The following is a 44,466-nucleotide window of genomic DNA, read 5'->3' as shown; positions in this document are numbered from 1 at the left end:
CCACCGGTCTCCCGCTCGGGGGCTGACCCCCGTACATCGGCGGCTGACCCCCCCACACCCGCGGGTGGGGCGCACCCCCGGACCGGGTGTCCGCCCCACAGGCGTGTGCGTACCGGGTCACCAGGCGGTGGCCGACGACGTCTTCTCGGAAGGGAACAGCAGCCACAGCGCCAGGTAGAGCAGGAACTGCGGCCCCGGCAGCAGGCAGGAGACCAGGAAGATGACGCGCATGGTCCCCGCGGAGGTGCCGAAGCGCCGTGCCAGCGCTGCGCACACTCCGCCGATCATGCGTCCGTCACGGGGGCGGGCAAGTGCGGCCATGGTGGGCTCCTTCGCGAACCGTTGCTGAGGGAGCAGCTCCGTCGTGCTCCCGATGTCTCCATGGTGGCCCGGCGAAGGGGGGCAAAGCGTCGCTCTACGGTGCGATCCCGACCCTGGGAATCGTCGGGGTCGTACCCTGGCCCGCCTCGTCCCTCGGGTGGGGGAGCACCCCGACCCGCTCCTGCTTCCGGCGGCGCAGCCGCGCCCGGCACATGGGCACCACGAGCAGATGGGCGATGGCCACGCCGGTGGTGTTCAGCAGCAGCGAATCGACGTCGACGACCTGACCGGGCACCCCGGTCTGGGCCAGCTCGATGGTCGTCGAGATCAGCGCACCCGCCGCGACGGTACGGGCCATCGAGGCCCACGGGGAGACGGAGAGCCGGCCCCCGGCCATCGGCAGCAGCACACCCAGCGGGGCGAGCAGCAGCAGCCCCTCACCGATCCGGCGGGCCGCCTCGACCGGGCCGAGGGACAGATCCGCTCTGATACCGGCGAAGGGTCGGAGATTCGAGGCGCCCATCCACGGCACATCGAGCGGGCGCAGGGTCAGCCACCCGACGAGCAGCAGATGCGCGAGGAGCAGAGAGACCCCGGCCGCGCGGAAGCGGATGACGGCTGTACCGTCCGAACCTTGACGCACGCCACCCAAGACGCGACGAACGGCAGGATCGGTTCCGCCGCCCCGAAATCCGGCCCGTCCGGCGCCGGCGAGCCGCCCACCGGGGCGTTCAGTTCCCCGCACCGACTCCCAGCGTCGGTACCGCCTTGGGCCGCGCCTTCATCTCCGAGGTGCACAGATACCCGCGCGGCGGGTACTTTCCGGGCCCGCCCAGTACCACCGTGCCCTCCGGGGCGAGCGAGTCGCTCTCCGCGTACGTGCAGACGATCTGCGCCAGCGCCTCGGACCGCAGGTCCTCCGGCTGCTCGCTGAGCCGCAGCGTGCCCGCCCGGTCGCCGCTGCGGGCCCCGCCGACCCGCAGCGTCTTCGGGACGGTCGTGGAGTACCCGGCCTGCCGCTCCGCGGCGGGCGGCTTCAGCAACAGCTCGTCCAGGAGCGCCTGCGCGATCCGGACCCGGTCCGAGCCGTTCTCGTCGACCTGCACCGTACGGTCCACCGTGACCAGCTGCGAGGAGCAGACCAGATAGATCTGTACGGGGATGCCCCTGGCGGCCTGCGTCGTGACGTTCTCCGCGGACATCGCGCACGGCACCTGGGACGGTGCGGCCCCGGCGTCGACCGGCACCGTGGTGGACCTGATCCCGCAGCCCGCGGCCAGCACGGCCGCGACCGCGGCCCCGGCCAGTGCCACGGCCGGACGGCGTGCCCGGCGGTTCCCGCTGCCCATCACGTCGCTTCGCCCTCCTCGTCCCGGTCCCCGGCATCGTGCCCACCGCCGGAACGGGTGAGCTGCTCGGCATCGCGCGGCAGCCGCAGCACGAACACCGCGCCGTCGCCGTCCGGTGAGTTCGCGGCCGTGATGTCACCGCCGTGGATGTGCGCGTTCTCCATGGCGATCGAAAGACCGAGTCCGCTGCCCTCGGAGCGCGGGCGCGAGGCGCTGGCCTTGTAGAACCGGTCGAAGACATGGGGCAGCACGTCCTCGGGGATGCCGGGGCCGTGGTCCCGGACCTCGATGACGAGCTGGTCGCCCTCGGTCCGCACCGTGACCCGTACCGGCGAACCGCCGTGCTTGAGCGCGTTGCCGATCAGATTCGCCAGGATCACATCGAGGCGGCGCGGGTCCAGACGGACCATCATGCCGCGCTCGGCGTCCAGATCCACCGCGTCCAGCCAGGCACGGACATCGATGCAGGCGGTGACCTGGTCGGCGACGTCCACGGTGTCGAGGACGAGCCGGGCCGTACCCGCGTCGAAGCGGGTGACCTCCATCAGGTTCTCCACCAGGTCGTTGAGGCGCCGGGTCTCGCTCACCACCAGTCGCACCGCGGGCGCGATCATCGGGTCGAGGCTGTCCGCCTCGTCCTCCAGAACCTCGGTGACGGCGGTCAGCGCGGTGAGCGGGGTACGCAGTTCGTGCGACATGTCGGCGACGAACCGCCGGCTCGCCTCGTCCCGCGCGCTCATGTCCGCGACCCGCTTCTCCAGCGAACTCGCGGTCCGGTTGAACGTACGGGAGAGATCGGCCAGTTCATCCGTGCCGGACACCACGAGCCGGGTGTCGAGCTTGCCCTCGCCGAGCTTGCGGGCGGCGTCGCCGAGCCGTTGCACGGGCCGCAGCACGGTGGTCGCGGCGGCCTGCGCGAGCAGCGCCGAACCGATCAGCGCGAGCCCGGTGGCGATGCCCAGGGACCAGGCCAGGGAGTTGAGGTCCTGCCGTTCCTGGTCGAGCGACTTCAGCATGTAGCCGGTCGGGCCACCGCCGATGATCTTCGTGCCGCCCACCAGGTACGGCGTGCCGCGGATGCTGGTCCGCTGCCAGAACAGGTGGTACTCGTACTTGTTGCCCGCCTCCAGCGGCTGCTTCTTGTCGACCGCCTTCTGCAGCGACAGCGGCACGTTGTCGAGGGTGAAGGTGTCCAGGTCGGAGTTGCCGACGATCGGCTTGCCGGTGTCCCGCTCGTCGACCAGCAGCACGCTGTACCCCGGCGAACTGCTCGCCATCTGCACGGCGGCGTTCTGCAGATCGTCCCTGGTGGGGTGGAGCGGCAGCGAGGCCGCCCGGCTCTGCATCTCCTGGCGGAAGTCCCCGAGCGCGGAGTCCTGGGTACGGGTCAGCACGGCCTCGCGGTTCAGCCAGTACGCGATCCCCGACGCGGACACCGCGGCGGTCAGCGCCACCAGCGCGAACACCACGACGAGCCGCAGCCGCAGACTGGTCCAGCGGAGCCCGGCGAGCAGGCTCCGTTTGACGGCATCGCTCACTGAGGCGAGTCCAGCCGGTAGCCCACACCCCGGACGGTACGGATCAGCGTCGGCGAGGACGGCACGTCCTCCACCTTGGCCCGCAGCCGCTGCACACACGCGTCCACCAGCCGGGAGTCACCGAGGTAGTCGTGCTCCCAGACAAGCCGGAGCAACTGCTGCCGCGACAGGGCCTGGCCCGGCCGGCGGCTCAGCTCCAGCAGGAGGCGCAGCTCGGTCGGCGTGAGCTGCAGATCCTCCCCGTTCTTGGTGACGGTCATCGCGGAACGGTCGATCACCACGCTCCCGAACGAGGCGGAGTCGGTGGACTCGCGCTCGCCGCGGCGCAGCACCGCGCGGATACGGGCGTCGAGCACCCGGCCCTGCACGGGTTTCACCACATAGTCGTCGGCACCGGACTCCAGCCCGACCACCACGTCGATGTCGTCGCTGCGCGCGGTCAGCAGAATGATCGGCAGCTGGTCGGTGCGCCGGATACGCCGGCACACCTCGAAGCCGTCGATCCCGGGCAGCATCACATCCAGCACGATCAGGTCCGGCCGCTGCTCACGCAGCAGTTTCAGGCCGTCCTCTCCCGTCGCCGCAGTGGCCACACGGTGGCCCTGGCGTGACAGCGAGAGTTCGAGGGCCGTGCGGATGGCGTCGTCGTCCTCGATCAGCAACAGGAAAGGCACGCTGGTCATTCTGACCCATGGTGGCGCCCCAGTTCGACAGTTGGGGTCGACTCATACATCCCGCACGCCTCAGGAGCACGCTCGGCAGGCCCTGTGACAGGCCTGTGACAGTCGGCGGACAGCGCCATGAAATCGCCCCGGCAAGCTCATTGGCACAAGGAACGGACGGACTCCACCGATGGGGGGCGCGAGATGAACGCAACTCACAGCACCACCGCAAGCGCAGTTGTCACGCGTCTCCATGACGTCAACCGGAGTGTCGAGAAGTCCGGCGCCGGGAACGGGCGGGGGTGCGTTCGTGGCGCCGGGCGTCAGCACCTGTCGTACATGACGGTTGTTGACGCGCCTGTGGGGGGCAACGGGGGGAACAACGGGGGCAGCGCGTACGGGGAGGGCACGGGGGAGCGGAAGGCCCCGGCGCAGGCAGAGGACGCCGAAGCGGCGTTCACGGCCTACGTCCGGGAGCGCCGCGCCTCCCTGTACGCAACCGCCTATCACCTGACCGGTGACCGGTTCGAGGCCGAGGATCTGCTGCAGAGCGCCCTCTTCTCGACGTACCGGGCCTGGGACCGGATCAGCGACAAGGCGGCGGTCGGCGGCTATCTGCGCCGCACCATGACGAACCTGCACATCAGCGCCTGGCGCAGGCGCAAGCTCAACGAGTACCCGACCGAGGAGCTGCCGGAGACGGCGGGCGACACGGACGCGATGCGCGGCACGGAACTGCGCGCCGTGCTCTGGCAGGCGCTGGCGCGGCTGCCGGAACTCCAGCGCACGATGCTGGTCCTGCGTTACTACGAGGGCCGCACCGACCCGGAGATCGCGGCCATCCTCGACATCAGTGTCGGCACGGTGAAGTCCAGCATCTGGCGGTCGCTCCGCCGGCTGCGCGAGGACGAGGTCCTCAGCTTCGGCCGTGACGAGGAGGAGTCCTTCGGCGAGCTGGTGGCCTGAGGCGAGGGGGAACACGGGGGAGAACGGGGCCGCTGCTTCGGGGGAGGCGGCGGAGTACGGGGGAAGTGCTGCGGGGTCGGACGGGCCGGGGGGTCCTGTCCGGCCCCGTCGGCGTGTGCGGGGCCGGTCTCCGTTGCCCGCTACACCGTTCCCCGTGACGCGGTCGCCCTCCGGCAACGCCCGGCCGCCGCCGCGGCCAGCCTGCCCAGCGCCTCCTCCTTGCCGCACGGATGCGCGCCCAGAGCCGTCTGCCGCGCCACGATCCGCCGCTCCGCCCGCATCAGCCGCCACCCGCGCCGCAGCAGGAACGGCACCGACTTGCGGCCCTCGCGCAGATCCCGCAGCAGCCGGCGGCGGAACGTCGTCGAGGGACGGCCGCGCAGACACAGCGCGTCCGCCAGTACGCCCAGCTCCTGGCACCGCTCGACTATGTCCGCCGCGAAGATCCCCTCGGCCACGAACAGCGGAGTGCGCTCGATGTGCAGGGCCTCCCGGTCGACCCGGGAACTGGTGGCGATGTCGTAGACCGGGACGTGGGTGCGCCCGGTGTGGCACAGCTCCATGATCGCGGCGACCGCGGCGTCGGCGTCCCAGGACTGTGCGGAGTCCCAGTCGATGTCCGTACTGCCGGGAACGAGCGGCAGCGTGGGGTCGTCGCCCTCCTTGTAGAAGTCGTCCAGGCGCAGCACCGGCAGGTCGGTGCGGGCGGCCAGGGAGGACTTGCCGGAGCCGGAAGGGCCCGCGAGCAGTACGACGCGGGTCGGGATCGGTTGGGAATTCACAGGACACGAGTGTGAGGCATTGACCCGCACAGGGGATCCCCCGGTGCCCTTGTTGGTATCGAGCATCACACCTCAACTACTCTACGCACTCAGATGATTACTCGATCGTCTCGATCAGGTGGGAATTCCATGGCACGTCATGCACTTTCCAGGTCCCGGCGCCGCGCACTGCTGCGGGCAGGTCTGACCGTCACCGCGGTGGGTGCCGCGCTCGGTGCGGGGGGTGCGGCGGCCCAGGCGGCGCCGCTGCCCCACGTGCCGGTCGTGGGCGCCGACACCGCCCTCGGCGAGGCCGGGGACGCCGCCGGCGGCGCGGTGACCGGGGCGCTGGGCCACTCGCTCAGGGGCGGCATCGTCCCGGTGACGCATCTGCGGCTCGACCCGCTGGCCGGCACGGGCACCGACCCGCTGGACAACGTGGTGGGGACTCAGGTCGCCGACTTCAAGCCGCTCTCCACGGCCGCCGTCACCGACCCGCTGACCAGCGGTGGCGCGCTGAAGGACCTGCCGGTGGCCGGGCCGGTGGCGCAGGTGCTGCACGGCGGCTGAGCGGCCGACGACGGCCTGTTCCCCCGGAGTTCCGGAGGAACAGGCCGTCGTCGCGCGGGGGGCCGGTCAGTACGAGGAGCCCGAGACGCCCAGGGCGCCCGTCGGGTGCCAGACCGTCTTGGTCTCCAGGAAGGCCGTCAGGCGGTGGGTGCCCGGATCGGCCGTCCAGTCCTCGGCGCCGTCCGCAGCGGAGGAAGGCGCGGGGCTCTGCCCTTCCTTCTCGGTGCGGTGGCGGGAGGCGGGTGCGCGCAGGACGCGCTTCAGGTTGTCCGCCGCCGCGATCTCCAGCTCCTTCGCGAGCGCGGCGTCCGCGCCCGTGAGGTCGATCGCGTTGACGTCCTGGTGGGAGGCGAGCGGCGTCGCGATCTCCGCCGTCCTGCCGGACAGGACGTTCACCACGCCGCCCGGCAGGTCGGAGGTGGCCAGCACCTCGCCCAGCGAGAGCGCGGGCAGCGGGGCCTTTGCCGAGGCGATGACGACCGCGGTGTTGCCGGTCGCGATCACCGGGGCGATCACCGACACCAGACCCAGGAACGACGACTCCTGCGGGGCCAGGACCGCGACCACACCGGTCGGCTCGGGGGTGGACAGGTTGAAGAACGGGCCCGCGACCGGGTTCGCCCCGCCCACGACCTGGCCGATCTTGTCGGTCCAGCCCGCGTACCAGACCCAGCGGTCGATCGCCGCGTCCACGACGGCCGCCGCCTTGGACTTCGACAGGCCCTCCGCGTCCGCCACTTCCCGTACGAACTGGTCCTTGCGGCCCTCCAGCATCTCCGCGACGCGGTAGAGGACCTGGCCGCGGTTGTACGCCGTGGCGCCCGACCAGCCGCCGAACGCCTTGCGGGCGGCCACGACCGCGTCGCGGGCGTCCTTGCGGGAGGACTGGGGGGCGTTCGCCAGCCACTTGCCCTTCGAGTCCGTCACCTCGTACACCCGGCCGCTCTCGGAGCGGGGGAACTTGCCCCCGACGTACAGCTTGTAGGTCTTGAAGACGCTCAGACGGTTATCGGACATCGAGGTACGCCTCCAGGCCGTGACGGCCGCCTTCGCGGCCGAAGCCCGACTCCTTGTAGCCGCCGAAGGGCGAGGTCGGGTCGAACTTGTTGAACGTGTTGGCCCAGACGACGCCCGCCCGGAGCTTGTTCGCCACCGCGAGGATGCGGGAGCCCTTCTCCGTCCAGATGCCGGCCGAGAGGCCGTACTGGCTGTTGTTGGCCTTGGCGACCGCCTCGTCGGGCGTGCGGAAGGACAGCACCGACAGCACCGGGCCGAAGATCTCGTCGCGCGCGATGGTGTGCGCCTGGGTGACGTTGGTGAACAGCGTCGGGGCGAACCAGTAACCGGCGGAGGGGAGTTCGCAGGGGGCGGACCAGCGTTCGGCGCCCTCCGCCTCGCCCGTCTCGGTGAGCGCGGTGATCCGGGCGAGCTGCTCAGCGGAGTTGATCGCGCCGATGTCGGTGTTCTTGTCCAGCGGGTCGCCCAGCCGGAGCGTGGTCAGCCGGCGCTTCAGCGCGTCCAGCAGCTCGTCCTGGATCGACTCCTGGACCAGCAGCCGCGAACCGGCGCAGCAGACCTGGCCCTGGTTGAAGAAGATGCCGGTGACGATGCCCTCGACGGCCTGGTCGATCGGGGCGTCGTCGAAGACGATGTTGGCCCCCTTGCCGCCCAGTTCGAGGGTGACCCTCTTGTCGGTGCCGGCGACCTGGCGGGCGATGGCCTTGCCGACCGCGGTCGAGCCGGTGAACGCGACCTTGTTCACGTCCTCGTGCTCGACGAGGGCGGCGCCCGCGTCCCCGTAGCCGGGAAGGATGTTCACGACACCCCTGGGCAGGCCCGCCCGGCGGCAGATGTCCGCGAAGAACAGCGCGGAGAGCGGGGTCGTCTCGGCGGGCTTGAGGACCACCGTGTTGCCGGTGGCGAGCGCCGGGGCGATCTTCCAGGCCAGCATGAGGAGAGGGAAGTTCCAGGGGATGACCTGGCCCGCGACGCCGAGCGGGCGCGGGTTCGCGCCGTACCCCGCGTGGTCCAGCTTGTCGGCCCAGCCCGCGTAGTAGAAGAAGTGCGCGGCGACCAGGGGGAGGTCCGCGTCGCGGGTCTCCCTGATCGGCTTGCCGTTGTCGAGGGTTTCCAGGACGGCGAGCTCACGGCTGCGCTCCTGGATGATCCGGGCGATCCGGAAGAGGTACTTGGCGCGTTCGGAGCCGGGCAGCGCCGACCACTTCTCGAACGCCCTGCGGGCCGCCTTCACGGCCCGGTCGACGTCGGCCGCACCGGCCTGCGCGACCTCGGAGAGCACCTCCTCGGTGCTCGGCGAGACAGTCTTGAAGACCTTGCCGTCGGCCGCCTCGGCGAACTCGCCGTCGATGAACAGCCCGTACGAGGGCGCGATGTCGACGACCGCGCGCGACTCGGGGGCGGGGGCGTACTCGAATGCAGATGCCATGGGGATCAGTCCACCGTCACGTAATCGGGGCCGGAGTAACGGCCGGTGCTGAGCTTCTGGCGCTGCATCAGCAGATCGTTCAGCAGGCTGGAGGCGCCGAACCGGAACCAGTGGTTGTCCAGCCAGTCCTCGCCCGCGGTCTCGTTCACCAGTACCAGGAACTTGATCGCGTCCTTGGACGTGCGGATGCCGCCGGCCGGCTTCACACCGATCTGTACGCCGGTCTGCGCCCGGAAGTCGCGCACGGCCTCCAGCATCAGCAGGGTGTTCGCGGGCGTGGCGTTGGTGGAGACCTTGCCCGTCGACGTCTTGATGAAGTCGGCGCCCGCCAGCATGCCGAGCCAGGAGGCGCGGCGGATGTTGTCGTACGTGGACAGCTCGCCGGTCTCGAAGATCACCTTCAGGCGGGCGTCGGGGCCGTCGGCCCGCGCGCACTCCGCCTTCACGGCGAGGATCTCCTCGTACACCTTCAGATACCGGCCGGAGAGGAAGGCGCCCCGGTCGATCACCATGTCGATCTCGTCGGCCCCGGCGGCCACGGCGTCGCGGACGTCCGCGAGCTTCACGTCGAGCGCGGCCCGGCCGGCCGGGAAGGCCGTCGCCACGGAGGCCACCTTCACGCCGGAGCCGGCCAGTGCGGCGACGGCGGTCGCCGCCATGTCGGGGTAGACGCAGACCGCCGCGGTGCGCGGGGTCGTGCGGTCGGTGGGGTCGGGGTTGACGGCCTTGGCGGCGAGGGCCCGGACCTTGCCCGGGGTGTCCGCGCCTTCCAGCGTCGTCAGGTCGATCATCGAGATGGCCAGGTCGATGGCGTACGCCTTGGCCGTCGTCTTGATCGAACGGGTTCCGAGAGACGCGGCGCGCGCTTCGAGGCCGACGGCGTCGACGCCGGGCAGCCCGTGCAGGAAGCGGCGCAGCGCACTGTCGGACGCGGTCGCGTCGGAGAATGCAGGAGCTGTGGTGGGCATGGTCACCAGAGGAGCATATCTACGCGCGTAGCGACCTGTACAGGGGGACCACCTCTCCGCGCGGGGCGCGGTCCGCCGGGCAGCCCCTTGCCCCCGTCAGGCAGAATCGGGCCCATGACGAGCCCCACACCGCCCGCCGAGCCGGTCTACGCCGACCGGACCTTCCGCTCGCCCGCCGGGATGGTCGGGGGTGGCCTGCTGCTCCTGCTCATCTGCTGGATCGCCGGGGACGCCGTGTTCCGGGGCGACGGCCGGGTGCCGTGGCTGGCGCTCGCCGGGGTGCTCACCGCGGTGCCGATGGTCGTCGCGTTCACGCTGCGGCCGGTCGTGCTCGCCAACGAGCAGCGCATCCGGATCCGCAACCCGTTCCGGACGATCAGCATGCCGTGGACCGAGGTCTCGGACCTGCGGGCCGGGTATTCGTGCGAGCTGTTCACCGAGGGCGGCGCCAAGTACCAGCTCTGGGCGGTGCCGGTGTCGCTGCGGCAGCGGAAGAAGGCGGCCCGGCAGCAGTCCCGGCGGTCGCTGGACGACCCGTACGACCGCACGTCCGTGCACGCCGATGTCCGCGACACCAAGGCCCGGATGGCGACGGCCGACCAGACCATGGCGGACCTGCGCGAGCTGGCGGAGCGGGCGAAGACGGGCGGCCCGGCCGCCGGGGAGTCCGCCGAGTCGTCGGTGTCGGTGCGCTGGGCGTTCGAGGTGATCGCGCCGACGGTGGTGGGCGCGCTGCTGCTGGTGGTGCTGCTCGCGACCGGCTGAGACCGGATCCGGAGAAGCCCGCACCGAGTTCACCGGTGCGGGCTTCACTCGTGCTCGGGGCCTACTTGACGTCGACGTAGTCCCCGGCGGCGGTCGCGCCGCCCGTCGTCGACGTCTCGCCGAAGGTCCAGCGCCAGTAGCCGTCCGCGGACGCCTTGACCGTGGTTTTCAGGCTGCCCGTGGAGTTCGCCCTGACGATCTTCACCGTGGCGTAGGTGCTGGTGCCCGCCTTGCGGAACTGCAGCTTCGCCGCCTTGCCGCCGTAACCGGCGTAGGAGTGCTTCACCCAGTCGGCGCGTGTGAGCCGTCCCGTCACGGTGAGCGTCTTCCCCTTCGCCACCGGCTCGGGCGAGGCGTTGACGCTCGCCCGCGCCGCCCGCTTGACCTGCGCCGTGCCGAGGGCGGGCAGGTACTCCTGGCTCTTCGGCTGCCCGTCGGAGCCCCAGATGCGGGCGGCCGCGCCGACCTTCCAGGTCGTGGCGTCGTTGTTCGAGTCCAGGGTGTAGCGCGGCTCGATGTACAGCTCGCCCCTGCAGTCGGCGGCGCGCGAGCCGTCCTCGTAACAGGTCATGCTGCTCAGATAGATGCCGCCGTGGTCGGCACCCTTGCCCGCCGTGGTGTCGTGATACAGGTACGGACTCGCCTCCACGTCGGAGAGCGAGTGGCCCGCGGGCCAGGTGACGTGGAAGCTGACACTCGGAAGCTTCTCCTCGGTGGTGCCAACGACGATGGGCCTGCCCGAGTTCACGACCATCTTCGACACCGTGATCCCGGTGCCGGCGGCTTCCGCGGCCGGGGCGGTGAACGCCGCAAGGGCGAGCGCTCCCGCGAGGACGGCCACGGTGCCGGTTCTGCCTGTGCGCATGCACGGCCTCTCACTGGTAGGTATGCGAGTCGCCGCAGACTACCGCCCCGGCACCGGGCGGAACGCCCCCGTGTATGCCGGGCGCACTAGGGGCAACTTCCGCGTGAAAGCCGACCGCTGTGGCGGTTTCCGGTCCCGGCGGTCATGCCCCTCTCCATACATTGCGCGTGCCGCCCGACTTCCGAAGCGGGCGGCGGGGGGTGGGACGAGATGACGGACGAAGGCGGTTCCGGCAGAGCGGACGCCACTGGCGCGCGCTGCCGCATAGACATCGACACGGACGGCGGCTACGGCTGGCGGATGATCGCGCAGAACGGACGGGTGGTCGCGGTCTCCGCGCTCTCGTACGGCGAGCACGGCGAATGCCGGGCCGCCTTCGAGGAGTTGTGCGCGGGACAGCAGGGGCTGACGGGCGGGGTGCAGCACACGCCGGGCGGCAACGGCTGGATGTGGTTATTGCGGGACCGGGACGGACGGGCCACCGTCGTCTCGGCACGGGCCTACGAGCGCCATTCGACCTGCCGGGCCGCGTACGAACGGTTCCGCGCGCTGCTCGCCGAGATGGGAGGCGTCACCGGAAGTTGCCTTTAGGGCACACCTCATTCACATCTCGGAGCGGGCGTGTCCATGACGCGGCAGCAGCGTCGACCGCGTGACGAGAGATACGAGTGGGACCGCGGTGCGGGACGCGCCGCGGCGGCTGTACGCGGATCCGGGGCTGCCCGACCGCGTGTTCAGGGGCGTCGCCCGCGGCGGCGGCGGGCTGGTGCTCGCGGTCATGCTGCTGGTCGGCGGATTCCTGCTCCACCGGGCCTGGCAGGCGCTGTCCCGGGCGGGCTGGTCGTTCCTGACGACCGAGGCGTGGGAGCCGGACGCCGGCCGCTTCGGGATCGCCGCCGTGCTCGTCGGGACGGTACTCATCGCACTGGTGGCCATCGCCGTCGCCGTACCGCTGGCGGTCGGCGGGGCGCTGTACATCTCCGAGTACGCGCCACCCCGGCTGCGCCGCACGCTGATCAGCGTCGTCGACCTGATGGCGGCCGTGCCGTCGGTCGTCTACGGGCTGTGGGGGCTGTTCTTCTTCGAGGGGCAGATCCTCCCCACCGCCCGCTGGATCGCGACCTACCTGGGCTGGATCCCGCTCTTCCGGGTGGACGGCGCCGACCCGTCCGACCCGCTCGCGCCGGAGACCGTGTACACCTCCTCCACGCTGGTCGCGGGGGTCGTCGTGGCGCTGATGGTCGCGCCGATCGTCTGCTCGGTGATGCGCGAGGTGTTCTCGCAGGCACCGGTCGGTGAGCGCGAGGGCGCGTACGCGCTGGGCGCCACCCGCTGGGGCATGATCCGCAGCGTCGTCCTGCCGTTCGGCAAGGGCGGCATGATCGGCGGCACCATGCTCGGCCTGGGCCGGGCCCTGGGCGAGACCATCGGGGTCTACCTGATCATCTCGCCGGTCTTCGAGATCCAGTGGCACGTGGTGCAGAGCGGGGCCGGTTCGGTCGCCGCACTGATCGCCCTGCGCTACGGCGAGGCCAGCGAATTCGGCATGTCGGCCCTGATGGCCGCGGGCCTCGCGCTCTTCCTGATGACGCTCGTCGTCAACTTCGCGGCGTCGTCGATCGTCGCCCGCAGCCGGTCCGGCGCGGCGAGCGAGTGAGGGGATCCAGCAGATGACCATCGCACCCGAGAGGCCCGCCGTCACCGCGGAACGGGCCGTGCCGGTGGGGGAGCGGCGGCGGTCCCTGACCCTGCTGCGGGCCACCGACGTGTACGCGCTGCTCGGTGCCGCGGCCGCCGCGCTGTCGATCACCTGGCTGCTGTTCGCCCGGCTGCTGCCGTTCAGCGGCACCGTCGGCTTCCTGGCCGTGGCGTACGTGCTCTTCCTCGCCCTGTACGCACTGCTGGTCTCCTTCGACGAGAACGGTCCCGCGGTACGGGACCGGCTGGCCGCCGTCGTGGTGCAGAGCCTCGGCCTGGTCATGGTCGTCGCGCTCGGCTTCGTCGTCGTGTTCACCCTCTGGGAGGGCCGCAAGGCGCTGCCGCACCTGAACTTCTTCACCCAGGACATGGCCGAGGCCGGCCCGCTGGACCCGCTCTCGGCCGGCGGGATCCTGCACGCGATCCTCGGCACGCTGGAGCAGATCGCCATCGCGCTGGCCCTGACCGTGCCCACCGGCATGGTCTGCGCGGTCTTCCTCAACGAGGTGCCCGGCCGCTTCGCCCGGTTCGTACGGACCGTCGTCGAGGCGATGACCGCGCTGCCGTCGATCGTCGCGGGGCTCTTCGTGTACGCGACGGTGATCCTCGCGCTCGGCTTCGACCGCTCCGGGCTGGCCGCGTCCCTCGCCCTCGCCGTGATGATGCTGCCGATCATCATCCGGGCGGCGGACGTGGTGATCCGGCTGGTGCCGGGGACGCTGCGGGAGGCCTCGTACGCGCTCGGCACCCCGCGCTGGCGCACCGTCTGGCACGTGGTGCTGCCGACCGCGCGGTCCGGGCTGACCACCTCCGTCATCCTCGGCACCGCGCGCGGCATCGGCGAGACCTCGCCGGTGCTGCTGACCGCCGGATTCACCGCCGAGATCAACGGCGATCCGCTGTCGGGGCCGCAGGTCTCGCTGCCGCTCGCCACCTTCGAGTTCGTCAAGTCGCCCGAACCCACGATGATCGCCCGCGGCTTCGGCACGGCCGCGGTCCTGATGGCGCTGGTCCTCGTGCTGTTCGTCGTCGCCCGCGTCATCGGCGGCCGCGGACCGGGACAGCTGACCAGGCGCCAGGAGCACCGCCGGGTCCAGGCGTCGAGACGTGACGCCGAACGCTTCGCCGCCCGGTCCGGGCGGGCCGCGCCCCGGGACACACCCATGGATACGAGGAGTGAGTGACCAGTGAGACCGGCAACCGTCTCCCGACTGACCATGGCGGTGGCGGCACTGGTGTGCGCGCTGCTCGCCCTCCAACCGGCCACCGCCCGCGCCGCTTCGTACACGAAGATCAGCGGCGGCGGCTCCACCTGGAGCTCCAACGCGCTCGACCAGTGGCGCCGCAATGTCGCCGCCAACAGCGGCATGACCGTCAACTACTCACCGGTCGGCTCCTCGGTGGGCCGTGAGCAGTTCAAGAACGGCACCGCCGACTTCGCCGTCTCCGAGATCCCGTACGGACTGACCGAGTCCGGGATGCGGGACGCGCCGCCGAAGCGCGGATACGCGTACATGCCGATCGTGGCCGGCGGCACGGCCTTCATGTACAACCTGCGCATCGGCGGCCGGAAGGTCACCAACCTGCGGCTCTCCGGCGACGTCATCACCAGGATCTTCACCGGCGCGCTCACGATGTGGAACGCCCCCGAGATCCGGGCCGACAACCCCGGTCTGGTGCTCCCGGCCCGCCGCATCATCCCCGTCGTACGCTCCGACGGTTCCGGCACGACCGCCCAGCTGACCACCTGGCTCGCCAAGGAGCACGGCGGGCTCTGGGACGCGTACTGCAGGCGCGCCGGGCGCTCCACACCGTGCGGGATGACCTCGTACTTCCCCGTGGTGCCCGGCTCCTCGACGATCGCCAAGTCCGGTTCGCTCGGCGTCTCCGGCTACACCAAGCAGGGGCACGCCGAGGGCGCGATCACCTACGTCGAGTACTCGTACGCCATCAAGACCGGCTTCCCGGTGGCGAAGGTGCTCAACGCCTCCGGCTACTACGTCGAACCGACCGCCTCCAGCGTCGCCGTGGCGCTGATGAAGGCCCGGATCAACGAGGACAAGAACTCCGAGAACTACCTCACCCAGATCCTCGACGGGGTCTACCGCTCGGCCGACCGCCGCACCTACCCGCTCTCCTCCTACAGCTACATGATCGTGCCCACCAAGGCCGAGTCGCCGTTCACCACCGCCAAGGGGAAGACGCTGGGCTCCTTCGCCAACTACTTCCTCTGCGAGGGCCAGCAGCAGGCCGAGGAACTCGGCTACTCGCCGCTGCCCAAGAACCTCGTCGAGGCCGGATTCACCCAGGTCCGCAGGATCCCGGGCGCACCGTCCGCCGCCATCGACATCAAGAGCTGCCGCAACCCCACGTTCTCCTCCGACGGCTCCAACACCCTTGCCAGGAACGCCCCGTACCCCAAGGCCTGCGACAAGCGGGGCACCACGCAGTGCGCGGACGGCACGGCCGGCGCCAAGCAGCAGACCCGGGTGAACTCCGGCTCCGGCGGCGGCGGTTCCGGCGGTGCTTCCGCCGGCGGCACCGGCGGCACGGGTTCCGCGGGCGGCAAGGGCGGCGCGGGGACCGCGGGGGCCTCGGGCGGCTCCACCGGTACGGACGGGGCGTCCGGCGCCGCGGCGGGCGGCGCGGCCCCGGGCGCCGTCGACCCCGACACCGGCGAGCTGATCGAGGGGTCGGCCGGGGGCGGGGACGCCTCCGTCGTCGGCAACCCGGTCACCCTCGCCGCCGGCGGCTCACCCGGGCTGCGCGGCGTACTGATGGCGCTCTCCGCCGTACTGCTCCTCGGAGTGGTCGTCGGACCCCCGCTCACCGCGCGTGCCCTCGCCGCGCGCAACCGTCGCAAGGAAGGGCCGTGATGACCCCCGCACGACACACCCGCCGGCGCACCGCCACCGGCACCGTGGCGCTGCTCGCCGCACTGCTGGTCGCCCTGCTGCCGCTGCCCGCCACCACGTCCCCCGCCGAGGCGGCGGCGGGCTCGGCGGTGACGGTGACCGGCCGCAAGGGTCCGTACGACGACTTCTCGAAGCTCAAGGTCACCGTCCACCAGACCGAACAGCTGCGGGGCCAGGGGGTACGGATCACCTGGACCGGCGGCAGGCCGACGCAGGACGGCTTCACCTACGACTACCTCCAGATCATGCAGTGCTGGGGCGACGACACCGGCGGGCCCTCGCGCGAGCAGTGCCAGTTCGGCGCCCAGGGCAACGGCGGGCAGGGCGGCAACTGGACCGCGCTGCGCCAGATCGGGGCGGGCGCGGCCGACCCCGCCGAGAAGGAGTACGTGGGCAACGGATCCGGCGAGTCGTACGTACCGTTCCGCCCCGCCGACGGCGGACCGGAGACCACCGGGTCGCGCGACTGGACCTACTTCAGCTCGATCGACTCCAACGAGGAGCCCTACGCCGTCACACACGCGGACGGCACGGGCGAGTTCACCTTCCAGGTGCAGTCCGGGCAGGAGGCATCCCAGCTCGGCTGCGGCGAGCCGGTGAAGCGCTCCGGCCGGACCGGGCCCCGCCCCTGCTGGCTCGTCGTCGTACCGCGCGGCGGGCACGACGTGGACGGCGGCACCGGCTCCAGCCACCGGCTGGAGACCTCGCCGCTGACCACCTCCAACTGGGCCCAGCGCCTCGTGGTGCCGCTGCACTTCCAGCCGGTCGGCAACACCTGCCCGGCCGACCGGGCCGAGCGCCGGGTGACCGGGTCCGAGCTGGTCACCGAGGCGATCAGTTCCTGGCAGTCGACCCTCTGCGCGGGCGCCGGCAGCGCGAAGTTCGCGTTCAGCCAGAGCGGTGAGGCGAGCGCACGGGACACCCTCGCCCGGCCCACCCCGGGCTCCCCGCACCTCGCCTTCACCGTCGACCCACTGCTCCCGCCCGGGGAGGGCGCCGCCGGGAGCGCGGTGCACGCGCCGGTGGCGGTGAGCGGACTGGTGGTCGGCTTCTTCGTCGAAATGCCGGACGCCGGCCGGCTCGCCTCGATGAAACTCACCCCGAGACTGCTCGCGAAAATGCTCACCTCGTCCTACCAGAAGGACGTGGTGAGCCGGATCAGAACCGCTCCCGAACACATCAAGGACAATCCGCTCAGTCTCTTCCACGACGAGGAATTCAAGAAGCTCAATCCGGCTTTCGAGAACTGGGTTCCCTATCTGGCGCCGTCCAGCATCATGGTGCAGCTGGAGAGTTCCGACACCACCGAAATGCTGTGGAAGTGGCTGCGGTCCGACACCGAGGCGCGGCAATTCCTGGCCGGTACCCCCGACCCCTGGGGCACGAAGGTCAACCCGTACTTCAAGGAGCTGCACCTGGACTCCGACACCGGTGTCGACGACTTCCCGAAGGCGGACCCGACCCGTACGACCGTGACCGTCGGCGAGGAGTCCCTTGAGTACGGGACCACCGAGATCGCCCCGTACGTCCAGGACATGCACGAGGGCGCGCTGCGCACCCGCCGGGGCAACAACGGGTCCACCACCACCGCGGCCGCCGGAGGCAACGGCTCTCCCGCCAAGCTGGTCAACACGCCCCCGCTGGCCGGCCAGCGCATGGTGCTCGCGATCGTCGACGCCGCCTCCGCCGCCCGCTACGGACTCCAGACCGCGTCCCTGCGCAACGCCGACGGCACCTTCGTCGCCCCGACCCCGGCCTCGCTGCTCGCCGGGGTCGCCGCGATGAAGGACTCGTCCCGGCCGGGTGTACTCGCACCCGATCCGGCCGGCGCCAGGGGCGGGGCCTACCCCCTGGCCTCCGTCGTCTACGCGGGCGCCTACACCAGCACCCCGGCGGCCGAGCGCAAGGACTTCGCCGGACTGATCCGCTACGCGGCGCGGGCCGGCCAGACCCCGGGCGCCGCGGCCGGACAGCTGCCGCCCGGATACGCGCCGCTGCCCGCCGCCCTGCGCACCCGGGCGCTCGCCGCGGCGGACCGGCTGGAGCACGCGAAGAGTACGGCCGGGGGCTCCGGCGAGGGCGGACCGGCAGGCTCCGGCAACTCCGGCACCTCCGGCGGCCAGGCCGCGGGAGGTGCGGGAGGTGCGGGCAGCGGCGCCGGGGGCTCCGGCGGGGACGGCGCGAACCCCGACACGGGTGACAGGTCGGCGAACCGGGCGGACCCCGACGGCCCAGATCGGCAGAACACCGCCCATTCCGGCGGCCTGACCCCCGACACGGTGCTCGGGGCCGTCCGCTGGGTGCTGATCGGAGTGCTGCTCGCGGGCGGCATCGCGGGCCTTTCCGGGCCCATTATGCTCCGCCTTTCCGTGCGGAAATCCGTCCGGGCCGGCTGAGTTCTCCAGGTGTCACCTCGTAAAGCATTTCGTAACCTGAACAACCGTCGCCGTTGGTGGCCGCCGACGACCGGATACGGAAAAGTCATCGGTGGCCGGCCGACGGGCCGGTGGAAAAAGAATTCAGAATTCTGCTTGAGCGTCCATTCCTTCCATTCCTCGTTTCCGTATGCACGGAGGAGAACAGAAGTGAACGTCAAGTCCCGCGCACGCATCGGTGCCGTTGTCGGTACCGCCGCCCTCGCCCTCGGCGCCATGGCGGCCCCCGCCTCGGCGGACCCGGCGCCCGGCAACTACCGGGTCCTCGCCGGTGTCGGCTCGGACACCACCCAGGACGTCGTGAACGGCCTCGGCACCGCCGTCGACAGCGGCACGCTGATCGCCTCGTACAACGCCCTCGGCACGGCGACGGTCAAGACCCGCGCCACCGGCTGCGAGATCGCCCGGCCCAACGGCTCCTCGGCCGGCATCAACGCGCTGCGCAACGCCGTCGACAACAACACCGGCTGTCTGGACTTCGCGCGCTCCTCGCGCGGCGTCGCGGACACCTCGTCCACCGACCTGACCTGGATCCCGTTCGGCAAGGACGCGGTGACCTTCGCGGTCCGCTCCGACAGCGCCCTGCCCAAGGCGCTCACCAAGGCGCAGCTCGTCTCCGTCTACACCTGCCAGACGACGTCCCTCAACGGTGTGGCGCTCACCCCGCTGCTGCCCCAGGCCGGCTCCGGCACCCGGTCCTTCTTCCTGGGCCAGCTGGGCCTCACCGAGTCCACCTTCGGCTCCTGCGTCGACGACACCGTCCAGGAGCACAACGGTGAGGCGCTGGACAGCGCGGGCGACATCGCCCCGTACTCCGTCGCCCAGTACATCGCGCAGAGCAACGAGCCGGGCGATGTCGTCGACCGGCGCGGCGCCTCCGTCCTCGGCTCGGTGAACGGTGTCGCCCCGCGCAACGCGGACGGCACCCTCAACACCGCCTTCCCCTTCAACCGTGACGTCTACAACGTCGTCCCGACCGCCAAGCTCACCGCCCCGACGATCGCCGCCACCTTCGTCGGCTCCTCCTCCAAGGTCTGCGCGCAGAGCGGCGTGATCGCCACGTACGGCTTCGGCACCATCGCCAACTGCGGCAGCACCGACCTCCGGGGCGAGAGCTGACCACCACTTCGTAACCGCGCCACGGCCGGGCACCCCCAGGGTGTCCGGCCCCCCGGCGTACCCACCACCGCATCCCACTGGGGGACCGACCACCATGAGACACCTCGCACCACCGAGAACACCCGCCGCGCTGCTGCTCTGCTGCTCGCTGCTGCTCGCCGCGGCAGCCGCGGTCCTCGCCCTCGCGCCGACGGCCCGCGCCGAGGACGCGCTGGGCCGGCTGACGCTCCCGGTCACGTCGGGGAAGACCACCGACAACCCGACCTTCCCCAAGGTCAGCACCGACGGCGCCTGCCCCGCCGAGAACGCGCAACAGGTCTCACTGGTCCTGGCCAAACCGGCCGGCGGCACGGGCACCCTGGGCAAGGCGACTGCCGGCGCCCCGTTCGACCAGGGGCCGTTCAGCGCCGACATCCCCGCCGGGAAGTCGCTCGAATCCCTGCTGCGGAGCTGGATCCCGGCCGGATCGCTGGACGGTACGTACGACATCCGGCTGATGTGCCGCGACGCAGGGAACGTGGGCGGCAAGCACTTCCCCGCGAAGATCCGGGTGACCGGCGACTCCTGGGCCGTCCAGGAGGCCGCGGCCACCACGACCGCGCTCACCACCACCCCCGCGGCCACCGCCCCCGCCGGAACCGCGATCACCCTGAAAGCCGCCGTCACACCCCCGGCCGCCGCGGGGAAGGTCGCCTTCCTGGACGGCGCCACCGAGCTCGGCCGGGCCGATGCCGCCTCCGGTGCCGCCGAGTTGAGCACGAAGACGCTGGAGCGCGGCGCACACACGCTCACCGCGAAGTTCCTCCCGGCGGACTCCGCCGCGTACGCGGAATCCGTCTCCGCCGCCGTGCCGTACACCGTCACCGAGGCCGGCTCCTCGCCCTCCCCGGACCCGAGCGACACCGGCAGCCCCACCCCGGGCACCCCCGCCGACCTCGACGTCACCGACGCCGACGGCAAGGCCCTGGAGGTCAACCCGACGCTCACCGCGGGGCAGAAGGTCCTCATCACCGCCCGCGGCTACACCGAGAACGCCAAGGTGAAGGTCACCCTCGCCGACAGCGAGGCCGTCCTCCCCGACGCCACCGCGAACGCCGAAGGGACCGTATCCGCCTACGCGTTCACCGTCCCGGCGAAGATCGAGGACGGCTCGTACACCCTCACCCTCGCCGAGCCGGGCGCCGACGGCCACAGCGTCGAGTTCCTCTTCGCCATCGGTGACGCCCCGGGCCCCGACCCGGGCCCGAGCGACTCCGCGGGCAGTGACGACGGCGGTACGACGGACGGCGCGGACGGCGGGAACAGCGGTTCCGCCACCGGCGGCTCGGGCGGCGGCGGGGACACCGCCACCGGTCCGCTCGCCTCGACCGGCACCAGCGCGCTCGCGCTCGGCGCGGCGGCGCTCGCGCTCTGCGGCCTCGGCACCGCGTTCGTGATGCACACCCGCCGCAAGGGCCTGCTCCGGTTCTGACGCACGGGGGCGGGGGCCGCGGTCCCCGCCCGCCCGTGCCGGCACCGGCACCCGCACCCCATCCCGCCCCGACGAGGAGCGCATCCGACGTGACGACCGTGCTGACCCCGCCGCCACCGGTGACCCCCGCCCCACCCCCGACCCCGCCGCCGGGCCCCGGGGCGGCGTCCCGGCCCCCCGCCCGCCCCGGCCTCGCCCTGGCCGGAGCGGTGCTCTGCGTTCTCGCGGCCGTGCTCCTCGGCTTCGCCGCCGACCTCACGGTCGTCGGCCACCTCCAGCACGCCCGCGACCAGCAGACCGGCTACGCCGAGCTGCGCGGACAACTCGCGCTCGGCACCGCCCCGGTGGGCCAGCGCACCTACGACAACAAACCCCTCGCCCCGGGAGCGCCCGTCGCACTGCTGCGCGTCCCGTCCCTCGGCCTGCGCGAGGTCGTCGGCGAGGGCACCACCTCCGGCATCCTGATGTCCGGCCCCGGACACCGCCGCGACACCCCGATGCCCGGCCAGGCGGGCACCAGCGTGATCATGGGCCGCCAGTGGGGGTACGGCAGCCCGTTCAACCGCCTCTCCCGGCTCCCCACCGGGGCGAGGATCGAGGTGACCACCGGTCAGGGCAAGGCCGTGTACGAGGTTTCGGCGCTCCGGCGCTCGGGCGACAGACTCCCCGCACCCGCCGGGGCCCGCGGCCGGCTCACCCTGATGACCGCGGCAGGCAGCCCGTACACCCCCGCCGGGGTGCTGTACGTGGACGCCGAACTCACCACCCCCGTCCAGCCCAGCCCGCCCCGGCTCGTCCGCCTCGGCTGGATCGGCCCCGCCGAGGAGGCGCTCGGCGGCGAGAGCGAGGAGGGCGGTGCCTGGCTCGCGGTCTTCCTGTGGTCGCAGGCCCTGCTCGCCGCCGCACTCCTGGCGGTCTGGCTGCACCGGGTCTGGGGGAACTGGCAGACCTGGATCACCGCCGGACCCGTACTCGCCGCACTCGGCCTCGCGACCGCCTCGGCCGCCACCCGCCTCCTGCCCAACCTGCTCTGAACGACCTGGAGTTGACGCATCCCGATGACCGAGACCATCCCGCTGCCCGCCGCCGCGCCGAACCGGCCGCGCACCGTCACCGCCTCGCCCGCCACCCTCGAAGCCGAAGCGGTCTCCGCCTGGTTCGGCGACCACAAGGTCCTGGACCGGGTCTCCCTGCACATGCCCGCCCTGGAGGTCACCGCGCTGATCGGCCCGTCGGGCTGCGGCAAGTCGACGTTCCTGCGCATCCTCAACCGGATGCACGAACTGATCGGCTCCGCCTCACTGGCCGGCCGGGTCCTGCTGGACGGCGAGGACATCTACGACCGCGGCCGCCGCATCACCCGGACCCGCCGCGAGATCGGCATGGTCTTCCAGAAGCCCAACCCGTTCCCCGCCATGTCCCTGTACGACAACGTCCTGGCCGGCCTGAAACTCAACGGGATCAAGGCGGCCAGGGACGGCAGGGACGATCTCGTCGAGGAGTGCCTGACCAAGGCGGGGCTGTGGCGCGAGGTCAAGGACCGGCTCCGCCGTCCAGGCGGCGCGCTCTCCGGCGGACAGCAGCAACGCCTGTGCATCGCGAGGTCGTTGGCGGTACGGCCCCGGGTGCTGCTGATGGACGAGCCCTGCTCCGCGCTCGACCCGACCTCCACCCGCCGGATCGAGGAGACCATCGCAGACCTCAAGGAGGAGGTCACCATCGTGATCGTCACGCACAACATGCAGCAGGCGGCCCGGGTCTCCGACCACTGCGCGTTCTTCCTCGCCGAACAGGGCACCCCCGGCGTCATCGTCGAGCACGGGCCGACCGACGAGATGTTCAACTCCCCGCAGGACGGCCGGACCGCCGACTACGTGAACGGCCGCTTCGGATGACGTTCCGGTGCCCCGCCACGCTCACCGCCCCGCTCCTGCTGCTCGCCCTGCTCACCGGGTGCGGCCGCGGCACGGACCCGGTGGCGTCCCCGGAACCCCGGGCAGCCCGGCCGGCGCCCGTCGCCGCGCCCGCCACCACCCCGCCCACCGTCCCGCCGGCCCGGACAGCCGCACCGCCGTCCACGCCCGCGAGCCCGCACCCGGCCGCCACCGCACCGGAACCCCGCACCCCGTCCCCCGTACGCCCCGCCGCCCCCGCGCCCGCCGCCCCCGCTCCCGCCCGCACCCCGGCTCCGGTGGCCCGCACCGGCGGCGGGAGCGGCAGCCGCGACGGCCGGGCCGCGGGCACGACGCTGCGGATCGGCGGCTGGTCGGCCGGGGTCGTCCGGGGCGGCCAGGAGACCATCGACGCCTGCCGGGACGCGGTGCAGTGGGCGGGCCCGGACTTCGGGCAGGAGGACGGCTACAGGATGCGCACGGTGGTGGTCGTCGGCCACGACCACTGCGGCTTCGGACAGTTCGCGACCCTGCCGATCGGCACGGTGGTCACCGTCGAGACCCCGCGCCGGACCCTGCGCTACCGGGTGTACGCCCGCCATCTCACCCCGGGCCGCGGTACCCCGGCACACGGCCTGTACTGGGGCGATCTGACGCTCCAGTCCTGCGTGGGCCCGGACACCGGCTTCACGTACCTGGTGCGCACCTGAAGCCGTTGCCCGGTCCCGGCCGGACCGGGATCAGATCCCGGCGGCGGCCGCCAGATCGCGCTTGATCCCGGCGAGCAGCCCGGCGCCCTCGGCGCGGGCGGCCGGCAGCTCGTCCGCCGAGGCGACCGGCACCACGACTTCCAGGTAGCACTTGAGCTTCGGCTCGGTGCCGCTCGGGCGGACGATCACCCGGGCGCCCCGCAGGTGGTAGCGGAGCCCATCGGTGGGCGGCAGCCGGTCCGTGCCCAGCGCCAGGTCCTCGGCCGAGGTGACGTCGAGGCCCGCGAGCGCGGTCGGAGGCTGCTCGCGCAGCCGCGCCATGGCGTCGGAGATGACCGACAGGTCCTTCACCCGCACCGACAACTGGTCGGTGGCGTACAGCCCGTGGGCGAGCGCGAGATCGTCGAGGAGATCGAGCAGCGTACGCCCCCGCTCCTTGAGCACGGAGGCCAGCTCGGCGACGAGCAGAGCGGCCGTGATGCCGTCCTTGTCGCGTACGCCGTCGGGGTCGACGCAGTAGCCGAGCGCCTCCTCGTACCCGTAACGCAGCCCGTCCACCCGGGCGATCCACTTGAAGCCGGTCAGCGTCTCCTCGTGGCCGAGCCCCGCCTTCGCGGCGATCCGGCCGAGCAGCGAGGACGACACGATCGACTCGGCGAAGACCCCGCTCACGCCCCGGTCCACCAGATGGGCGGCGAGCAGCGCACCGACCTCGTCGCCGCGCAGCATCCGCCAGCCGCCCTCGGCGGCCGGGTCCGGGACGGCGACGGCGCAGCGGTCGGCGTCCGGGTCGTTGGCGATGACGATGTCGGGGTCCGTGCGGCGCGCGGTCGCGAAGGCGAGGTCCATCGCGCCGGGCTCCTCCGGATTGGGGAACGCGACGGTGGGGAACGCCGGATCGGGCTCGGCCTGCTCGGCGACCAGGACCGGCGCGGGGAACCCGGCCCGGTCGAACGCGGCGGTCAGCACCGACGTACCGACCCCGTGCATCGCCGTGTACACGACCCGGGCGGTACGCGGCGACCCGGCGGCGAGCACGGCGTCCGTACGGGCCAGATAGGCCGCCAGGACCTCCTCGCCGAGGGTCTCCCAGCCGTCGTCGGGGCGGGCCACGCCGTCGAGCGGGCCGACCTCTGCGATCGCGGCGGCGATCTCGCCGTCCGCCGGGGGGACGATCTGCGAGCCGTCGCCGAGATAGACCTTGTAGCCGTTGTCGCGCGGCGGATTGTGGCTGGCGGTCACCTCGACGCCCGCGACGGCGCCCAGGTGCCTGATGGCGTACGCCAGCACGGGGGTGGGGAGCGGGCGGGGGAGCACCGCGGCCCGCAGTCCCGCGCCGGTCATCACGGCCGCGGTGTCGCGGGCGAAGTCGGCGGACCTGTACCGGGCGTCGTACCCGATGACGACGAGCCCGCCGCCCTGCCCCTGCGCCTTGAGGTACGCGGCGAGGCCGGCCGCGGCGCGGATGACGACGGAGCGGTTCATCCGCATCGGCCCGGCGCCCAGCTCACCGCGGAGCCCGGCGGTGCCGAACTGCAGCGTGCCGGCGAACCGTGCGGCGAGCTCGTCGAGATCCGCGGCCTCGATGAGTCCGGCGAGCTCGTCGCGGGTCTCGGGATCGGGGTCCTCCGCTAGCCACGTCCTGGCCTGTGCGATGAGGTCCTGCTGCACGGCGTCCGCCTTTCCGGCTGTCCGGGATGGTTTCGTGGGTGGAGTGCGCGGCCCCGGGGGAACGGCCGCGACCGGTCAGATGCGTTCGAGGACCCGGGCCAGCAGCGCGCCCATGCGCGTGGCGGAGTCCCGGCCCGCCTGGAGCACCTCTTCGTGGTTGAGCGGCTCCCCGCTCAGCCCCGCCGCGAGGTTGGTGACCAGCGAGATGCCCAGCACCTCGGCGCCCGCCTCGCGGGCGGCGATGGCCTCCAGCACGGTGGACATGCCGACCAGGTCGCCGCCCATCACACGGACCATGTTGATCTCGGCCGGCGTCTCGTAGTGCGGGCCGGGGAACTGCACGTACACACCCTCTTCGAGGGTCTCGTCGACCTCCTTGCACAGCGCGCGCAGCCGCGGCGAGTACAGGTCGGTCAGGTCGACGAAGTTGGCGCCGATGATCGGGGACGCCGCCGTCAGGTTGATGTGGTCGCTGATCAGCACCGGCTGACCGGGGCGCATGCCCTCGCGCAGACCACCGCAGCCGTTGGTCAGGACGACGGTCCCGCAGCCGGCCGCGACGGCGGTACGGACCCCGTGCGCGACGGCGGCGACGCCCCGGCCCTCGTAGAAGTGGGTGCGGCCCAGGAAGACCAGGACCCGCTTCTCGCCGATCTTGTACGAGCGGATCGTCCCGCCGTGCCCCTGCACCGCGGGCGCCGGGAAGCCGGGCAGCTCGGTCACCGGGAACTCGGCCTCCGGAGCGCCGAGCGCATCGCCCGCGGGTGCCCAGCCGGAACCCATCACGAGCGCGACGTCGTGGGTCTCGGCACCGGTCAGCTCGCGCAGGCGGGCGGCGGCGTCGGCGGCGGCGGCGTGCGGGTCGCCCTGGATGTTGTCCGGAATAACTGATGCGTTCACGCGGATGAGGGTAGCCGGTGATTCCCTACGCGCGTAGATGCCTATGTGCAGAGTCTGTACACGCTTGCTCGTACTTTCACACAAAAGCGCTGGTCGGCCGGGTCAGCAGGGTCGCTTGCGGAGTTCCATCACATAGTCGTGCGGTGCGCCCGCGGACTCCGCGGCGTCGGCGATCTCGCCCAGATAGCGGGCGGACGGCAGCCCGCCCTCGTAGCCGTTCAGCACATACATCCAGGCCGGCTCCTCGCCGTCCAGGGTGTGCACCCGCACCCGCATCCGCCGGTAGATGTCGAGGCCGACGCCCTCCCACCGGTCCATGGAGTCCTCGTCCATCGGCGCCAGGTCGTACAGCGCCACGAAGACCTGGGAACGGGGCGCCTCCACCACCGTGGCCAGCGCGCCTTCCCAGCCCATCTGCTCCCCGCCGAAGGTCAGCCGCCAGCCGTTGAGCCAGCCGGTGCCGCGCAGCGGGGAATGCGGTGCGCGGCGCGTCATCAGCCGCGCGTCGAGGTTGCCGGCGTACGCGGCGTAGAGCGACATGGGTTCGAGGGTACGGGAGGTGACGGGGGGAACGTCGATTCCGGTGCGGAAGACCACTCGCGAGGTTCCGCTTCCCGCTCCCGGGCCCCGGCGTGCACGCCCCGGCGCACGGATGGAGGGCCCCGGGGCGAAGCACCTTGGCGCGTGCGGGACAATGAAGTACGTACTGCATTCCCCCGGGGCGTTCCCCCGGACCCCCGGCCGGGGCAGCAGACGGCCGCGGGATGACATACGCGAGGCGGACTTTTCGTGACCCGGATCGTGATCATCGGCGGCGGACCCGGCGGCTACGAGGCGGCGTTGGTGGGCGCCCAGCTCGGTGCGGAGGTGACCGTCGTCGACTGCGACGGCCTCGGCGGCGCGTCCGTGCTCACCGACTGCGTGCCCTCGAAGACCCTGATCGCGACGGCGGAGGTGATGACCACCTTCGACTCCTCGTACGAGGAGCTGGGCATCATCGTCGCGGACGACACCCCGCACGTGGAGCAGGCCGCCCGGGTGGTCGGCGTCGACCTCGGCAAGGTCAACCGGCGGGTGAAGCGCCTGGCGCTCGCCCAGTCCCACGACATCACCGCCTCCGTCACCCGGGCCGGTGCCCGCGTGATGCGCGGCCGCGGCCGGCTGTCCGGCCTCCAGGCCGCCGACGGCTCCCGCGAGGTCATCGTGACCGCCGCGGACGGCACCGAGGAGACGCTCACCGCCGACGCCGTGCTGATCGCCACCGGCGGCCACCCCCGCGAGATCCCGGACGCGCTCCCCGACGGCGAGCGGATCCTGAACTGGACCCAGGTCTACGACCTCGACGAGCTGCCCGAGGAGCTCATCGTGGTCGGCTCCGGTGTGACGGGCGCCGAGTTCGCGGGCGCCTACCAGGCGCTCGGCTCGCGCGTCACCCTGGTCTCGTCCCGTGACCGGGTGCTGCCGGGCGAGGACCCGGACGCCGCCGCCGTGCTGGAGGACGTCTTCCGGCGCCGCGGCATGAACGTCATGGCCCGCTCCCGCGCCCAGGCCGCCAAGCGGGTCGGCGACCGGGTCGAGGTCACCCTCGCCGACGGGCGGGTCATCTCCGGTTCGCACTGTCTGATGGCGGTCGGCGCGATCCCCAACAGCGCGGGCATGGGCCTGGAGGAGGCCGGGGTCCGGCTCAAGGAGTCCGGCCACATCTGGACCGACAAGGTCTCCCGCACCAGCGCGCCCGGCGTGTACGCGGCCGGTGACGTCACCGGGATCTTCGCCCTCGCCTCGGTCGCCGCCATGCAGGGCCGGATCGCGATGTACCACTTCCTCGGCGACGCGGTGGCCCCGCTGGACCTGAAGACGGTCTCCTCGAACGTCTTCACCGACCCCGAGATCGCCACCGTCGGCTACACCCAGGCCGATGTCGACGCGGGCAAGATCGACGCCCGGGTGGTCAAGCTGCCGCTGCTGCGCAATCCGCGTGCCAAGATGCAGGGCATCCGCGACGGATTCGTCAAGATCTTCTGCCGGCCCGGCACCGGCATCGTGGTCGGCGGCTGTGTCGTCGCGCCGCGTGCGAGTGAACTCATCCACCCGATCTCGATCGCGGTCGACAACAATTTGACGGTGGAACAGATCGCAAACGCCTTCACCGTGTATCCGTCCCTGTCGGGTTCGATCGCGGAAGTGGCCAGGCAGTTGCACACCCGTAAGCGCGCGGGTGAGGCGTAACCGCCCCCGGGGAGCCCGGTAATCCCCGGCAACCCGGGCAGTCCGGGCAGTCCGGCGACGGCCGCCCGATCAGTACGGATCAACAACGGGGCCGCCTATACCACTTGGCGGCCCCTTGTATGTACAACTTCCGTTATTCGGCGCAAACTGCTGAAAACACTCGGGCGGTCACGTTACTGTCAGTTTCGTGTTCGCTGCAGAACGTCGTCAGTTGATCCTCGAAATGGTGCGTGCCAACGGGGCGGTATCGCTCCGTGAGCTCGCCCGCGTCGTCCAGACCTCCGAAGTGACCGTACGGCGGGACGTGCGGGCACTGGAGGCAGAAGGACTCCTCGACCGCCGGCACGGCGGTGCGGTACTGCCGGGCGGTTTCACACGGGACTCCGGCATTCCGCAGAAATCCCATCTCGCCACCGCGGAGAAGACGGCCATCGCCGACCTCGCCGCCGGTCTCGTGGAGGAGGGCGAGGCCATCGTCGTCGGAGCCGGCACGACCACGCAGGAGCTGGCCCGCCGGCTCGCGCGGATCCCCGGCCTGACCGTCGTCACCAACTCCCTGCTGGTCGCCCAGGCGTTGGCCCATGCCAACCGGGTGGAAGTGGTGATGACCGGCGGCACTCTGCGCGGTTCCAACTACGCCCTGGTGGGCAGCGGTGCCGAGCAGTCCCTCCAGGGGCTGCGGGTCTCGCGAGCGTTCCTCTCCGGGAGCGGGCTCACCGCGGAGCGCGGCCTGTCCACGTCCAACATGCTCTCCGCGAGCGTGGACCGGGCGCTGGTGCAGGCGGCCGCCGAGGTGGTGGTCCTGGCCGACCACACCAAGCTCGGCTCCGACACCATGTTCCAGACGGTGCCGACCGATCTCATCACCCGTCTGGTGACGGACGAGCCTCCCGGCCACGACGACCGCGCCGCCACCGAACTGCAGGCCCTCGCGGACCAGGGGGTGCAGATCGCGGTGGCCGGATCGGGAAGCGGCACCGCGACGGCCGAGACCCTGCCGCACGGCCGGCAGCAGGGCCGCCGCGACATGCCGCTGCCCGGCCAGCGCCGTACGCACGGGGGCGGGCCCGGGGGACCGGGCCCGCAGCAGCTGCGGAGCGCGGCGGTGGTGGCGGAGCAGGGGGACCGGGCGAGGGTGGCGGACCTGCGGCGCCGGTAGGAAGAGGGTCCTCACATCGCCGGGGGCGAAAGTCCGGCCTCGTCGGCGTTCGAGGCACGGGTCCGGGGCGGAGCCCCGGTTGCGGGCAGGGGCGGACAGGGCAACGGCCCCGCGCAGCGGACGACGACGCACCGCCCCGCTCCCCACTCAATCCCCTTCCGCCCGCGCCCCCTTCAGTCCCTGCAAGGTCAGCATCAGCAGCCTTCCCGCCAACTCCGGGTCGTCCGGCGACTGTTCGGCGGTCAGCGCGATCGCGTTCGTCAGCTGCATGAGGTCGTCGATCGACACATCAGGCCGCACCGCTCCGCTCGTCTGCGCCCGGACCAGCAGCACCCTCCCCGCCTCGCGCAACGGCACATTGCACTGCGAGAGGGCCGAAGTCTCGTCCCGTGACGTCGACATGAGCGCCTGAGCCAGCCCCCGGTACTCACCCGCATGGGTGATGATCGCGCCCAGCCACTCCACCAGACCGGCGCACGGCTGCCGCGCCTGCGCCAGCTCCCGGGAACGGGTGATCAGGGACGTCAGGGCCTCCTGGAAGACCGCGTTCATCAGCGCGTGCCGGTTCGGGAAGTGCCGGTACAGCGTGCCGATCCCCACGCCCGCGCGCCGCGCGATGTCCTCCAGGGACGCGTCGGTGCCGTGCTCCGCGAAGGCGGTCCGGGCCTCGTTGAGCAGCCGGTCGTAATTCCGGCGCGCGTCGGCACGCATGGGCCGGGGCGGCGTCTGCGCCGTACTGGTCGCCATCGCGCAGCCTCCCTTCTTCCGCCTCGGGGTCCAGGATGCCATCGTGCGCCACCTGGGTGCGGCCGGACCGCCGCGTACGGCGGAGGGGCCCCCGCGGAAGCCGTAGGACTCCGCAGGGGCCCCTGGGGCCCGGATACCGCGTCGATCAGTCCTTGATCTCGCAGATGACGGCGCCGGAGGAGACCGAGCTGCCGACCTCGGCGGCGAGGCCCTTGACGGTGCCGGAGCGGTGCGCGTTGAGCGGCTGCTCCATCTTCATGGCCTCCAGGACGACGATCAGGTCGCCCTCCTGGACCTCCTGGCCCTCCTCGACGGCGATCTTGACGATGGTGCCCTGCATCGGGGACGCCAGGGTGTCGCCGGAGACCGCCGAGCCGCTCTTCTTCGCGGCGCGGCGCTTGGGCTTGGCACCGGCGGCGAGTCCGGTACGGGCCAGGCTCATGCCGAGCGAGGACGGGAGGGAGACCTCCAGGCGCTTGCCGCCGACCTCGACCACGACCGTCTCGCGGCCGGCCTCTTCCTCGGCCTCCGCGTCGGCGGCGGCGGTGAAGGGCTTGATGTCGTTGACGAACTCGGTCTCGATCCAGCGGGTGTGGATCCGGAACGGCTCGCTGGTGAAGGCCGGGTCGACGACGACCGCGCGGTGGAACGGGATGGCGGTGGCCATGCCCTCCACGTTGAACTCGGCCAGCGCACGCGCCGCGCGCTGCAGCGCCTGCTCGCGGGTCGCACCGGTCACGATGAGCTTCGCCAGCAGCGAGTCCCAGGCCGGGCCGATGACCGAGCCGGACTCCACGCCCGCGTCGAGGCGGACACCGGGGCCGGTCGGCGGGGCGAACGTGGTGACGGTGCCCGGGGCGGGCAGGAAGCCGCGGCCCGGGTCCTCGCCGTTGATCCGGAACTCGAAGGAGTGACCACGCATCGCGGGGTCGTCGTAGCCGAGCTCCTCGCCGTCCGCGATGCGGAACATCTCGCGGACGAGGTCGATGCCGGTGACCTCCTCGGTGACCGGGTGCTCCACCTGGAGGCGGGTGTTGACCTCCAGGAAGGAGATCGTGCCGTCCAGGCCCACCAGGAACTCGACCGTGCCGGCGCCGACGTAGCCGGCCTCCTTCAGGATCGCCTTGGAGGCGGCGTACAGCTCCGCGTTCTGCGCCTCGGACAGGAAGGGGGCCGGGGCCTCCTCCACCAGCTTCTGGTGGCGGCGCTGGAGCGAGCAGTCACGGGTGGAGACGACGACCACGTTGCCGTGGGTGTCGGCCAGGCACTGGGTCTCCACGTGCCGGGGCTTGTCGAGGTAGCGCTCCACGAAGCACTCCCCGCGGCCGAACGCGGCGACGGCCTCACGGACCGCGGAGTCGTACAGCTCCGGGATCTCCTCCAGCGTGCGCGCGACCTTCAGACCGCGGCCGCCGCCGCCGAAGGCGGCCTTGATGGCGATCGGCAGCCCGTTCGCCTCGGCGAAGGCGACGACCTCGGCGGAACCCTCGACCGGGTCGGGCGTGCCGGCCACCAGCGGGGCCCCGGCGCGCTGCGCGATGTGCCGCGCCGCGACCTTGTCGCCGAGGTCGCGGATGGCGTGCGGCGGCGGGCCGATCCAGGTCAGGCCGGCGTCGAGCACGGCCTGCGCGAATTCGGCGTTCTCCGACAGGAAGCCGTAGCCCGGGTGGACCGCGTCGGCACCGGAGTCCTTGGCAGCCTGGAGCACCTTGGCCATGTCCAGGTAGCTGGCGGCCGGGGTGTCACCGCCCAGAGCGAATGCCTCGTCGGCCGCGCGCACATGCAGAGCGTCGCGGTCCGGGTCTGCGTAGACGGCCACGCTCCCGATCCCGGCATCCCGGCATGCCCGAGCAACACGGACAGCGATTTCGCCACGGTTGGCGATGAGCACCTTGCGCACGATGGCTCCCTCCTTGAAACAAGCTGAGTTTAGGGACTACCGACACGGCCCTACGACCCGTCCCCAATGGTGAGCTTGCCCACACGGAGTGTGATTCGAGGCTTGCTCAAGTCGCGAAATCCCTTGTGGCACCACGGTACGCCGGGTTTCATAACCGCACAGTAGCCACAAGGTGTGGTCCAGGTCTCTGTTCGTACGAGCTGCGACTCCGCGCGTTTCTTTGTCGAGTCCCCACTAATGGGCGAACAATTCTTTGCCCGACGCACTTGAGTCGCGACAAGGGGGGTGCGAGGAGAGTGCGCCCGCGTATGCCGCGAGCGCGGGGCGGAAGCGGAGATCGCGGGGCCCTTGTCCGGAGCATTACTGGTTAGTAGGGTCCGCGCTATCGCACGTACTGCAGGTAACAGGGGGTGAACACCGTGGTGCGCAGACCGGTGGCGTTCGTGGCCGCGATCGTGCTGTTCGTGGAGGCCGTGGGCATCGTGCTCATCAACGGCATCCTGGCGACGGTCGTCAGGAACCAGGACATGTCGCTGGCCGGGATGGATCCCACCGTCATGTCGAACGGCACCTGGGCGATGGGCGGCGTCTTCGGCCTGTACCTGCTGCTGTGCGGGCTGCTCCTGCTGCTGGCCGGCATCCGCGACCGGGCCCCCGGCCGGTTCGCCCGCATCGTCCTGATCATCTGCGCCGTGGTGCACGCGGTGCTGGGCGCGCTGACGGTCGGGCTGGTCGGCTGGGCCGCGTTCGCGAGCATGATGGTGGTGCTCGGGCTGATAGTGCTCACACTGGTGGCGTACGGCACCCGTTCCGACGAGCCCGCAGACGACGCCGGGGCGGGGGCCCCGGCGCCGGTCTGATCCGGGGGCCGGACCGGTCTCCGGCCGGGGCGCCCGGTTCGGGCCCGGCGCCCGGTTCAGACCCAGAGCTCGGTGACGGAGATCCCCAGCTCGCCCAGCAGCCGGCGCAGCAGCGGCAGCGAGAGCCCGATGACATTGCCGTGGTCGCCCTCGATGGAGTCGACGAACGGTGCCGAACGGCCGTCCAGGGTGAAGGCGCCCGCGACGTGGAGCGGCTCGCCGGTGGCCACGTAGGCGGCGATCTCGGCGTCCGTCGGTTCGCCGAAGCTGACGGTGGTGGAGGCGGTCGCCGACGCGGTGCGTCCGGTCGCGGTGTCGATCACGCTGTGGCCGGTCCGCAGCACCCCGGCCCGGCCGCGCATGGACTTCCAGCGCGCGATGGCCTCCTCGGCGTCGGCCGGCTTGCCGAGCGCCTCGTCGTCGAGTTCGAGCACCGAGTCGCAGCCGATGACCAGGGCGCCGGCCGCCTCCGGCCGGCCCGCCACCGCCGCGGCCTTGGCCTCGGCGAGCACCAGCGCCAGCTCGGCCGGGGTCGGGGCGCTCAGCGCGTCCTCGTCCACCCCGCTGACGATCACCTCGGGGGCGAAGCCGGCCTGCCGCAGCAGACCGAGACGGGCGGGGGAGGCGGAGGCGAGCACGAGACGGCGCTGATCAGTCATACGGGTCATCGTAGAAGAGGCGCCCCGGCACCGGCCCCGTACGGCCCCCTCGGGCCTCAGCGCATCCCGAGCACGAACATCGCGACGACCATCGCCAGGGCGAGCACCAGCCCCGCGCGGCGCATCATGTCCTGGGCGTCGCGCAGTTCCTTCGGGGGTTTGTTCTCCGGGTCGGACCACAGCATGGAAACGATCCTGCTGCCGTGGCGGGCGGCGCGCCTGAGTACGGGTACTCAGGCGCGCCGCTTTGCATACCGGCCGGATCGCGCCCGGACGCACCGGAGGCCCGGACCCAAAAGGGCCCGGACCTCCGGAAACGGTGTGATGGGATACCCCGGCGACCACCGGGATCGCGGCTACCCGGGCCAGTACGTCCGGGCCCAGGCCCGCGGCCCGGGCAGATGGCGCGTGCGCCGGGCGATGCGCCCCGGATCGGACCACTGACCGGGCAGCGCCGGACCGCCGGCCGGACCGCCGGCCGATTCCTCGGACGTCGTCGCCGCGGCGCGCGCCCGCACCACCGCCAGTGCGGCTGCCAGCTCCTCCGGGGTCGGGTTGCCCCGTACGACCTTGATCATGGCCAGGACCCTTTCTAGAGGGGGATGTTGCCGTGCTTCTTCGGGGGCAGCGACTCCCGCTTGGTACGCAGCTGGCGCAGCCCCTTCACGATGTGCGCGCGGGTGTCGGACGGCATGATCACCGCGTCGACGTAACCGCGCTCGGCCGCCACGTAGGGGTTGAGCAGGGTGTCCTCGTAGTCGGCGATCAGTTCGGCGCGGGTGGCGTCCTGGTCCTCGGCGGCGGCGATGGTGCGGCGGTGCAGGATGTTCACCGCGCCCTGCGCGCCCATCACCGCGATCTGCGCGGTCGGCCAGGCGAGGTTGATGTCGGCGCCGAGGTGCTTGGAGCCCATGACGTCGTACGCGCCGCCGAACGCCTTGCGGGTGATCACGGTGATCAGCGGGACGGTCGCCTCGGCGTACGCGTAGATCAGCTTGGCGCCGCGGCGGATGATGCCGCCGTACTCCTGGTCGACGCCGGGCAGGAAGCCGGGGACGTCGACGAAGGTCAGCACGGGCACGTTGAAGGCGTCGCAGGTGCGGACGAAGCGCGCGGCCTTCTCGCTCGCGTTGATGTCCAGGCAGCCCGCGAACTGCATCGGCTGGTTCGCGACGATGCCGACCGGGTAGCCCTCGACGCGCCCGAAGCCGGTGATGATGTTCGGTGCGAACAGAGCCTGCGTCTCCAGGAACTCGCCGTCGTCCAACACGTGTTCGATGGCGGAGTGCATGTCGTACGGCTGGTTCGCCGAGTCCGGGATGAGGGTGTCCAGCTCACGGTCCTCGTCCGTGGTGGCGAGCTCCGCCACCTCGGGGAAGGCGGGCGCCTCGGACAGGTTGTTCGAAGGGAGGTACGAGAGCAGCGACTTGACGTACTCGATGGCGTCCTTCTCGTCGCCCGCCATGTGGTGCGCCACCCCGGAGGTGGTGTTGTGGGTACGGGCGCCGCCGAGCTCCTCGAAACCGACGTCCTCACCGGTGACCGTCTTGATGACGTCGGGGCCGGTGATGAACATGTGCGAGGTCTGGTCGACCATGACCGTGAAGTCGGTGATCGCGGGGGAGTAGACCGCGCCGCCCGCGCACGGTCCGACGATCAGCGAGATCTGCGGCACGACGCCCGATGCGTGCACATTGCGACGGAAGATCTCGGCGAACAGGCCGAGCGCGGCCACGCCCTCCTGGATCCGGGCGCCACCACCGTCGTTGATGCCGATGACCGGGCAGCCGGTCTTCAGCGCGAAGTCCATCACCTTGACGATTTTCTCACCGTAGACCTCGCCGAGCGAGCCGCCGAAGATGGTGAAGTCCTGCGAATACACGCAGACGGGACGGCCGTCGACCGTGCCGTAGCCGGTGACGACGCCGTCCCCGTAAGGGCGGTTCTTCTCGATGCCGAAGTTGGTGGAGCGGTGCCGGGCGAATTCGTCGAGCTCCACGAAGGAACCCTCGTCGAGCAGCAGATCGACCCGTTCGCGCGCGGTCAACTTGCCCTTGGCGTGCTGCTTCTCGATCGCGCGCGCGGAGCCCGCGTGCGTCGCCTCGTCGATACGGCGCTGCAGGTCCGCGATCTTGCCCGCGGTGGTGTGGATGTCGGTCTCTTCCGGCTCGGACATCGGGTGGCGGCTCCCTGCCTGGTCACGGGGACGACTGTGCTGCTGATCAGGTGCTGAACACCTACTGATCCGTAGGGTATCGGCGCGGATACGGTTCGGCAGTGCGTCGTTTGCCACACCTAGTCTGGCTTGCATGACACCTTCGGATACGCCACAGAGCCGTTGGTCGGACCTGGACCGACCGCCCCTGAACGTCCCCGCGCTGCGCCGCGGACTGCTGCGGCCGGGCGGACTGTGGACCTCGCTCGACGTGGTGGAGACCACCGGTTCCACCAACTCCGATCTCGCCCGGCGCGCGGCCGAGGGGCTCGACGAGGGCGCCGTGCTGGTCGCCGAGGAGCAGACCGCGGGCCGCGGCCGCCTCGATCGCACCTGGACGGCTCCGGCCCGTTCGGGCCTCTTCTTCTCCGTCCATCTGACGCCGGGCGACATCCCCGTCGAACGGTGGGGCTGGCTGCCGCTGCTCGCCGGTGTCGCCACGGCGACCGGCCTGGCGCGGGCCGCGGGCGTCGACACGGCCCTGAAGTGGCCCAACGACCTCCTGGTCACGGTCGGGGGCGAGGAGCGCAAGGCGGGCGGCATCCTGGCCGAGCGCGCCGGGGCCGGCATCGTCGTGGGCATCGGCCTCAACGTCTCCCTGCGCGCCGACGAGCTGCCCGCCCCCACGGCCGCCTCGCTCGCCCTGGCCGGTGCGGTCTCCACCGACCGTGAGACGCTGCTGCGGGGGGTGCTGCGCTCGCTGGAGCACTGGTACGACCGCTGGCGCGCGGCGGACGGCGACGCGGCGGCCGGCGGCCTGCAGGAGGCGTACGCGGCGGGCTGCGCGACGCTGGGCCGGACGGTACGGGCCCAGCTCCCCGGCGACCGCACGCTCACCGGCGAGGCCGTGGCGATCGACGGCGACGGCCGCCTGGTCCTCTCCACCGGGAACGGCCTCCAGGAACCCGTCTCGGCCGGCGACATCGTCCATCTGCGTGGCGTGGGGGGTGGTCTGGTCTGAGGCCGGGGCCGTCCGGCTGCCGTTCCGTCCTCAATCGCCGGACGGGCGGGAAACACCTCGCCCGGTATTCGAAGGACAACCGAAACCACCCACGCCCCCCGGCCCACCCAGGAACATTCCCGGACGCCATAGGGGCGTGAGCTGCGGCACACCTGCCGTATCGTTGAGGCGATCCACCGACAGATCGGCAGGGCAGTGCGCAGGGAACGGGCAGGAGGCGGCTGGTGACCGTCGACGACACGACCTCCGGTGCGGGTACACAGCCCCCGTCGGAACCCTCGGTCCACGCGACACCGCATCACGAAGTCGACCATACGGCGGAACCGACCGACGACCCCCTCGCGATCCGGCTGGAACAGCTGATCCTGGGCGCCGACCGTCGCTACACGCCGTTCCAGGCGGCCCGTACCGCCGGTGTCTCGATGGATCTGGCCTCCAGGTTCTGGCGGGCCATGGGCTTCGCCGACATCGGGCAGGCCAAGGCGCTCACCGAGGCCGATGTGCTGGCGCTGCGCCGGCTCGCCGGTCTCGTCGAGGCGGGGCTGCTCAGCGAGCCGATGGCGATCCAGGTGGCCCGGTCCACCGGGCAGACCACCGCCCGGCTGGCGGAGTGGCAGATCGATTCGTTCCTGGAAGGGCTGACCGAGCCGCCCGAGCCCGGAATGACCCGTACCGAAGTCACCTATCCGCTGGTCGAGCTGCTCCTGCCGGAGCTCCAGGAGTTCCTGGTCTACGTGTGGCGGCGCCAGCTGGCCGCCGCCACCGGGCGCGTCGTGCAGGCCGCCGACGACGAGGAGATGGTCGACCGCAGGCTGGCCGTCGGCTTCGCCGACCTCGTCGGGTTCACCCGGCTGACCCGGCGGCTGGAGGAGGAGGAGCTCGGCGAGCTGGTCGAGGCCTTCGAGACCACCTCGGCCGACCTGGTGGCCGCCCACGGCGGCCGCCTCATCAAGACCCTCGGTGACGAGGTCCTCTTCGCCGCCGACGACGCGGGCACCGCGGCCGAGATCTCGCTGCGCCTGATCGAGGCGATGACCCAGGACGAGATCATGCCGGCGCTGCGCGTGGGCATCGCGTTCGGCACGGTCACCACCCGGATGGGCGATGTCTTCGGCACGACGGTGAACCTCGCCAGCCGCCTCACGTCGATAGCGCCGAAGGACGCCGTGCTGGTGGACGGGGCCTTCGCGGAGGAGCTGACCCGCACCGGTGACGCCCCCGCCTCCGAGGCGCAGGCGGCGGAGGAGGCCGCGGTGGCCGAGAAGGAGCGCCAGGAAGGCGTGGAGTCGGCCGCGGCACCCAAGTACCGCTATGGGCTCCAGCCGATGTGGCAGCGCCCCGTGCGCGGGCTCGGTGTGGTGGAGCCCTGGCTGCTGGCCCGCCGCGGCACCTCCTGAGCCCGGCTGCGGACCCGGCCTTTCCGGTCCACCCGGACCGGCCCCCGACCGCTGTCAGGGCCGCGCCATAGGATCCCTCCGGTAACGATCGTTAACCGGAGGGGTGCAGTCATGACCGTCACGTCCGAGCAGCGGTTCGGGGAATTCGTCGCCGTACGGGTCCACGAGGGCCAGGAACACGTCGCCGAGCTGGTGCTCGACCGGCCCAGGGCGATGAACGCCGTGTCCACCGACATGGCCCGCTCGATCGCCGCCGCCTGCGCCGCGCTCGCCGTCGACCCCGGTGTGCGGGTCGCCGTCCTCACCTCCAGCCACGAGCGGGCCTTCTGCGTGGGCGCCGACCTGAAGGAGCGGAACTCCTTCACCGACGCCGAACTGCTGCGCCAGCGCCCGACCGCCCGCGCCGCGTACACCGGTGTGCTCGAACTGCCGATGCCGACGATCGCCGCCGTGCACGGCTTCGCGCTCGGCGGCGGGTTCGAGCTGGCGCTCTCCTGCGATCTGATCGTCGCCGACCGCACCGCCGTGGTCGGCCTGCCCGAGGTGTCGGTCGGGGTGATTCCGGGCGGTGGTGGTACGCAGTTGCTGCCGCGGCGGATCGGTGCGGCGCGCGCCGCCGAGCTGGTCTTCTCGGCCCGGCGGGTGGAGGCGGCCGAGGCGCTCGGCCTCGGGCTGGTCGACGAACTGGTGGAGGCCGGGCAGGACCGGGCGGCCGCGCTGGCGCTCGCCGGCCGGATCGCCGCCAACTCCCCGGTGGGGCTGCGGGCCGCCAAGCGGGCGCTGCGGCTGGGCCACGGCCTCGACCTCCGGGCCGGTCTCGAAGTCGAGGACGCCGCCTGGCGGTCGGTGGCATTCTCCGGCGACCGGGCCGAGGGCGTGGCCGCGTTCAACGAGAAGCGGAAGCCGAACTGGCCCGGCGAGTGACACGACGTGACATTGCGTAATCGAATAGACACGCAGTGAAAGCAGTCGATGTCCCAAACTGATCAAATCACCACAAATCTACATAAGCTGTAGCGATGGGTGGTGATGATGCACGGCTGCGGGCCGTGGTTTCGCTTGCGCAGACGATGGCGGCGGCACACACCCCGCGGGGGTCGTGGCGAGCGGCCGCGCTGGGGGCGTGCGAGGCGCTGGGCGGCAGCTTCGCCGCACTCTCCGTGTGGGAGCGCGGGCGCGGGGAGCTGCGCGTGCTGGTGAACGCGGGCCAACGGGCCGAGGGGGAGGAGGAGTTCCCCGAGGCGGAGGCGTATCCGGTGCACCAGTTCCCGGAGATCACCGAGTTCCTGCACGAACGGTGGGCCGGGGGCGGTGAGCCGGACGCCTGGGTCGAGACCGCCGACGGCCCGGTGGACGCGGGCGCGGGCGCCGGGGTGCGGGAGTACGGGAGCGGCTACGGCCGGGAGCGGGTGGCCGCCCTGCGCCGGCGCGGGCGCGGCTGCTGCGTGGTCGCGCCGATCGTGCTGCACGGGCGGGCCTGGGGCGAGCTGTACGTGGCCCGCCCGGTGGGGGCGCCGGTGTTCGGCCGGGAGGACGCGGACTTCGCGACCGTGCTGGCCGCGGTCGTCGCCGCGGGGATCTCCCAGGCCGAACGGCTCGAAGAGGTCCGCAAGCTCGCCTTCACCGACCCGCTCACCGGTCTGGCCAACCGTCGCGCCGTCGATGTGCGGCTCGACGAGGCGGTGGAGCGGCACCGGGCGGACGGGGCGGTGGTCAGCCTGGTCGTCTGCGACCTCAACGGGCTGAAGCAGGTCAACGACACCCATGGACACGCGGTCGGCGACCGCCTGCTGGAACGTTTCGGCTCGGTGTTGTCCCGCTGCGGCGCCATGCTGCCCGGCGCGCTCGCGGCCCGGCTCGGCGGTGATGAGTTCTGTCTGCTCACGGTGGGCCCGGAGGTGGACGACGTGGTCCGGGTGGCCACCGAACTCTGTGAGCGGGCGGCCGAGTTGGAGCTGGGGGACGGGGTGGCGTGCGGGATCGCCTCGACCGGCGATCCGATCGGCCCGGTGGTCTCGGCGCGGCGGCTGTTCCGGCTGGCGGACGCGGCCCAGTACCGGGCGAAGGCGGCCCGTTCGGTCAAGCCGGTGGTGGCGGGGCGCGACGGCGAGGTGATCCGGCTGGCCGACTCGCCGCCCAGGTCCCCGCACGATCGCCGTCACCTGCGCGGCAGCCGGCCCTGAGGGGTGCGCGAATCGGTAAGGGGTCAACCGTACGACCACTAGTGACATGAAGGGATTCAGTCCGTACGCTTCTGAATATGGATATGCATACAGTCGTGGTGGGGGCGTCCGGCACCACCGCTCAGGACGTCATCGCCGTGGCCCGCGGCAACGCCCGCGTCGAGCTCTCCGCCGCCGCCGTGGACGCGCTCGCCGCCGCCCGCGAGATCGTGGACGCGCTCGCCGCCAAGCCGGAGCCGGTGTACGGGGTCTCCACCGGATTCGGGGCGCTGGCCAGCCGGCACATCAGCCAGGACCTCCGCGCCCAGCTCCAGCGCAACATCGTCCGCTCGCACGCCGCCGGCATGGGCCCGCGCGTCGAGCGCGAGGTCGTCCGCGCGCTGATGTTCCTGCGGCTGAAGACGGTCGCCTCCGGACACACCGGCGTACGCCCCGAGGTCGCGCAGACCATGGCCGACGTCCTCAACGCGGGCATCACACCCGTCGTCCACGAGTACGGCTCGCTCGGCTGCTCCGGCGACCTGGCCCCGCTCTCCCACTGCGCCCTGACGCTGATGGGCGAGGGCGACGCGGAGGGCCCCGACGGCACCGTGCGCCCCGCCGGCGAACTGCTCGCCGCCCACGGCATCACCCCGGTCGAGCTGCGCGAGAAGGAGGGCCTCGCCCTCCTCAACGGCACCGACGGCATGCTCGGCATGCTCGTCATGGCCCTGGCCGACCTGAGGAACCTCTACACGTCCGCCGACATCACCGCCGCGCTCTCCCTGGAGGCGCTGCTCGGCACGGACAAGGTGCTCGCCCCGGAGCTGCACGCCATCCGCCCGCACCCGGGCCAGGGCGCCAGCGCCGACAACATGCTGCGCGTCCTCGCCGGATCCGGCCTCACCGGCCACTTCCAGGAGGACGAGGCGCCCCGCGTGCAGGACGCCTACTCCGTACGCTGCGCCCCCCAGGTCAACGGCGCCGGGCGCGACACCCTCGACCACGCCGCCGTCGTCGCGGCCCGCGAGCTGGCCTCCGCCGTCGACAACCCCGTCGTGCTGCCCGACGGCCGGGTCGAGTCCAACGGCAACTTCCACGGCGCGCCCGTCGCGTACGTGCTCGACTTCCTGGCGATCGTCGCCGCCGACCTCGGCTCCATCACCGAACGCCGCACCGACCGGCTGCTGGACAAGAACCGCTCGCACGGGCTGCCGCCGTTCCTCGCCGACGACGCCGGGGTGGACTCGGGCCTGATGATCGCCCAGTACACCCAGGCCGCCCTGGTCAGCGAGATGAAGCGGCTCGCCGTGCCCGCCTCGGCCGACTCGATCCCGTCCTCCGCGATGCAGGAGGACCACGTCTCCATGGGCTGGTCGGCGGCGCGCAAGCTCCGTACCGCCGTCGACAACCTCGCCCGGATCGTCGCCGTCGAGCTGTACGCGGCGACCCGCGCCATCGAACTGCGCGCCGCCGGTGGTCTCACCCCCGCCCCCGCCTCGCAGGCAGCCATCGAGGCGCTGCGCGCCGCGGGGGTCCAGGGCCCGGGGCCGGACCGCTTCCTGTCGCCGGACCTGGCCGCGGCGGACGCGTTCGTACGCGCGGGGAAGCTGGTCGCGGCGGTCGAGCCGGTGACCGGCCCGCTGGCCTAGGGGATCCGGTCCGGATCAGGCCGGATCCGAACGAAAGACCCTGGGAGCCGGTTCCTGGGTGTCGGCGCGGCGTGCCGAGTGGGAGACGAACGCCGCGCCGATGCCCAGGAACGTCACGCCGCCGATCAGATACGGGGTGGTGTCGACGCCGGTCCCGGTGTCGGCCAGCCTCGGACCGGCCGCGGTGTCCCCGGCGACGGCGGTGGTGGCCGGTCCGCTCCGGCTGCCCGGTTCGTCCGTCGCGTTGGCGGACGGCACGAACCACAGGGCGGCCAGCAACGTGGCCGCGGCGGTGGCGGTCAGGAGCGGGCGGCGGGCGATGACCACGGAATCGATCCCCTTGTCACGGGCGTGAGTTAGCCATGTGCGCCGATGCTAGTGAAAGCAGCGGGTCGCGGGAAAGCCGGGAGTGCGAGGAGCTTACGCTCCGGCTCATGAGCACTTCTGAGACATCACGCTTTGTTCGGCTTCGGGTCGAAATGGTGCTGGAGATCACGGACCCCGCCGCCCTCAGCGGCACCGCCCTCGAATCGATCGCCGCCGAATACGGGGAACCGGGCGGCGAGTCCGCCGAGGAACGCACGCGCGCCGAGAGCGCCGTACGGGAGGACGGCGCGGAGGCGCTGGCCTCCCTCATCGACCCGTTCGACCTGGTCGGCGAGGTACCCGGGGTCGAGCTCGCGCAGGCGTCCTGGAGCAGCGAGACCGTCGACTACGACCCCGACGACCCGGACGCCTGGGACCTCGACGACGAGGACGGCGAGGAGGACGAGGAGGACGACGACGGGAGCGGTGGCGACGTCCCGCACAATGGGTGAGGACGACGACGGTCACGTCGCCGCGAGCGGCGGGACCGGCAGCTGGTGAACACCGGCCCCGGACCGTTTCGTACGCGGTCCGGGGCCGTGCCGTACGCCGGTCGCCCCTATGTGATCGGCGTCGGGAACCACCGCAGCCGCGGACGCGTCGTTGAGTGTTGTTCCCCACATCTTTCGTGGATGTGGAACGGAGGACCCTTTCCATGGGTTCTAGGACCATTGACGGGTTTCGCCGGTCGACGGCGGTTGTGCTCGGGGTTTTTTGGGGATTCGGCAACGATGGAGAAGCTTGTGATGACGGACAGCAAGCGGCGCAGGGGCCTGATGGCCGCGTCCGCACTGCTCGGCGGCGTACTGGTGCTCACCGCCTGCAACGACAGCGGGGACAGCAGTGCCGAGGGCTCGAAGAAGTCGCAGGCTGCCGCGGTCGACAAGGCGGCGGCCCAGGACGCCTCGGAAGCGCAGATAGCGATCTCGCCGAAGAACGGCGCGACCAACGCGAGCATCAACAACGACGCCAAGGTCACCGTCACCAAGGGCACGCTCTCCGAGGTCACCATGACCACCGCGGCCGGTGACGCCGTCAAGGGCACGCTCGCCGCCGACGGCAAGAGCTGGAAGCCGGACGTCCAGCTGGAGCGCTCGACCACGTACAAGATCAGCGCGACGGCGAAGGACTCCAAGGGCCGCGAGGCGCACGAGAACTCCTCCTTCACCACCGTCTCGCCCGCCAACAGCTTCATCGGGAACTTCACCCCCGAGGACGGTTCCACGGTCGGCGTCGGCATGCCGGTCTCGATCAACTTCAACAAGGCGATCACGGACAAGAAGGCCGTCCAGGCCGGTATCACCGTGACGTCCAGCAGCGGCCAGCAGGTCGTCGGTCACTGGTTCAACTCGCAGCGTCTCGACCTGCGCCCCGAGAACTACTGGCAGGGCGGCTCCACCGTCACGCTGAAGCTGGCGCTGGACGGCGTCGAGGGCGCCGACGGCGTGTTCGGTGTGCAGCAGAAGACGGTCACCTTCAAGGTCGGCCGCAACCAGGTCTCGACGGTCGACGCCAACACCAAGATGATGACCGTCACCCAGGACGGCAAGACGATCAAGACCATCCCGATCTCCTCCGGCTCCTCCTCCAACCCCACGTACAACGGGCAGATGGTGATCTCCGAGAAGTTCAAGGAGACCCGGATGAACGGTGCGACGGTCGGCTTCACCGACGACGACGGCAAGGGCGAGTACGACATCAAGGACGTTCCGCACGCCATGCGGCTGTCCACCTCGGGCACCTTCATCCACGGCAACTACTGGGGCGCGCGGTCGATCTTCGGCAGCGCCAACACCAGCCACGGCTGTGTCGGCCTCGCCGATGTGAAGGGCGCGGGCGACGCCAACCAGCCCGCCGCCTGGTTCTACAACAACTCCCTCGTCGGCGACGTGGTCATCGTCAAGAACTCCCCGGACAAGACCATCACCCCCGACAACGGCCTCAACGGCTGGAACATGAGCTGGGCCGAGTGGACGGCGGGCTCCCAGGCCTGACCCGACCCCACGCGCCCATCCCCGGCGCGGGCCGAACCCCGTACGGAGGCGGGGGGGCCCCGGCCCCCGCCCCGCCGCGGGGCCGGCCCCCCCCGCGGGGGGGGTGCGTTAATGATGGGAGGAACGAGGGGCGGCCCCCCAAT

General features: G+C 71.8%; 43 protein-coding genes. 23 read left to right on the top strand and 20 right to left on the bottom strand.

The genetic code is table 11. From position 1 onward, the window contains the following. Positions 1-117: 117 nt before the first annotated feature. From ACFVH0_RS34315 to afsQ1, 5 genes are all read right to left on the bottom strand, one after another. Positions 118-321: a PspC domain-containing protein gene (locus tag ACFVH0_RS34315; RefSeq protein WP_124716783.1), complete on the bottom strand. Its 204-nt coding sequence runs from the start codon at positions 319-321 to the stop codon at positions 118-120. Between the two features lie 94 nt (positions 322-415). Continuing rightward, a complete protein-coding gene (locus tag ACFVH0_RS34310) occupies positions 416-964 on the bottom strand; it encodes a VanZ family protein (RefSeq protein ID WP_385826665.1) in 549 nt (182 codons plus the stop codon). Between the two features lie 88 nt (positions 965-1,052). Beyond that, entirely contained in the window at positions 1,053-1,670 is a 618-nt protein-coding gene (locus tag ACFVH0_RS34305; protein WP_385826669.1) for a GerMN domain-containing protein, read from the bottom strand. Next, positions 1,670-3,208, bottom strand: coding sequence for an ATP-binding protein (locus tag ACFVH0_RS34300; protein ID WP_385826663.1), 1,539 nt, complete (start codon positions 3,206-3,208; stop codon positions 1,670-1,672). Before ACFVH0_RS34300 ends, ACFVH0_RS34305 begins: the two co-directional genes overlap by 1 nt. Beyond that, positions 3,205-3,882, bottom strand: a complete 678-nt coding sequence (afsQ1, locus tag ACFVH0_RS34295; RefSeq protein WP_206433404.1) for a two-component system response regulator AfsQ1 — start codon at positions 3,880-3,882, stop codon at positions 3,205-3,207. The genes ACFVH0_RS34300 and afsQ1 overlap by 4 nt, the downstream gene beginning before the upstream one ends. A 192-nt stretch (positions 3,883-4,074) precedes the next feature. Between afsQ1 and ACFVH0_RS34290 the strand changes: the two genes are divergently transcribed. Further along, complete coding sequence (locus tag ACFVH0_RS34290) at positions 4,075-4,836, top strand: SigE family RNA polymerase sigma factor (protein WP_385826661.1); 762 nt, start codon at positions 4,075-4,077, stop codon at positions 4,834-4,836. Positions 4,837-4,976: 140 nt separating this feature from the next. Here the strand turns inward: ACFVH0_RS34290 and ACFVH0_RS34285 are convergent, their stop codons facing one another. Next, positions 4,977-5,684: a uridine kinase gene (locus ACFVH0_RS34285; RefSeq protein WP_385826659.1), complete on the bottom strand. Its 708-nt coding sequence runs from the start codon at positions 5,682-5,684 to the stop codon at positions 4,977-4,979. Positions 5,685-5,747: 63 nt separating this feature from the next. Here ACFVH0_RS34285 and ACFVH0_RS34280 point away from each other — a divergent pair, with 63 nt between their 5' ends. Further along, a complete protein-coding gene (locus ACFVH0_RS34280; protein WP_385826657.1) occupies positions 5,748-6,167 on the top strand; it encodes a hypothetical protein in 420 nt (139 codons plus the stop codon). 66 nt (positions 6,168-6,233) lie between these two features. Here the strand turns inward: ACFVH0_RS34280 and ACFVH0_RS34275 are convergent, their stop codons facing one another. The 3 genes from ACFVH0_RS34275 to deoC are packed head-to-tail and all read right to left on the bottom strand — an operon-like array spanning position 6,234 to position 9,581. Then, a complete protein-coding gene (locus tag ACFVH0_RS34275) occupies positions 6,234-7,184 on the bottom strand; it encodes an aldehyde dehydrogenase family protein (protein ID WP_385826656.1) in 951 nt (316 codons plus the stop codon). Then, on the bottom strand, positions 7,174-8,613 hold the full coding sequence (locus ACFVH0_RS34270; RefSeq protein WP_385826654.1) for an aldehyde dehydrogenase family protein: 1,440 nt from the start codon (positions 8,611-8,613) through the stop codon (positions 7,174-7,176). The genes ACFVH0_RS34275 and ACFVH0_RS34270 overlap by 11 nt, the downstream gene beginning before the upstream one ends. A gap of 5 nt (positions 8,614-8,618) precedes the next feature. Beyond that, entirely contained in the window at positions 8,619-9,581 is a 963-nt protein-coding gene (deoC, locus tag ACFVH0_RS34265; protein ID WP_351258935.1) for a deoxyribose-phosphate aldolase, read from the bottom strand. Between the two features lie 114 nt (positions 9,582-9,695). Here deoC and ACFVH0_RS34260 point away from each other — a divergent pair, with 114 nt between their 5' ends. Then, positions 9,696-10,346 (top strand): PH domain-containing protein, encoded by a 651-nt coding sequence (locus ACFVH0_RS34260; RefSeq protein WP_385826652.1) that lies wholly within the window; start codon positions 9,696-9,698, stop codon positions 10,344-10,346. Between the two features lie 61 nt (positions 10,347-10,407). On the opposite strand, the gene ACFVH0_RS34255 is transcribed toward ACFVH0_RS34260, so the two are convergent. Continuing rightward, positions 10,408-11,211: a hypothetical protein gene (locus ACFVH0_RS34255; RefSeq protein ID WP_385826650.1), complete on the bottom strand. Its 804-nt coding sequence runs from the start codon at positions 11,209-11,211 to the stop codon at positions 10,408-10,410. Between the two features lie 210 nt (positions 11,212-11,421). On the opposite strand from ACFVH0_RS34255, the gene ACFVH0_RS34250 reads away from it, so the two are divergent. The 10 genes from ACFVH0_RS34250 to ACFVH0_RS34205 all read left to right on the top strand — a co-directional run bounded on the left by ACFVH0_RS34250 (position 11,422) and on the right by ACFVH0_RS34205 (position 23,451). After that, a complete protein-coding gene (locus tag ACFVH0_RS34250; RefSeq protein ID WP_385826648.1) occupies positions 11,422-11,802 on the top strand; it encodes a hypothetical protein in 381 nt (126 codons plus the stop codon). 61 nt (positions 11,803-11,863) lie between these two features. After that, positions 11,864-12,868: a phosphate ABC transporter permease subunit PstC gene (gene pstC, locus ACFVH0_RS34245; protein ID WP_385826645.1), complete on the top strand. Its 1,005-nt coding sequence runs from the start codon at positions 11,864-11,866 to the stop codon at positions 12,866-12,868. Between the two features lie 13 nt (positions 12,869-12,881). Further along, positions 12,882-14,093 (top strand): phosphate ABC transporter permease PstA, encoded by a 1,212-nt coding sequence (gene pstA / locus ACFVH0_RS34240; RefSeq protein WP_385826643.1) that lies wholly within the window; start codon positions 12,882-12,884, stop codon positions 14,091-14,093. Between the two features lie 3 nt (positions 14,094-14,096). Beyond that, a complete protein-coding gene (locus tag ACFVH0_RS34235; protein WP_385826641.1) occupies positions 14,097-15,785 on the top strand; it encodes a phosphate ABC transporter substrate-binding protein PstS in 1,689 nt (562 codons plus the stop codon). Beyond that, entirely contained in the window at positions 15,785-18,220 is a 2,436-nt protein-coding gene (locus ACFVH0_RS34230) for a hypothetical protein (RefSeq protein ID WP_385826639.1), read from the top strand. Before ACFVH0_RS34235 ends, ACFVH0_RS34230 begins: the two co-directional genes overlap by 1 nt. 189 nt (positions 18,221-18,409) lie before the next feature. Further along, complete coding sequence (locus ACFVH0_RS34225) at positions 18,410-19,378, top strand: hypothetical protein (RefSeq protein ID WP_385826637.1); 969 nt, start codon at positions 18,410-18,412, stop codon at positions 19,376-19,378. A gap of 94 nt (positions 19,379-19,472) precedes the next feature. Further along, on the top strand, positions 19,473-20,849 hold the full coding sequence (locus ACFVH0_RS34220; protein WP_385826635.1) for an Ig-like domain-containing protein: 1,377 nt from the start codon (positions 19,473-19,475) through the stop codon (positions 20,847-20,849). Between the two features lie 89 nt (positions 20,850-20,938). After that, on the top strand, positions 20,939-21,883 hold the full coding sequence (locus ACFVH0_RS34215) for a sortase (RefSeq protein ID WP_385826633.1): 945 nt from the start codon (positions 20,939-20,941) through the stop codon (positions 21,881-21,883). 24 nt (positions 21,884-21,907) lie between these two features. Beyond that, positions 21,908-22,744 carry a phosphate ABC transporter ATP-binding protein gene (locus tag ACFVH0_RS34210; protein ID WP_385826631.1) on the top strand — a complete coding sequence of 279 codons (837 nt, stop codon included), beginning with the start codon at positions 21,908-21,910 and terminating at the stop codon, positions 22,742-22,744. Then, positions 22,741-23,451, top strand: coding sequence for a hypothetical protein (locus tag ACFVH0_RS34205; protein WP_385826630.1), 711 nt, complete (start codon positions 22,741-22,743; stop codon positions 23,449-23,451). The genes ACFVH0_RS34210 and ACFVH0_RS34205 overlap by 4 nt, the downstream gene beginning before the upstream one ends. Positions 23,452-23,481: 30 nt before the next feature. Here the strand turns inward: ACFVH0_RS34205 and ACFVH0_RS34200 are convergent, their stop codons facing one another. The 3 genes from ACFVH0_RS34200 to ACFVH0_RS34190 all read right to left on the bottom strand — a co-directional run bounded on the left by ACFVH0_RS34200 (position 23,482) and on the right by ACFVH0_RS34190 (position 26,562). Then, on the bottom strand, positions 23,482-25,122 hold the full coding sequence (locus ACFVH0_RS34200; RefSeq protein WP_385826628.1) for a phospho-sugar mutase: 1,641 nt from the start codon (positions 25,120-25,122) through the stop codon (positions 23,482-23,484). A gap of 75 nt (positions 25,123-25,197) precedes the next feature. Further along, positions 25,198-26,022 carry a purine-nucleoside phosphorylase gene (locus ACFVH0_RS34195; protein ID WP_385826626.1) on the bottom strand — a complete coding sequence of 275 codons (825 nt, stop codon included), beginning with the start codon at positions 26,020-26,022 and terminating at the stop codon, positions 25,198-25,200. A gap of 102 nt (positions 26,023-26,124) precedes the next feature. After that, positions 26,125-26,562, bottom strand: a complete 438-nt coding sequence (locus ACFVH0_RS34190) for a gamma-glutamylcyclotransferase (protein ID WP_072486709.1) — start codon at positions 26,560-26,562, stop codon at positions 26,125-26,127. A 249-nt stretch (positions 26,563-26,811) separates the two neighbouring features. On the opposite strand from ACFVH0_RS34190, the gene ACFVH0_RS34185 reads away from it, so the two are divergent. Further along, positions 26,812-28,251, top strand: coding sequence for an NAD(P)H-quinone dehydrogenase (locus ACFVH0_RS34185; protein ID WP_385826624.1), 1,440 nt, complete (start codon positions 26,812-26,814; stop codon positions 28,249-28,251). A gap of 223 nt (positions 28,252-28,474) precedes the next feature. After that, a complete protein-coding gene (locus tag ACFVH0_RS34180) occupies positions 28,475-29,410 on the top strand; it encodes a DeoR/GlpR family DNA-binding transcription regulator (protein ID WP_385826667.1) in 936 nt (311 codons plus the stop codon). Positions 29,411-29,557: 147 nt separating this feature from the next. Here the strand turns inward: ACFVH0_RS34180 and ACFVH0_RS34175 are convergent, their stop codons facing one another. Both ACFVH0_RS34175 and ACFVH0_RS34170 read right to left on the bottom strand, forming a co-directional pair. After that, positions 29,558-30,157: a TetR/AcrR family transcriptional regulator gene (locus ACFVH0_RS34175; RefSeq protein WP_385826622.1), complete on the bottom strand. Its 600-nt coding sequence runs from the start codon at positions 30,155-30,157 to the stop codon at positions 29,558-29,560. Between the two features lie 145 nt (positions 30,158-30,302). Further along, positions 30,303-32,057, bottom strand: coding sequence for an acetyl/propionyl/methylcrotonyl-CoA carboxylase subunit alpha (locus ACFVH0_RS34170; protein WP_385826620.1), 1,755 nt, complete (start codon positions 32,055-32,057; stop codon positions 30,303-30,305). A gap of 410 nt (positions 32,058-32,467) precedes the next feature. Here ACFVH0_RS34170 and ACFVH0_RS34165 point away from each other — a divergent pair, with 410 nt between their 5' ends. Further along, on the top strand, positions 32,468-32,917 hold the full coding sequence (locus ACFVH0_RS34165; protein ID WP_385826619.1) for a hypothetical protein: 450 nt from the start codon (positions 32,468-32,470) through the stop codon (positions 32,915-32,917). Positions 32,918-32,973: 56 nt separating this feature from the next. Here ACFVH0_RS34165 and ACFVH0_RS34160 read toward each other — a convergent pair whose 3' ends face one another. The 4 genes from ACFVH0_RS34160 to ACFVH0_RS34145 form a co-directional block, all read right to left on the bottom strand. Further along, a complete protein-coding gene (locus tag ACFVH0_RS34160) occupies positions 32,974-33,585 on the bottom strand; it encodes a Maf family protein (protein ID WP_385826617.1) in 612 nt (203 codons plus the stop codon). 47 nt (positions 33,586-33,632) lie between these two features. After that, entirely contained in the window at positions 33,633-33,761 is a 129-nt protein-coding gene (gene mmpB, locus ACFVH0_RS34155) for a morphogenic membrane protein MmpB (RefSeq protein WP_326767404.1), read from the bottom strand. 171 nt (positions 33,762-33,932) lie between these two features. After that, positions 33,933-34,154 (bottom strand): acyl-CoA carboxylase epsilon subunit, encoded by a 222-nt coding sequence (locus ACFVH0_RS34150; protein ID WP_266791523.1) that lies wholly within the window; start codon positions 34,152-34,154, stop codon positions 33,933-33,935. Between the two features lie 14 nt (positions 34,155-34,168). Next, positions 34,169-35,752 (bottom strand): acyl-CoA carboxylase subunit beta, encoded by a 1,584-nt coding sequence (locus tag ACFVH0_RS34145; protein WP_385826615.1) that lies wholly within the window; start codon positions 35,750-35,752, stop codon positions 34,169-34,171. A gap of 133 nt (positions 35,753-35,885) precedes the next feature. On the opposite strand from ACFVH0_RS34145, the gene ACFVH0_RS34140 reads away from it, so the two are divergent. The 5 genes from ACFVH0_RS34140 (at position 35,886) to hutH (ending at position 41,963) form a co-directional block, all read left to right on the top strand. Further along, positions 35,886-36,752 carry a biotin--[acetyl-CoA-carboxylase] ligase gene (locus ACFVH0_RS34140; RefSeq protein ID WP_385826613.1) on the top strand — a complete coding sequence of 289 codons (867 nt, stop codon included), beginning with the start codon at positions 35,886-35,888 and terminating at the stop codon, positions 36,750-36,752. 224 nt (positions 36,753-36,976) lie between these two features. Beyond that, the gene (locus tag ACFVH0_RS34135; RefSeq protein ID WP_385826612.1) at positions 36,977-38,149 is read left to right on the top strand and encodes an adenylate/guanylate cyclase domain-containing protein; all 1,173 of its coding nucleotides are present in this window, start codon (positions 36,977-36,979) and stop codon (positions 38,147-38,149) included. A 111-nt stretch (positions 38,150-38,260) separates the two neighbouring features. Then, complete coding sequence (locus ACFVH0_RS34130; protein ID WP_385826610.1) at positions 38,261-39,073, top strand: enoyl-CoA hydratase/isomerase family protein; 813 nt, start codon at positions 38,261-38,263, stop codon at positions 39,071-39,073. A 95-nt stretch (positions 39,074-39,168) separates the two neighbouring features. Then, positions 39,169-40,332, top strand: coding sequence for a diguanylate cyclase domain-containing protein (locus ACFVH0_RS34125; protein WP_385826608.1), 1,164 nt, complete (start codon positions 39,169-39,171; stop codon positions 40,330-40,332). Between the two features lie 77 nt (positions 40,333-40,409). Further along, entirely contained in the window at positions 40,410-41,963 is a 1,554-nt protein-coding gene (hutH, locus tag ACFVH0_RS34120) for a histidine ammonia-lyase (protein ID WP_385826606.1), read from the top strand. A 15-nt stretch (positions 41,964-41,978) separates the two neighbouring features. On the opposite strand, the gene ACFVH0_RS34115 is transcribed toward hutH, so the two are convergent. Further along, positions 41,979-42,290, bottom strand: coding sequence for a hypothetical protein (locus ACFVH0_RS34115; protein WP_385826604.1), 312 nt, complete (start codon positions 42,288-42,290; stop codon positions 41,979-41,981). A gap of 107 nt (positions 42,291-42,397) precedes the next feature. Between ACFVH0_RS34115 and ACFVH0_RS34110 the strand changes: the two genes are divergently transcribed. Beyond that, positions 42,398-42,781 (top strand): hypothetical protein, encoded by a 384-nt coding sequence (locus tag ACFVH0_RS34110; protein ID WP_385826602.1) that lies wholly within the window; start codon positions 42,398-42,400, stop codon positions 42,779-42,781. Between the two features lie 279 nt (positions 42,782-43,060). After that, complete coding sequence (locus ACFVH0_RS34105) at positions 43,061-44,323, top strand: Ig-like domain-containing protein (RefSeq protein WP_385826600.1); 1,263 nt, start codon at positions 43,061-43,063, stop codon at positions 44,321-44,323. Positions 44,324-44,466: the final 143 nt, after the last annotated feature.

The organism is Streptomyces sp. NPDC127117 (assembly GCF_042677325.1).
In the GTDB taxonomy this organism is placed as follows: domain Bacteria; phylum Actinomycetota; class Actinomycetes; order Streptomycetales; family Streptomycetaceae; genus Streptomyces.
Note: the sequence above shows the minus strand (reverse complement) of the source record. Positions and strands in the feature narration are given on the sequence as shown.

What these genes read in the sequence shown, in the direction of transcription:
- ACFVH0_RS34315 (WP_124716783.1), bottom strand. Translation starts at nt 321, where the DNA reads ATGGCCGCACTTGCCCGCCCCCGTGACGGACGCATGATCGGCGGAGTG.
- ACFVH0_RS34305 (WP_385826669.1), bottom strand. Translation starts at nt 1,670, where the DNA reads ATGGGCAGCGGGAACCGCCGGGCACGCCGTCCGGCCGTGGCACTGGCC.
- ACFVH0_RS34290 (WP_385826661.1), top strand. Translation starts at nt 4,075, where the DNA reads ATGAACGCAACTCACAGCACCACCGCAAGCGCAGTTGTCACGCGTCTC.
- ACFVH0_RS34285 (WP_385826659.1), bottom strand. Translation starts at nt 5,684, where the DNA reads ATGCTCGATACCAACAAGGGCACCGGGGGATCCCCTGTGCGGGTCAAT.
- ACFVH0_RS34280 (WP_385826657.1), top strand. Translation starts at nt 5,748, where the DNA reads ATGGCACGTCATGCACTTTCCAGGTCCCGGCGCCGCGCACTGCTGCGG.
- ACFVH0_RS34275 (WP_385826656.1), bottom strand. Translation starts at nt 7,184, where the DNA reads ATGTCCGATAACCGTCTGAGCGTCTTCAAGACCTACAAGCTGTACGTC.
- ACFVH0_RS34270 (WP_385826654.1), bottom strand. Translation starts at nt 8,613, where the DNA reads ATGGCATCTGCATTCGAGTACGCCCCCGCCCCCGAGTCGCGCGCGGTC.
- deoC (WP_351258935.1), bottom strand. Translation starts at nt 9,581, where the DNA reads ATGCCCACCACAGCTCCTGCATTCTCCGACGCGACCGCGTCCGACAGT.
- ACFVH0_RS34260 (WP_385826652.1), top strand. Translation starts at nt 9,696, where the DNA reads ATGACGAGCCCCACACCGCCCGCCGAGCCGGTCTACGCCGACCGGACC.
- ACFVH0_RS34255 (WP_385826650.1), bottom strand. Translation starts at nt 11,211, where the DNA reads ATGCGCACAGGCAGAACCGGCACCGTGGCCGTCCTCGCGGGAGCGCTC.
- ACFVH0_RS34250 (WP_385826648.1), top strand. Translation starts at nt 11,422, where the DNA reads ATGACGGACGAAGGCGGTTCCGGCAGAGCGGACGCCACTGGCGCGCGC.
- pstA (WP_385826643.1), top strand. Translation starts at nt 12,882, where the DNA reads ATGACCATCGCACCCGAGAGGCCCGCCGTCACCGCGGAACGGGCCGTG.
- ACFVH0_RS34230 (WP_385826639.1), top strand. Translation starts at nt 15,785, where the DNA reads ATGACCCCCGCACGACACACCCGCCGGCGCACCGCCACCGGCACCGTG.
- ACFVH0_RS34220 (WP_385826635.1), top strand. Translation starts at nt 19,473, where the DNA reads ATGAGACACCTCGCACCACCGAGAACACCCGCCGCGCTGCTGCTCTGC.
- ACFVH0_RS34210 (WP_385826631.1), top strand. Translation starts at nt 21,908, where the DNA reads ATGACCGAGACCATCCCGCTGCCCGCCGCCGCGCCGAACCGGCCGCGC.
- ACFVH0_RS34205 (WP_385826630.1), top strand. Translation starts at nt 22,741, where the DNA reads ATGACGTTCCGGTGCCCCGCCACGCTCACCGCCCCGCTCCTGCTGCTC.
- ACFVH0_RS34190 (WP_072486709.1), bottom strand. Translation starts at nt 26,562, where the DNA reads ATGTCGCTCTACGCCGCGTACGCCGGCAACCTCGACGCGCGGCTGATG.
- ACFVH0_RS34180 (WP_385826667.1), top strand. Translation starts at nt 28,475, where the DNA reads ATGGTGCGTGCCAACGGGGCGGTATCGCTCCGTGAGCTCGCCCGCGTC.
- ACFVH0_RS34175 (WP_385826622.1), bottom strand. Translation starts at nt 30,157, where the DNA reads ATGGCGACCAGTACGGCGCAGACGCCGCCCCGGCCCATGCGTGCCGAC.
- ACFVH0_RS34160 (WP_385826617.1), bottom strand. Translation starts at nt 33,585, where the DNA reads ATGACCCGTATGACTGATCAGCGCCGTCTCGTGCTCGCCTCCGCCTCC.
- mmpB (WP_326767404.1), bottom strand. Translation starts at nt 33,761, where the DNA reads ATGCTGTGGTCCGACCCGGAGAACAAACCCCCGAAGGAACTGCGCGAC.
- ACFVH0_RS34150 (WP_266791523.1), bottom strand. Translation starts at nt 34,154, where the DNA reads ATGATCAAGGTCGTACGGGGCAACCCGACCCCGGAGGAGCTGGCAGCC.
- ACFVH0_RS34145 (WP_385826615.1), bottom strand. Translation starts at nt 35,752, where the DNA reads ATGTCCGAGCCGGAAGAGACCGACATCCACACCACCGCGGGCAAGATC.
- ACFVH0_RS34140 (WP_385826613.1), top strand. Translation starts at nt 35,886, where the DNA reads ATGACACCTTCGGATACGCCACAGAGCCGTTGGTCGGACCTGGACCGA.
- ACFVH0_RS34130 (WP_385826610.1), top strand. Translation starts at nt 38,261, where the DNA reads ATGACCGTCACGTCCGAGCAGCGGTTCGGGGAATTCGTCGCCGTACGG.
- ACFVH0_RS34125 (WP_385826608.1), top strand. Translation starts at nt 39,169, where the DNA reads ATGGGTGGTGATGATGCACGGCTGCGGGCCGTGGTTTCGCTTGCGCAG.
- hutH (WP_385826606.1), top strand. Translation starts at nt 40,410, where the DNA reads ATGGATATGCATACAGTCGTGGTGGGGGCGTCCGGCACCACCGCTCAG.
- ACFVH0_RS34110 (WP_385826602.1), top strand. Translation starts at nt 42,398, where the DNA reads ATGAGCACTTCTGAGACATCACGCTTTGTTCGGCTTCGGGTCGAAATG.
- ACFVH0_RS34105 (WP_385826600.1), top strand. Translation starts at nt 43,061, where the DNA reads ATGGAGAAGCTTGTGATGACGGACAGCAAGCGGCGCAGGGGCCTGATG.